Source organism: Phenylobacterium kunshanense, assembly GCF_003254525.1.
Classification (GTDB): domain Bacteria; phylum Pseudomonadota; class Alphaproteobacteria; order Caulobacterales; family Caulobacteraceae; genus Phenylobacterium; species Phenylobacterium kunshanense.
The window spans coordinates 110,793-165,507 of the sequence record NZ_QFYS01000009.1; the positions used below are offsets into that span (position 1 = coordinate 110,793).

Genomic DNA, 54,715 nt, shown 5'->3' on the forward strand with positions numbered 1-54,715 from the left:
CCGCCGACGTCGGAAGCGTACCAGTAGCCGTCATGCGTGCCGCCGTCCGGCATCTTCAGGCCCACGGTCTCCTTGATGAACAGGACCGTGCGGCGGGGAATGAGGGTCTTGTCCACGGCGATCGTGCGCATCGGCACCACCTTGCAGCCGAGGCTGTCGAGCGATCCGACGCCCTTGGCGCCGCGGTGGTAGAGGGTCGCCTTCACATTGAAGACGCCGGTGCCGGGCAGGGCCCCGCTGATCACTGAGGTGACGAGGTCACCAAGCGGATCGTTTGTCGCGGCTTGGGCGTTGGGGGCGATACCGATGGCGGAAAATACTGCCAGGGCGGCGAGGCGGCGTCGCATTGACGGCGTCCTCCTTCGTCGTTGAACTGGTGCCCGGACTCCTAGCGGCTCAGGTCCGGCGGGGCAACCCCGGATGCCCTTCTTCCGGTTGCCTGTCAGTTTTCCTGACAATCTGGGATAGGCGTATTGGCTTGCGCTCCCGAGGGAAACCGTCGATCTGCGGCGTGCGCCACAATGGGGGATCGCGTGAAAATCTATGGTGACGGCAAGTCGGGCAACTGCCTGAAAGTGAAGTGGACGGCCGATTTTCTGGGGCTGTCGTACGACTGGATCGAGATCGACATCATGCAGGGCGAGTCGCGCACGCCCGCCTATCTGGCGCTCAATCCGGCCGGCCAGGTTCCCACCCTCGTCCTCGATGACGGCCGACCGCTGGCCCAGTCGAACGCCATCATCATTCACCTGGCCGAGGGCTCGGCGCTGATCCCGGAAGACCCCTACGACCGGGCGCGGATGCTGGAGTGGATGTTCTGGGAGCAGTACAGCCACGAGCCTTACGTCGCCGTGGCGCGGTTCCACGTGAAGTACCTGGGCAAGCCTGTGGCGGATCTGGAGCCGCGGCTGGTGGAACGCGGGGCTGCGGCGCTGCAGCGTCTGGAGCTCGGGCTGGCGGATAGTCCGTTCCTGGTCGGCGGCCGAGCGAGCCTCGCGGACGTGGCGCTCGTGGCCTACACGCGGGTCTGCCACGAGGGCGGCTTCAGCCTGGACGCGTACCCGGCGGTGAAGGCCTGGGTGGCGCGCGTGGAAGCGGCGCTGGGCATCCGCTGAGGCGGCTTGCCTTTAGGGCAGGGGGCGGCCAAACGGGGAGGCATGAAACGCCTTGCCGCGCTGGCGCTCGCCGGCCTCGTCGTCACCACGCCCTCGACCGTGCTTGCCTGGGGCAACACGGGCCACCGGATCATCGGGGAAGCCGCCGTCCGCGCCTTGCCGTCCGACTTGCCGGCCTTCGTGCGCACGCGACAGGCGGCGCGCGACGTCGGTGAGCTGTCGCGTGAACCGGATCGCTCCAAGGGTTCGGGCAAGCTGCACGGCCATGATCGCGACGCCGCGCACTTCGTGGACCTGGACGAGGAGGGTAAGGTGCTGGGCGGGCCGCCGATGCTGCCGCTGGCGGCGACGCGCGCCGACTACGAGACGGCCATGCGGGCCCACAAGCTGGACCAGTGGCAGGGTGGCTACCTTCCGTACGCCATCCTCGACCGTTACCAGCAACTCACCACCGATTTCGCCTACTGGCGCGTGCTGAAGGCCGCCGAGGCGAACCGGAAGTGGTCGAAGAACCGGGCATGGTTCCGCGAGGACCGGATTCGGCGCGAGGCGTTGATCCTCAAGACCATGGGCGAACTGTCCCACTTCATCGCCGACGGCAGCCAGCCTCTGCACGTGACGGTGCACTACAACGGCTGGGGCGACTATTCGAACCCGAACGGCTACTCGACGGCCAAGCTGCACGGACCGTTCGAGAGCGAACTTGTGCAGGCCAACGTCAAGCCGGCGGCGGTTTGGGCGAAGATGACCTCGCCGCGCTCCTGCGCCTGTCCGATCGAGCAGCGCGTCACGGACTATCTGGTCGCCACCGGCAAGCTGGCCATTCCGTTCTATGAGCTCGAGAAGGCGGGGGGCCTCGCGCCCGGCGATCCCCGAGGGCCGGCCTTCGCCACCGACCGGATCGCGGTCGGCGCCTCGGAGCTGCGCGATGTGATCGCCGAGGCCTGGCGGGCCAGCGAGAACAGCAAGGTCGGCTGGAGGCCGGTGGCCGTGAAGGACGTGCTGGCGGGCAAGGTCGACCCTTATCCCGCGCTCTACGGCATCGACTGATGGCGGTCCCGCAGTTCGGCCAGCCGCCCGAGGGCCTGGCGCCGCCGGACCGTCCCGCCGCCTTTTGCGTGATCGAAAGGGACGGCCTCATCGCGCTGGTCGAGGTCGAGTGGGGGGGGCGTGGCCTGTTGCTGCATCTACCCGGCGGCGGGCTGGACGAGGGCGAGACCGAGGCCGACGCGGCGATCCGGGAATGCGGCGAGGAGGCTGGCCTGGATGTCGTCCTGGACGAGACGCCTTTCGTGCGCGCCGACCACTATTTCCTGCACCACGATCGGGTGATCCGGAACACGCGCGGGGCCTTCTTCGCGGGGCGCGTGGCGGCCGAGGATCCAGCGCTGAAGACCGAGGCGGACCACAACCTCGTCTGGATGGACCCGCAGGAGGCGGTCGTACGGCTGGAGCGCGAGTCCCACGCCTGGGCAGTGGCGGCGTGGCTGAGATTGCGCGCGCGAGCCTGAGGCTCTACAGGCGCGCCATGACAGCGAAGATCATCGAAGGCCTGCCCGTCGCCGAACGCCTGCGCGCCGAGGTGACGGCCGAGGTCGCGCGCCTGCGGGCCGAACATGGACTGCAGCCGGGGCTGGCGGTGGTGCTGGTCGGCGAGGACCCTGCCAGCCAGGCCTATGTGAAGTCCAAGGGCGAGCAGTCGCTGGCGGCCGGAATGCATTCCGTGACCCACCGACTGCCGGCCGACACGAAGCAGGACGAGCTGCTCCGGCTGATCGCCGACCTGAACGCCGACCCGCTGATCCACGGCATCCTGGTGCAACTGCCGCTGCCGAAGCACCTGGACGAGAAGCCGGTGATCGACGCTATCGATCCCGACAAGGACGTCGACGGGCTGCATGTGGTCAATGCCGGGCGCCTGGTGGCCGGACTGCCGGCGCTGACGGCCTGCACGCCGGTGGGCTGCATGGTGCTGCTGCGCGACACCCTGGGCGACCTGACCGGCAAGCATGCGGTGGTGGTCGGCCGCTCGCGCCTGGTGGGCAAGCCGATCGGCCAGCTCCTCCTGGCGGCGAACTGCACCGTGACCATGGCGCATTCCAAGACGGTGGACCTGCCGGCCGTGTGCCGCAGCGCCGACATCCTGGTGGCGGCGGTGGGCCAGCCGCGGATGATCCGTGGCGACTGGATCAAGCCGGGCGCCTGCGTCATCGACGTGGGCATCAACCGTGTGCCGTTCGACAACCCGGAACAGGCGGCTCTGGGAAAGACCAAGCTGGTCGGCGACGTGAACTACAAGGAAGCGGTCCAGGTGGCGGGCTCGATCACCCCGGTGCCGAAGGGCGTGGGCCCCATGACCGTGGCTTGTCTGTTGCAGAACACGGTCACCGCCGCCAAGCGGATCGCCGGGATCGACAGCTAGGGCCGGATCAGCCGGTGGCGGCGTAGATCATGATGCCCGTGGCCACCGACAGGTTCAGGCTGTCGGCGCGGCCACGCATGGGGATCTTCACATTGACGTCGCAGAGGGCGGCAAGGTCGGGCGTCAGGCCCTGCTGCTCGTTGCCCATCAGGATCAGGGCCGGCTTGCGATAGGCGGCCTTGCGATGGTCGACCTCGGCCGTCAGCAGGGTGCCGACCACCGAGCCGGTCCAGCCGGCCCGCCAGGCGGCGAACTCGGCCTCTGTGGCGCGGGCGAGGGGCACGGCGAAGATCGAGCCCATGGTCGCGCGCACCGCCTCGACCGAATAGGGATCGCAGCACTCCCCCACCAGGACCAGGGCGCCGCAGCCGGCGGAGTCGGCGGTGCGGATGATGGTCCCGAGGTTGCCAGGGTCGCGGACGCGGTGGAGGGCGACCACGCATTCGGCGGCGCCGGGCTTCACGTCCTTCAGATCGATGAACGCCTGCGGGAAGACTCCGACGACGGCCTGCGGGTTCTCGCGGCGGGAGACCTTGGCAAGGATGTCGTGAGTGACCTCGATCACCTGGCCGCCCGCGGCGAGGGTGGCCTGCACCGCCTTCTTCATCATCGGATGGGCGGCGGCGTCGGGGCCGTGCATCAGGATCTTCGGCGCGTGGCCGGTGTCGATGCCCTCGATGACGTTCTTGAGGCCCTCGGCGACGAAGAGACCGGTTTCGTCCCGCTCCTTGCGCATGTGCAGGGCGCGGACGGCCTTCACCGTCGGGTTGGAGAGGGAGGTGATGCGCGCGTTCATGCCGACCAGCGGGCGTAGAAGCTCATGCCGATGGCGCGGTCGCCGCGGTCTTCCATCAGCGCCAGCTCGCCCCACTCGATGCGCCCGGCGCGGGCGGCCAGCTTTTCGGCCAGCAGGCCTGCGAGGGCGGCGCCAGATATCCGCTCGGCGTAGGCGTTGAGCACCAGGAACCGGGCGTTATCCGACAGCAGCTCGGCGCAGAGGCCGGCCAGCTCGGGCAGGTCCTCGAAGAGGCGCCAGACCTGGCCGTCGGGGCCGCGGCCGTACTTCGGCGGGTCTAGGATGATCCCCTCATACTTCGAGCCGCGGCGAACTTCGCGCTGGACGTACTTGCGCGCATCCTCGGTGATCCAGCGGACGGGGCGGTCGGCGAGGCCGGACAGCTCGGAGTTCTCGCGCGCCCAGGCCACCGCCTTCTTGGAGGCGTCCACATGGGTCACGGCGGCGCCCGCGGCGGCCATCACCAGGCTGGCGACCCCGGTGTAGCCGAAGAGGTTCAGCACCCGCGGCTGGGCGGCGGCGCGCACCTGCTGGTCGAGCCAGGCCCAGTTGGCGGCCTGCTCGGGGAAAAAGGCGAGGTGGCGGAAGGCGGTGAAGCGCCCGTGGAATTTTACCCCGCCCCAGCCGAGCGGCCAGGTTTCCCTGGGTTTTCCACGGAAGCGCCAGCGGCCGGCGTCCTCCTCGTCGGTGGGGTCGAACACCGCGTCGGCGGCGTCCCAGGCGCTCTGCGGCAGGCGCGGGGTCCAGAGGCACTGAGGCTCGGGCCGGACCACCTTGTACGGGCCATAGCGCTCCAGCTTGCGACCGCCGCCGGAGTCCAGCAGGGCGTAGTCACTCCACCCGGAGGTGCGCATGACCTGCGATTCCTCGGCGACGTGCGGCCCGTTCATGCCGGCCCCTTACGCGGAGAGTGGCGCGCCCGTCCACCCCGCAGACGCCAGCCTGCAGACAAGGACTTGTCACAGTTACGGAATTGCGGTCCGCTAGACGCTGCTTTGGGATTGGGGAGAGTCCATGAGCGCAGTAGCGCCCGCGACGCGGAAGACCGCGCGCAAGGCGAAGGGTGACGGCCACCTCCGTCGGGCCGAGATTCTCGACGCGGCGGAGCGTATCTTCGTCGCCGAGGGCTATGACGGCGCGACCATCCGCAAGATCGCGGACGAGGTCGGCGTGTCGTCCACCGCCCTTTACATGCACTTCGCCGACAAGGCCGGCATCCTGCACGAGATCGTGGGGGGCGCCCTCAGTCAGCTTCTGGCCAGCAACACCGAGATCGCGGGCAAGCCGCTGGACGCGGTGGTGCGCACTCGCATGATGCTGGACGCCTACATGCGCTGGGGGCTCGAACACCCCAACGCCTATCAGCTTGTCTATTGCTCCCGGGGTCCGGTATCGAGCGACCCCACCCCGGAGCGCACCTCGGACCTGAGCAGCCAATGCTACGAAGCCTTCTCAGGGGTGGTGCGCGAGGTGGCGGCCAGCGGCCGGCTGCGGACCGGCAGCGCCGACTCGGCGGCCCAGGCGCTGTGGATGGCGTGCCACGGCGTGGTGGCGCTGATCATCAGCCGTCCGACCTTCGAGTGGACCGATCACGAGGAACTGATGCGGATCACCCTCGACGGCATGCTGCACGGGCTGGTCATCGACTAGCGGCGATCGCCGTAGCTGCCTCCATCTCGCCGACGGCGGCGCAGGCCGCCCCGCGTGTGCTGTCCCTGGACCAGTGCGCGGACCAGTATGTCCTGGCGTTGAGCCCACGCGCGTCGATCGTGGGACTTTCGACGCGGGCCGATGACGCAGATTCCCGGATGAGGGCGCTGGCGCGCGGTCTACCGAAGCGGCGCGTGGACCTGGAAACCGCGCTGGCCACGCGGCCGGATGTGGTCGTCCGCTACTGGGGCGGCGATCCGCGACTGGTCGGAGCGCTGGAGCAGCGGGGCGTGCGTGTGGTCACGATCGCCGAGGCTAACGAATTCAGTCAGGTGCGGGCCAACATCCGTCGCGTCGCTGCGGCGTTGGGCCAGACGCCTGCGGGAGAGCTTCTGGTGGCGGGGGTGGACCGACGGCTTGCCGGGGCGGCCGGCGCCTGGCGTGGGACGCGCGCCCTGTACCTGACGCCAGGCGGCGTGACCGCCGGCCCGGGGACCCTGGTGGATGCGGTCATGCGCGCCGCCGGGCTCTCCAACGCGGAGGCGCGGCCGGGCTACCAGACGGTCTCCCTCGAGCAGCTGGCGCTGGACCCGCCGCAGGCGGCGGTGCTGGGCTTCTTCGACACATTCCAGCTCGCGGGAGACAGTTGGGGCATGGGGCGCCATCGTGTCCTCCAGCGCGTCGCGCAGGAACGCGCCGTGGCGAGCCTGCCGGGCTCGATGCTCGGCTGTCCCGACTGGGGGGCCGCCGAGGCGGTCGAAGCCCTCGCCGCGGCTGCTCCGTCCCGGCGCATCGTGCGATGAGGCCCTGGATCCTGAACGCCGCCCTGGGGGCGACCGCGATCGGGCTGGCGGCAGCGGGTCTCATGCTCGGCGAGACCGCGCTCTCCGTGGCCCAGTTCGCGGAGGCGTTCGCCGACCCCGCGTCGGGCCCGCACGAGATCCTGTTCGACATCCGCCTGCCGCGCACGGTTGCGGCCCTGGTGGTGGGTGCGGCCCTGGGCCTGGCGGGGGCGGTGATGCAGGGCCTGTTGCGAAATCCGCTCGCCGACCCGGGCGTGCTGGGGGTCTCCGGCGGCGCCGGGCTGGGCGCGGCGCTGGCGATCTCCCTGGGCCTCGCGGCGCGTCCCGGGGCCGTCGAAGCAGCGGCCCTGGGGGCGGCGCTCCTGGTCGGCGCGGCGCTGACCTGGCTGGCGGCACGGTTCCGGGAGCCGGAGACGCTCATCCTGTTCGGTGTGGCGCTGTCGGCCTTCCTGGGAGCCTTGACCTCGCTCGTGTTCAACTTCGCGCCGTCGCCGGTGACCCTCGCCGAGGTGTTCGCCTGGCTGCTGGGCTCGGTGGCCAACCGCGACTGGGACGATATCGGCCGGCAACTCCCCGCCATGGCCGTCGGCGCGGCCCTCTGCCTCTACGCAGCCCGCGGTCTGGTGATGCTGACCCTGGGGGACGAGGCGGCGGCGCTGTCGGGCCTGCCCATGCGCCGGATGCGGGCGGCTGCGGTGGCAGGGGCGTCCCTGCTGACCGGCGCGGCGGTGGCCTTGGCCGGCATCGTCGGCTTCGTGGGCCTGGCGGCGCCGCATCTCGTCCGCGCCGGCGCAGGCGGCGATCCCGGGCGCGTGCTTTTGCCGTCAGCCCTCGCCGGCGCCGTGCTGCTGGGCGCGGCGGACATCGGTGCGCGGATCCTGCCGACGGACATCGAGTTGAAGCTGGGAGTGATGACGGCCCTGGCCGGTGCGCCGCTGTTCGCGCTGATCGCCTGGCGCGCGGCGCGGAGCTGGCGGGGATGAGCGTGCTCGCGGTCCACGACGCCAGTGTCCGCCGCGCCGGGCGGCAGGTGCTGGAGGGCGCCAGCCTCTCGGCACAGGCCGGCGAGGTCGTGGGGATCGTCGGGCCGAACGGCGCGGGCAAGACCACCCTGCTGCGGGCGGTGCTCGGCCTGGTGCGGTTGGAGCGCGGGCGGGCGGAGTTGGCGGGCCGTGACGTCGCGCGACTGTCCGATCCAGAGCGTGCGCGGCTGGCCGCCTACCTTCCGCAGGAGCGGCATGTGGGCTGGAACATGAGCGCAGCGCGCGTGGCCGGGCTGGGCGCCCTGGACGTTCCGGCGGCGACCGCGCGGCAGCGGGCCGTTGCGGCGCTCGCGCGGGTGGGGCTTGCCGGGCTGGAGGAGCGGGGGGTGCTCGAGATGTCGGGCGGCGAGCGGGCGCGCGTGCTGCTCGCGCGGCTGCTGGCGACGGCTGCGCCGCTGATCGTCGCCGACGAACCCGTCGCCGGTCTGGACCCTGACGCTCAGCTTCTCGCGCTGGATCTGTTCCGCGAGGAGGCGGTGCGCGGAGCGGCGGTGCTGGTCACCCTGCACGACCTCAGCCTGGCCGCGCGATACTGCGATCGCCTGGTGGTGCTGGCGGGCGGACGCGTCGTGGCGGATGACGCGCCGGCCGATGCGCTACGGCCTGAGGTCCTGCGAGAGGCCTTCGGCCTTGCGGGGCGGTTGGAAAGCTCGGCCGAAGGGCCGATGCTGGTGGCTCGACGGGGGAGGGACCGATGACATTCGCCAGATGGGTGTTCACGATCGGCGGGATCTGGGGCGTGATCATCATCGCCCCGCTGTTCTTCATGGAAAGCAGCCTTGCCGCCATGACGGGGCCCTTCAGCCATCCCGACACCTACTATGGCTTCGCAGCCTCCACCCTGGCGTGGCAGTTCGGCTACCTGCTGATCGGCCGCGACCCCGTCCGCTACCGGCCGTTCATGCTCATCGGGGCGTTCGGCAAGGCGGTGTTCTTTGGCGCCTGCTGGACGCTGGCGATCCTGGGCCGGGTCCAGCCCATCGTGGCCTGGGCCGTGACCCCCGACATCATCCTGGCGATCCTGTTCGTCGTCGCCTGGTGGCGGACGCGCACGGCCGGATAGCAGGTCAGGCCGGGCGCGCCTGCTCGGTGGTCCAGGCGACGATCTGGGCCAGAGTATCCGCGACGGCCTTGTCGTAGGCGGGGACGATCGCCCCGACCCGGTTGGAGCCGGCGGTCACGCGCGCCTCGAAGATCTTCTCCGCCACCTGGCCGCGATCGGTTCCACGGGTCATGGCGGCGCGAACCCGGACCACGACGGTGGGCGCGGCCTTCGGCCCGCGGTCGTAGACGGCCTCGAAATTCCGCACGTCGAGCCGCAGGACGTAGTCCGCCGCCGCCGCTTCGCCGCGAGAGATCAGGCGGACGGGGCCGGGGTCGGCGTCGAACGCGGCCAGCACAGCCTGGTCCCAGAGGACGGCGGCCGGGGCGACCCAGCGGGTCTCGGCGATATAGGCGACCTTGCCGCCCGTGATCGTGAGCAGCCGGTCGCCGGCGGCCTCCCGTTGGAACGTCGCATTCGTGCGGAACACGCCGACGGTCCCCTGGGTCGCCTCGGCCGCCTCGGCCGTCGGGGGGTGGCCGAACCGGTACAGGTGCGCCGGCTTGGTCTTGGGCAGCAGCGAGATGCAGCCCGAGAGCGCGAGGGCAGCCGCGGCGACGGCCACAGCGGCGAGGGAGGATTTCGGTCGGATCATTGGGGAACCTTCACCTCTTCGGCCTTCGGCTTGCCGAGGGCGCCGGTGGGGCTGGACTGGACCTCGTTGACGAGCCGCTCCAGCGACTCGGCGGCGGTCTGGAGTTGGATGACCGCCGCGGTGATCTGCGGCAGGCCGTTGGTGGCGAACTCGGTGGTCGGCGCCTGGAGGCGGGCGATCATCGAGCGGGCGTCGGCTGCGGTGGCCCGGGCCTCCTCGGCGGCGTCGGCGATGTTCTTGATCGCGCGTTTGCCGTCGCCGTCGATCACGCCGCGGGTGCTGGCGGACAGCTTGGCGATCTCGTCGGCGGCGGTGTCGATGCGCTGCAGCGCGCTCTGGGCGTCGGCGATCAGCGCCTTGCGGTCGCGCAGCTCGGCGGTGAAGGCCTGGGTGTCGGAGAGGGCGGCCGAGAACGTCTTGATGTTCTGATCCGAGAGCACGCGGTTCATCCGGTCGAGCGCTTCGATGGTGCGCGTCAGCACCGTGCCGCCGCCCTCCAGCAGGTCGGAGATCGTGCTGCGGCGGCTCTGCAGCACCGGGATGCAGGCTGCGCCCAGGCGACGGGGCTGCTTGTCGCACTGGGCCTCCGCATAGTCCTTCAGCAGGGCGCGGGTGCTCGAGCCGGAGGCGATCTGGATGTAGTTGAGGCCGGTGATGCCCTGGGGCTCGAGCGTCGCGTAGCTGTCGGTGCGGATCGGGACATCCTCGGCCACGCGGACACGGGCGATGACGTTCTTCGGGTCGGTCTGGTCGAGGGCGATCTTGGTGACCTCGCCCACCTTGATGCCGTTGAAGTGGACCTCGCCGCCCTCGTTGAGTCCACGGACGGGCCCCTGGAAGACGACGTCGTACAGGTCGTACTCGGCATTCAGCCGCACGCGGGCGAGCCAGATGACGAACACCGTCAGGGCGGCCGCCAGGATCAGCGTCGAGAGCCCCACAAGGGCGTAGTTGGCGTTCCGCTCCATCAGCCGTCCTTCCCGACGAGGGCGGCGCGCGCGGCGCGGCCCCGGGGCCCGAGGAAATATTCACGGATCCACGGGTGATCCGAGTGCTCAAGCTCGGCCACCGGCGCGGTGGCCACCACCTTCTTGTCGGCCAGGACGGCCACGCGGTCGGTGATCTCGTAGAGGGAGTCGAGGTCGTGGGTGATCATGAACACCGTAAGGTCCAGGCTGGCGGCAAGGTCAGCGATCAGTTCGTCGAAGGCGGCGGCGCCGATGGGATCGAGGCCGGACGTGGGCTCGTCCAGGAACAGCAGCTCAGGGTCGAGGGAAAGGGCCCGGGCAAGGCCCGCCCGCTTCTTCATGCCGCCGGAGAGTTCCGCGGGCTTGAGCGAGCCCGCCTCGGGGCGCAGGCCGACCATGGCGATCTTCAGGTCCGCCAGCTCGTAGGCCTCGCGGCGCGACAGTTTGGTATGCTCGAACATCGGCGCGGCCACGTTCTCGCGGACGGTCAGGTTCGAGAAGAGCGCGCCGCCCTGGAACAGGACGCCCCAGGACCGCTCGAGCTCGCTCCAGCGACGGCGGGACGCCTGCTGCAGCGACTGGCCGAAGACCGAGATCGTGCCGGCGTCCGGCTCCCGCAGGCCGATGATGGCGTTGAGCAGCACCGACTTGCCCGTGCCCGAACCGCCCACGACACCAAGGATTTCTCCCCGGCGGACCGTGAGATCCAGACCCTCGTGCACCACGTGGTCGCCGAACTGCGTGCGCAGGCCGCGCACCTCGATGGCAGGCCCCGACGGGTCATCCTGGCCGGCGAGACCGGCCTCGACGGCGGCGGCGTCGGTCATATGTCGAGCTCCATGTAGATGAGCGCGAAGACCGCATCGAGCATGATGATGGCGAAGATCGCGTGGACCACAGCCGCGGTCACCCGCTTGCCGAGAGACTGGACGTCGCCGCCCGTAAGCAGGCCCTGCCGGCAGCCGATGCTGGCGACCACGCCGGCCATGACGGGCGCCTTGGACATGGCCACGTAGAAGTGCGTGTCGCCCACATTGTCGACGATCCGCTGCAGGAAGAAGGTCGGGCCGAGGCCCAGGGTCGTCCAGGTGATCATCAGGCCGCCCAGCAGGCCCGCGAGGGTGGCGACGAAGGTCAGCAGCGGAATGGTGATCAGAAGCGCCAGGAACCGCGGCAGGACCAGCCCTTCGAATGGGTCCACGCCCATCACCTTCATGGCGTCGACTTCCTGCTGCATCTTCATCGAGCCGAGCTCGGCGGCGAAGGCCGAGGCGGAGCGTCCCGCCAGCAGGACGGCGGTGATGACGATGTTGAACTCGCGCAGCACGGCCACGCCGATCAACTCGACGACGAACACCTCGGCCCCGAACTGGCGAAGCATGTTCACGCCCAGCAGCGCCACGACGGCGCCGATAAAGAAGGTGGTGAGGGCGACGATCGGGATCGCGTCGAGGCCGGCGCGTTCCATCTGGGTGAAGATCGGCGCCCAGCGAATTCGGTGGGGAGCCACGAAGAGGTTCGCGAGCGCGCGGAACGAGACGACGATCAGGTGGCCGAGGAAGGCCATGGTGTCGAGGAACTCGACGCCGAGCTCCATGACGCCCTTGCCGATCCGGACGGTGAGCTGATGGAAGCCGCGCGGCTCAGGTCGGATCACCGGCTTCACGCGCACGGCGCTGTCGACCAGCTCGAGCAGCCGCCGCGACTCGGGCCTGGCCTGGATCCGGTCGATCGCGAAACCCGGCCCGACCGCCTGGACGACGGCATAGGCGCCGGCCGTGTCCATGCGGCCCACGCCGGTCAGGTCGAGCACCACGTCGGTCCTCCCGGAGAGGGCCCGGGCCAGGTCACGGCCCACGCCGCCCAGGCCTCGGGCGGTCCAGTCGCCCGTCAGCGCCGCGGTGGGGCGATCCGTCGCGGGCTCAAAGCTGAAGGCGGCGGGCTTCTCCATGCAGGCCTTGTCCCGTGTGTGCGGCGCGGCTGTCCAGCCCCGGCGCACGGGATCATCACTCCCTTGGCGCATAAGCGCCGCCGAGAACTGGCGGCGAGGGGCGAACGTACATATGGCGAAGGCTGTTCCGCCACATAAACCGATCCTTGCAGCTCCCCACAGCCGAGCTCAGCCAAGTTTTGGTCCAAGTCAGCCCGGATGCATCGGGGTGGGGGAGTTGAATCGTGCCTACGACTGGAGCTTGAGACGTGACCCGCCAGATCGACTTCGCCGGAGCTTCCGGCGCGCGCTACCGATACACGCCGATCGACGAGACCCGCTTCCTGCCTCCGGCCGGCGCGAACTACGTCATCGCCGAGATCGCCGAGGACGGGGAGCTTCACGTGGTCTACGCGGGCGAGACCGACAATCTCGCCAGCCAGAGCTGGCGGACGGACCTGGAGCGGGCGCGGGAGACCTACGGCTCGGCGACGGTCCTCACGCGGCTGAACGTGACCCGCGCCGTCCGCGAGGCTGAGCGGCGCGACCTGATCGACGCCTACCACCCGCCATTGAACGGCCAGGCCTGAGCCCGCATGCTCGGCGGGTGAACGTCCCCGCCCCTGATCGTGATCTTCGGCGCTGCCGTCGGACCGGACGGACGAGCGTCGGCGGCATTGCTTCGCCGGGTCGGGTATGGGCTGGCCGCGGCGGCGGAACAGCCCGATGCGCCGATCCTGTGTTCCGGCGGCGTCTGTCGGCCCGGGCCTTCCGAGGCGTCGATCATGGCCGACCTGCTGCAGGCGCAAGGCGTGGCGGCCGAGCGCCTGATCCTGGACGAACTCAGCCGCACGACCATCGAGAACGCCAGGGCCGCGGCGGTCGAGGCGGCAAGGGGCGGCCACCCTCACGTCATCGCGTGCAGCGACGCCTATCACCTGCCACGCATCAGGATCCTGCTGCGGCTGGCGGGCGTCGAGAGCCGCCCGGGACCTCTGGGGCGCGGCCGCGCCGGTCCGCCTGCCGCGCACCGGTTGGGGATGAGCCTGCGTGAAGGGCTGGCGATCCCCCACAATCTTGCCCTGATCGTGGCCGGCCGGGAGCGGATCAGGCCATAGTCCGGTCCAACTCGACCGCGAGGCTTGGCGCCATGGCTTCCGACCCGGACGACAACCCCTTCGCCCGCAACAGCGCCTGGCCGAAGATGCCTCAGGCGCCGTTCAAGTTGGGGCCGCTGCCGAAGGCCGGCGCAGCGCCAAGCGAGCGTGCGCCCACAGGGCGCCCGGCAGCGATCACGCCGGCGTTCGTGCGCCCGGCCTTTTCCGCCCCCCAGCCCGACCCGCCGCCGGCGCCGACGGTCGAGCCCTCGCCACAGCAGCCGGCGCCGCAGGTCGTCGAACTTCCGGAACTGATCGTGCAGGCGCCGGCGCCCCCACGGCGCCCGCCTCCGGTGCTGCGGCGATCCTCCCGTCTGCCGGTCCTGGCTGCCATAGGTGTCGGAGTCGGAGGTGTCGCGGCCCTGGCGCTGGTCTTCGGTCGTGGGCGCGAGGTGGCCCAGGCAAATCCCGAGTTGGCGGCTCCCCCGCCGCCGGCGGTCAGCGCAACGGTCGCCGTCCGTCCATCGCAGGCTCCTGCCGCTGAGGCGTCGCGGCCCGTCCCCGCTCCGCTGCGCGCCGCGCCCGGCCGGCCGACCCGCACGCCCCAGCCGGCGCCATCCTCACCGGCGCCCCCGGAGGTCGCTGCGGGAGAGGTAGATGCGGCCCCGCCGGTTCTCGACCTGCCGCCTTCGACCGAGTCCTTGCCGGCCTACACCCCACCGGCCGCCCCCGACCCCGAAGCCCCCATGACCAACCGGCGCCGCGACTAGGCGGCCGCCGCCCGGCAGAGACGCCGCATCGCGCCAAGGAACAGCTGGGGAGCCTGAGCCGGAATGTTGTGGCCGGCGCCGGGGACGATCTCGAGCCGCACCCGGGAATGGGCCGCCAGGCGAGCGCGGCATTCCTCGTCGACGAAGCTGGGCAGGAAGGGGACCGGCCGCTGAGGCATGAGCGGAACCTCGCCGACGAGCACCAGGGCCGGGACGGACAGGGCGTCGAGGAGGGGCGTGTAGTCCACGGGCCTCACGCTGTCGGGTCCGATGCCGAAGACGGGTTCGATGAGCGTCTCCCAGCCCGGCGGGCCCTGGGCGCGGAACTCGAGCATGGGCCAGAGGTGCTCCGACCGGAGCGGGGGTTCGACCAGAAGCAGCGCCTTCAGACTCCTGGCGCGCAAGGCCAGGGCCACCAGGGCTCCGGCGGAAAGGCCGGTCACGGCCACGGGCCGGTCACCCGCGCGAGCGTCGAGGGCCTCCGCATATGCCGCCGCAAAGACCCCGACGGAGACCGGCGCGATGGCGGGGCAGTGGTTGCCGGGCAGGTGAGCGCGCCAGACATCGACATCGGGAAGGAAGCGCTGGGTGTGGTCGAGGAGATCCTCCGCGGCGAACGCTCCAGTCAGCAGCAGCATGACCGGCCGGCCGGTGTCGCGGCCGTGGAACCAGATCGGCCCGAAGGCGGTGGCGACCTCGATGCGCTCTTCCACGCGGCTCCTCCTTCGCGGGGAATCGCCGGATTCCGCCCCCCGCGCACGGATAATCAGGAGGCGCGGCGCGCGGCAGCGGTCTGAACCGGCGCCATCACGCCCTGCGCCCGGGCCGCCACATCGCCGATGAGCACGACGACCGGACCCTCCGGGCGCTCGTCGGCCAGCATCTGGGGCAGGGCGCCCAGCACGGCCGTAAAGGCGCGGGCGTGCGGGTGGCCGGCGTTCTCGATGGCGATGGCCGGCGTCTCGGGCGACCTGCCCTGGGAGATCAGTTCGGCGGCCACGGCGGCGAGCTGGTCGCGCCCCATGTAGAGCGCCAGGGTGGTTTCCCGGTCTGCCCCGGCGGTCCAGCCGGCGGCGGCCCGGCCTTCCGTGAGGGTCGCGGTGGCGACAAGCAGTCGCCGGGCCTCACCGCGATGGGTGAGGGGGAAGCCGAACTGGGCCGAGGCGGCGCTGGCGGCGGTGACGCCGGGCACGACCTCGGTCTCGACGCCGTGGGCGGCCAGGAACTCGATCTCCTCGCCGACACGACCGAAAACCGAGGGATCGCCGCCCTTCAACCGCACGACCTGAAGCCCGCGCCGCGCCAGGCGCAGCATCAGGCGATTGATCGTGGACTGGGCCATGCTCGCCTTGCCGGCCCGTTTGCCGGTGCGGATCTTCAGGCAGGCGGCGGGCGCCAGGGCCAGCACCTCGTCCGAGACCAGGGCGTCGTAGAGCAGCGCCTGGGCGCCCTCGATGGTGCGGAGGGCGCGGACGGTGAGCAGGTCGGCGGGGCCGGGGCCGGCGCCCACCAGGCGGACGCTTCCAACAGGGTCATGCGGCATCCTGGATCTCCGGCTTCGGGGCGGCGGCGAGCATGCGAGCGATCTCGGGCCGGCAGGAGCCGCAGCTCGTGCCCGCCCCGGTGGCCTCGCCCACGGCGTCGACCGAACAGCAGCCCCCCGAGATGGCGGCCGCGATCTTGCCGGCCCGCACGCCGCGGCAGGCGCAGACCACAGGCGAGAGGTCGGCGGTGCGGCCTGCCGGTCTTCCCATCAGCAGCGCGCCACGGTCAGCGGGCGACAGGGCGTCGAGGGCGAACAGGTCGGCCAGCCAGTCGCGGGGCGGCAGGCGCCCGGAAGTGGAGAAGAACAGCACCCGCTCGATCCGGCCATTTTCCAGAACCGCCTCCCGGCGCGCGCCGGTGGCGGCGTCCTCGAACAGCAGGACGTCCTCGGCCGTGGATCGTCCGAGAGCCTTGCGGAGCGCGGCCCGCTCGGCCTCGTCGCCCCGGCCGGCGAACTCGTGGAGCTGGCAGGCCGCCTGGGGAATCCGCCGCCAGACGAGGTCGAGCCCCGCCGGCGCCCGCACGGGCTCGCGCGACAGGAAGAACCCTGTCCAAGTCTCGCGATAGGGACGGACGCGGGCAGGGGTGTGCTTGAACTCGGGCTGGCCCGAGCGGGAGTCGACCCGGGCCGCGACCAGCGGGTTGGCGCGCCCATTCGGCGCGTAGGCCTCGGTCCAGTGCAGCGGCAGGAAGATCGCGCCCGGCCGTTGGCGGTCGGTGACACGGGCGATGGCCACCGCCTCGCCCCGTCGGGTCTGCACGCGGGTCAGGCGGCCGTCGGCGATCCCCAGCGGCTCGGCGTCGGCGGGATGCAGCTCGACGTAGGGCTCGGGCGCGTGGCGGCAGAGCTCGGGCGCAAGGCCGGTGCGGGTGAGGGTGTGCCAATGGTCGCGGACGCGCCCGGTGTTCAGCGCCAGGGGATAGGCCGCGTCGAGCGCCTCGGCCGGGCCGCGGGCCGCGACGGGAACCATGCGGGCGCGCCCGTCGGGCGTCTGGAAGCGGCCGTCCGTGAACAGGCGCGGCGTGCCCCCCTCTGCGGTGACCGGCCACTGCACGGGCTCCAGGGCTTCGTAGGCGTCGGGGGTGATCCCGGCGAGCGGGCCGAGGTTGAGCATCCGGCCGTCATTCTCATAGGCGGTCAGGCGGGCCCACTCGCGGAAGACCTGGGCCGGCGAGGTCCAGTCGAAGCCCTCGAAGCCCATGGCCGTGGCGACGTCGGCGACGATGCGCCAGTCGGCGCGGGCCTCGCCCGGCGCCGGGAACAGGGGCCGCTGGCGGCTGATCCGGCGTTCGGAATTGGTGACCGTGCCCGACTTTTCGCCCCAGGCCAGGGCGGGCAGCTTCACATGGGCGAAGGCGGTGGTGTCGGTCTCGGCCATGCAGTCGGAGACGACCACGAACGGACAGCGCTCCAGCGCCTCGCGCACCCGGCCCGCGTCGGGCAGGCTGACGGCGGGGTTGGTGGCCATGACCCACAGCGCCTTGATCCGGCCCTCGCGCACGGCCTCGAAGAGGTCGACGGCCTTGAGGCCGGGGGCGGCGGCCAGGGTCGGGGCGCCCCAGAAGCGCTGGACGCGGGCGCGGGCCACGTCATCGAAGTCCATGTGGCCGGCGAGGGTGGTGGCCATGCCGCCCGTCTCGCGTCCGCCCATGGCGTTGGGCTGGCCTGTGATCGAGAAGGGGCAGGCGCCGGGCTTGCCGATGCGGCCGGTGGCGAGGTGGACGTTGATGATCGCCGAGCCCTTGGCGACCCCCTGCGTCGACTGGTTGGCGCCCATGGAGAACAGGCTGACCGTCCGCGGCGTCTCGGCGAACAGGCGGTAGAAGGTCTCCAGGTCGGCGGCCGGCACGCCACAGTCGGCGGCGACCGCGTGGACCGACTGGTCGGAGCCGGCGAGCTCGGCCTCGACGTCGGCGAATCCGGAGACGTGGGCTGCGATGTAGCCCCGATCGACCGCGCCGCGCCGGATGATGTCCGCGAGCAGGCCATTCCACAGGCGCACGTCCGTCTGCGGGGCGATGGGCAGGTGCAGGTCGCAGCCCTCGGCGGTGTCGGTCCGGCGTGGGTCGATGACCACGTGCCGCTGGCCGCGGGCGCGGGCCGTTTCCATGCGGCGGAACAGGACCGGGTGGGTCCAGGCGGCGTTGTGACCGGAGAAGATCACGAGGTCGGCCAGGTCCAGGTCCTCGTAGCAGCCTGGGACGAGGTCGGCGCCGAAGGCCAGCTTGTGGGCCACCACCGCCGAGGCCATGCATAGCCGCGAATTGGTGTCGATGTTCCCCGAGCCGATGAAGCCCTTCATCAGCTTGTTGGCGGCGTAGTAGTCCTCGGTGAGGAGCTGGCCCGAGACGTAGAAGGCGACCGAGTCCGGCCCGTAACGGGCGACGGCCTCCGAGAACCGGCGGGCCACCAGGCGCGTGGCCTCCGTCCAGCTCGCGCGGCGCCCGGCGATGGCGGGGTGCAGCAGCCGGCCCTCCAGGCCCACCGTCGAGCCCAGCGCCGAGCCCTTCGAGCAGAGGCGGCCGAGGTTGGCGGGATGCGCCGGATCGCCCGCCACCGTGAGCGCGCGGCCCTCGGCGACGCCGGCGACCCCGCAGCCGACGCCGCAGTAGGGGCAGGCGGTGCGGGTCGTCACACCGACCCCAGCAGAATCCGGCCGTCCTCGACCCGCAGTGGCACGGTGGGCGCGCAGCCCTTGCCGCGGTCGGCGCCGAGGAACTCGCCGCTGGCCAGGTCGATGGCCATGGCGTGGAGCGGGCAGGTGACGGCGTGGCCGTGGACGATGCCCTGACTGAGCGGGCCGCCCTTGTGCGGACAGGCGTCGCGCAGGGCGAAGATGCGGCCGTCGCCGGTGCGGAACACGGCGACGTCGCCCCGGGGCGACGGGACCCTCCGGGCCCCGCGCAGGGGGATGTCGGTGACCGCGCCCACGTCGGTCCAGAGCGTGGGATCCTTCACGTGCGCGTTCATGCGGGCTCCATCTCCAGGCGGCGGCTGAGGGGGTTGAACTCATGGGCGTCGCGGCCCGCGACCCGCTGCGCCCAGGGGTCGATCCGGTAGAAGCGCTGCGAGAACTGGAAGCGGTCGTAGAGCTCGCGGCGCGCCTCGGGGTCCTCGATCCGCGTGCGGGCGGCCTCCAGCCCGGTGCGGTCCAGCCACTTCCAGACCCGCTCCAGGTACCAGGCCTCTTCCCGATAGAGCTGGGCGAAGGCGCAGATGACCCAGACCACTTCGTCCTCGGTGGCGACCTTGGTCAGAATCTCGGTCTTCCTGACCTCCAGGCCGGCCGCGCCGCCCACGTGGATCTCGAAACCGCTGTCGACGCAGATGACCCCGATGTCCTTGCAGGTGGCCTCGGCGCAGTTGCGCGGGCAGCCCGAGACGCCGAGCTTGACCTTAGCCGGGGTCCAGGAGCCCCACATCACCTTCTCCAGGCGCACCCCGAGCCCCGTGGAATCCTGGGTCCCGAAGCGGCACCAGTCCGAACCCACGCAGGTCTTCACCGTGCGCAGGGCCTTGCCGTAGGCGTGGCCCGAGACCATGCCGGCAGCGTTGAGGTCGGCCCAGACTGCCGGCAGATCGTCCTTTCTGACGCCCAGCAGGTCGATCCGCGCCCCACCCGTGACCTTGACGGTGGGGATGGCGAACTTGTCGGCGACGTCGGCGATCGCGCGCAACTCGGCGGGGCTGGTGATCCCGCCCCACATGCGCGGGACCACCGAATAGGTGCCGTCCTTCTGGATGTTGGCGTGGACCCGCTCGTTGATGAAGCGCGACTGCTTGTCGTCCCGGTATTCGGCCGGCCAGGCGCAGAGCAGGTAGTAGTTCAGCACCGGGCGGCAGGTGGGACAGCCGTCGGGCGTGGACCATTCCAGCGCCTGCATGACCGCCGGCATGGATTTCAGGTCTTCGCCGACGATCCGCTCGCGGACCTCCTGGTGGCCCTTCGGCGTGCAGCCGCAGACGGGCTTGGGGCCGGACTGGACCTGGAAGGCGTCGCCCAGGCTGTGCTTCAGCAGCTTCTCGACGAGCGGCGTACAGGTCCCACACGAAGCCGAGGCCTTGGTGTGGGCGCGCACGCCTTCCAGTGTGGAGAGGCCCTGGTCTGCGATCGCGCGGACGATCTCGCCCTTGCAGACGCCGTTGCAGCCGCAGACCTCGGCCGTATCGGCCATGGCGGCAACGGCGGCGCTAGGGTCCAGGCCGGCGAGCCCCTCCGTGGCCGCCTGGCCGAACACCAGCGTCTCGCGGATGTCGCTGACGTCCGCGCCCGAGCGCATGAGGTCGAAGTACCAGCCGCCGTCGGCCGCATCGCCGAACAGGACGGCGCCGGCGACCTTGCCGTCCTCCAGCACGATGCGCTTGTAGACGCCGCGGCCCGCGTCGCGGAACACGATGTCCTCGCAGCCCTCACCGCCGGCGAAGCGGCCGGCCGAGAAGACGTCAACTCCCGAGACCTTCAGGCGCGTTGAAAGCACCGAGCCCTCGTAGGCGGCCTGGCCGTCGGTCAGGGTCTCGCCCAGCGTGCGGCACATATCCCAGATGGGCGCCACCAGGCCGTAGCACTGGCCGCGGTGCTCGACGCACTCGCCGACTGCGAAGACGTTGGGATCCGAGGTGCGCAGGCTGTCGTCGACAATGACGCCGCGGCCCACCTCCAGCCCCGCCACGCGGGCGAGGGCGGCGTTGGGCCGGATGCCCACCGACATCACCAGGAGGTCGCAGGGCAGCACCCGGCCATCCTTGAGCTTCAGGCCGGTGACCTTGCCCTCCTCGCCGAGGATCGCCTCGGACTGGGCCTCGAGCACGGTATCCACGCCACGTTCAAGCATGGCCTGGGTCAGCAGGAAGCCCGCGGAGGCGTCGAGCTGACGCTCCATCAGGACTTCCATCAGGTGGACGACTGTGGCGGCCATGCCCCGGCGCGCCAGGCCATAGGCGGCCTCGATGCCCAGCAGTCCACCGCCGATGACCACCGCCCTGGCGTCGGGTTTAGCCGAGGCGGTGGCCATGGCCTCCACGTCATCGAGATCGCGGAAGGTGACGACGCCTGCCAGGTCCGATCCGGGAAGCGGCAGGCGAATGGGGTCTGAGCCGGTGGCCAGGACCAGGCGGTCGTAGGGCCACGTCCGGCCGTCGGCCACACGTATCAACTGCTGCTTGAGGTCTATCGCGTCTACGGCGAGTCCGGCGTGCAGGATGATACCGTTGTCGCGGTACCAGGCCTCGTCGTTGATGACGATGTCGGCGAAGGTCTTCTCTCCGGCCAGCACCGGGGAGAGCATGATCCGATCGTAGTTCACCCGCGGCTCGGCGCCGAAGATGGTGATCTCGTAGCGGCTTGGGTCGCGCTTCAGCACTTCCTGCACCGCTCGGCAGCCGGCCATGCCGTTGCCGATGACGACGAGCTTTTCCTTACGCATCGCCACCTCCTAGAGCCGCAGGCCGCTGGTCTGACCGGCGAGTTCCGGCCAGGTCCGCCGCCAGCGGGCCTTGACGCCCGTGAGGCCGGCGAGGGCGAGGAGCGCGAGGCCGGCGAAGGCCAGGAGCCCGATCTGGTACGAACCGGTCGCCTGTTTGGCCCACCCCAGGCTCGAGGCCAGGTAGAAGCCGCCGATCCCGCCGGTCATGCCGACCAGGCCGGTCAGCACGCCGATCTCCTTGGCGAACCGTTGCGGGGCGAGCTGGAACACCGCCCCGTTGCCGGCGCCGAGCGACATCATCGCGAACATGATCAGCGCCAGGGCGAGCCAGGGGCTGGGCTGCTGGAAGCTGGCGAGGGCCAGGCCGAGGGCCGCCAGGACATAGACCACCGACAGGGTCCGGACGCCGCCGAAGCGGTCGGCGAGCGCGCCGCCCACAGGCCGCAGGAAGGATCCCGCGAAGACGCAGGCGGCGGTGAAGAAGCCGGCGGTCACGGCGGGAAGGCCGTACTCGGCGTTGAAGTAGATGGTGAGCGAGGACGACAGGCCCACGAAGCCGCCGAAGGTGACGCTGTAGAGGCCCATCAGCCACCAGGCGTCGCGGGTCTTCAGGACGGCCATGTATTCCGGCAGGGTCTTGGGCGCCGGGCGGCCGGGTGCGTCCTTGGCGAAGATGACATAGATCACGAAGGCGACGGCCAGCGGCAGGGCGGCAAGGCCGATCACGTTCTGCCAGCCGAAGGCCTGGGCAAGGCCCGGAGCGAACAGGGCGGCGAGGGCCGTGCCCGAGTTGCCAGCGCCGGCGATGCCGAGCGCCAGGCCCTGGTGCTCGGGCGGATACCAGCGGGAGGCCAGCGGGAGGGCCACGGCGAACGAGGCCCCGGCGACGCCCAGCACCACGCCCAGCGCCAGGACCTGGTGATAGCTGTGCACACCTAGGAACCAGGCGACGAGCAGGCCCCCCAGCACGATGAGCTGGCCGATGATCCCGGTTTTCTTGGGACCGATGTGGTCGACGAGCAGGCCCGCGCCCAGGCGCAGGAGGGCCCCCGATAGCACTGGAACGGCGACCATGAAGCCCTTCTGAGCCGGGGTCAGGCCAAAATCCTTGGCGATGGCGACGCCGAGCGGCCCGAGGATCACCCAGACCATGAACGAGAGGTCGAAGTAGAGGAAGGCGGAGGCGAGCGTCGGCGTATGCCCGGCCTTGAAGAAGCTCTTGCTGACCATTGGAATGGGCCCTGCACGCGAGGTTGTGGGGAACTGGCGGCGTCGCCGATGGGTCGGAGATGGCTCGTCCTCGAGCCGGTCCGGGGGCCGCGAACGCCGTTGTCCTGGGCCTGATCTCAGATGTGCCTACGGTTGCGGCGGCCGTCACCCGATCGCGAAGCCCGGCCGGCGGCGGCAATGCTGCAGCGCAAAAATTGGGCGCCCCGCGGCGGCGAGGCGCCCGGAAAAGAGGCTATGCCGCGGCGCGAATGGCGCCGTGTCGGGCGTAGAGAAATTCGATGACCGCGTGGCGCGCGGCGACATAGGCGGGCTGGCCATCCACCTCGATCCGGCGGCGAGGACGGGGCAGATCCACGGTGACGATGTCGCCGATGGTGGCCGCGGGCCCGTTGGTCATCATCACGATCCGATCCGAGAGCAGCACCGCCTCGTCGACATCGTGCGTGATCATGATCACCGTGTTGCCGAGCTTGGCGTGGATCTCCATGACGCTGTCCTGGAGATTGGCGCGGGTCAGGGCGTCGAGGGCGCCGAACGGCTCGTCGAGCAATAGCACCTTGGGCTCCATGGCCAGCGCCCGGGCGATGCCGACCCGCTGCTTCATGCCACCCGAGATCTCGTGGGGCTTCTTGTCCTTGGCGTGGGTCATCTGGACGAGCGCCAGGTTCTCCAGCGTCCAGGCGTGACGTTCGGCGCGGGTCTTCCTGCCTCGGAACACCTTGTCCACGGCCAGGCGCACGTTCTCGTAGACCGTCAGCCAGGGAAGCAGGGAGTGGTTCTGGAACACCACTGCCCGGTCGGGTCCCGGCCCGTCGACCGCCTGGCCGTCAAGGATCACGGCCCCCATGCTGACCGGGATCAGGCCGGCCACCACGTTCAGCAGGGTGGACTTGCCGCAGCCCGAGTGCCCGATGATCGAGATGAACTCGCGACGGTCGACGGTCAGGTCCACGCCGCGCAGGACTTCCGAGGATTTGCCGGCGCTCCCGAAGGCGACGCCGAGGTTCTCGATGGAGAGATAGGCTCTGCTCATGTTCCGGTCCTCAGCTCGCGGCCGCGCCGCGGGAGACGATGCGGCCGAGGAGCGCGACGAGCCGGTCGAGGGCGAAGCCCACCAGCCCGACCCAGACCAGGGCCACCACGATGTCGGAGATGCGGGACGCGTTGTACTGGTCCCAGATGAAGAAGCCGACGCCCACGCCGCCCAGCAGCATCTCTGAGGCGACGATGGCCAGCCAGCTCATGCCGATGCCGATGCGCAGGCCCGTGAAGATGTAGGGCGTTGCGGCCGGCAGCAGGATGGTCACGAAGTATTCCGGCGGCGACAGGCGCAGGACCCGCCCCACGTTCACGTAGTCCTGCGGGATGTTGCGGACGCCGACGGCGGTGTTGATCACGATCGGCCAGATGGCGGTGATGAAGATCACGAAGAGCGCCGAGGGGTTGGCCTCGTGCAGCGCGGCCAGCGAGATCGGCAGCCACGCCAGCGGCGGCACGGTCCGGAGCACCTGGAAGATCGGGTCGAGCCCGCGGTGAGCGAGGCGACTGGATCCAACCAGGACACCCAGCGCCACGCCCACCACAGCCGCGAGGCCGAAACCGATGGCCACGCGCTGAAGACTGATGAGGGCATGCCAGAACAGGCCCTTGTCGACGCCGCCGCGGTCGAAGAACGGATCGACGATGAGCTCCCGGCTGTCGCGCCAGATCGCGGCCGGCGAAGGCAGGCCCGCCGCGCTGTCGGCGGTGAGGCCCTGCCAGACGGCCAGCACGACGGCGAGGGTCGCCAGGGGCGGCAGGACGACGCCGGCGAAGTCCCGCGCCCCGGCCACGAGGCGGCCGGGCGGGAGGGCGGACGTCCGGGGCAGGGCGACGACATCGGCGGGGAGCGGCTCCCGCCGGTGCGCCGGCTCGGAGGTCATGGAGGTGTCCAGGGCGGGCAGGCTCATGTGCGGCCTCCTCAGGCGAGCTTCTTGATGGGCTGGCTGGCGAGGTAGGCGCCCGGGTTGGCCGGATCGAACACCTTGCCGTCGAAGAACCGTTCCGCCCCCCGGCTGTCGGAGGCCGGCGCGGCGACGCCCAAGGCCTTGGCGGCGGCGCGCCAGATGTCCGCGCGGTTCACCTTGTTCACCAGGGCCATCTTGTTGGTGGCCTGGGGCAGGACCCCCCAGCGCACGTTCTCGGTGACGAACCAGAGGTCGTGCGACTTGAAGGGGAACGAGGCGTTGTCGGCCCAGAACTTCATGATGTGGGGCGAGCCCTTCACCGCCCGGCCGTCGCCGTAGTCGATGGTCCCCTGCAGGCGGGGCAGGATGTCGCCGATCGGCACGTTGATGTACTGGCGGCCCGAGACGGTGGAGCACATGGCCGGCCGGTTGGCCTGCTTATCGCACCACATCTGGGCCTCCATCACGGCCATGGTCAGGGCCTGGGCGGCGCGCGGATGGCGGGCCACCCAGTCGGCGCGGACGCCCAGGCACTTCTCGGGATGGTTCATCCAGAGTTCGGACGTGAGGCAGGCGGTGTAGCCGACCTTCTGGTTCACGAGCTGGCCGTTCCAGGGCTCGCCGACACAGAAGGCATCCTGTGTGCCCGCCTTCATATTGGCCACCATCTGGGGCGGCGGGATCACGATGGTGGAGACGTCGACATCAGGGTTGATGCCGCCCGCGGCCAACCAATAGCGCAGCCAGAGATCGTGCGTGCCGCCCCGGAACGTCATCGCCACCTTGGCGACATTGCCTGCGGCCTTGAGCTGGGCGAACCGCGCCTTGGCTCCGGCGCTGTTCAGGCCGACCTTCACGGCCTTCAGATCGTTGCCCACGCTGATCGCCTGGCCGTTCACATTCAGCCGCGCCAGGATGCTCATCGGCACCGGCTTGCTGACGTTGACGCCCGCCGTGAACTGGTACGGCATCGGAGACAGAATGTGCGCGCCGTCGATGCCCCCGCCGGCCGAACCCAGGGCCAGGTTGTCGCGTGTGCCGCCCCAGGACGCCTGCTTCAGCACCTCCACGTCGGGCATGCCGTACTTGGCGAACAGGCCGCGTTCCTTGGCGATGATCAGGGGCGAGGCGTCCGTGAGCGCGATGAAGCCGAGTCGGGCCTTGGCGGTCTCGGGCCCCGGCCCGGCGGCGAAGGCGCCGGAGGGCAGGGCGGCCTTGGCCGCGGCGATGGTCGCGGCGGCGGCGGTGAGCGCCTGGCGGCGATTGAGCGTGCTGGTCATGGCGGAGCCTTCCGTCAGAGCTTGTATTCGAGGGTGAACCAGACCTTCGTCCGGGAGGGGGGCGGGGCCGCGCGGCCGGCGCGGACCGGGCTGTCGTCGCGTTCGAAGTCGGCGTACTTGAGCGCCGCCGAGAGGCGCGGATTGATGGTCCCGACCACCTGGGCATCCCACTCGTGGCCGAGGTGCGCGCCGGTCCGTTCGGCCGAGAAGTCGTGGTAGCGGACCAGGACGTCGAGGTTGAACAGGTAGGGCCACTTCCAGCGCGGCTTGACGTTCAGCGTCACGTTCAGGTCCTCGATCCCGTCGACGAAGCCCTTGTTGCCGCCCAGCGGCTGGACGAAGGCGTCGGACCAGCCCTGGAAGGCGTGGGTGGTGGCGAGGGGCGTGGTGAAGCCGCGCGCGCCGTTACCCTCCAGCGCCTCGTAGCCGAGCCGGGCGGTCCAGATGTCGAACGTGGCGGCGAGGTCGGCGGACCAGTAGTCGAGGCTGTAGTCCGGCGTGTTTCCGCGATAGTCGCGCTGGTTGCCGTAGGTGGCGCTGTAGGCGAGCTGATAGAGCCCGAGCCAGGCCTTGCCCGACGCCTTGATCCCCTTGGTCGCCGAGCTGTTGGCGGCCGCGTTCCCGAAGTCGAGCACATAGGCGAAGCCCTGCAGGCGGAGCTGCTCCGCCGGCGACCAGGTGATGTTCAGCAGGTGGCTGTCCGAGTCCCAGTCGCGCAGCTCGGCGAGGATCCGATTGACGTGGGTGACATAGGCATAGGTGGCCTTGAACCGGCCCCACGCGCCGTCGAGCCGCAGGGCGTCGAAGGTCTGCTCGTCCTGGCGCCAGCCGACGTTGCCGACGAAGCGCTGGTCGTCGATCAGGATGCGCTGGCGTCCGATGGTCGCCTGGACGGCGGCGTTGGGCGTCCAGGTGAGCTGCAGGCGGTTGAGCTCGGTCCCGTCGGGATCGTTGATGATCGGGTAGCGGGCCTTGGCGGCGCCGTTGATCGGCGCGCCGGCCGCGCCGGGGACCTGCACCTGGAAGTGCTCGGGGCCGACCTGGCGGACGTCCTCGAACTCGATCAGGCCTTTCAGGCCGTGCCAGTCGCCGGTCTCCCAGCCGAGCCGGGTTCGCACCGTGGCGGCCTCGCCGTTCTCGGTGAGTATCGCCGTGCGCTTCTGGTCGACGGTCTCATAGCGGCCGCGAACCTCGAACAGCAGCTTACCGGCAAGGATGGCGTCGCCGGGCGAGCCGAAGCCGGACGGCCTGGCTGGCTCCGGAAGCGGCGCTTCAGTAGGGGGCGGCGTTTCCTGGACGGCGGCGCCTTCTGCCGGCGCGTCGCTCAGTCCATCGGTATCAGGCGGCGCGGTCGCTTGCGCCTCCGTCGCCGGCGGCGGTTCCTGGGCCGCAGCGGCCCTGCCGATGGCCAGCGCGAGCAGTGCTCCGCCAGCCATCAGGCCCCTCTTCAGTCGTGTCATTGGCTATCCCCCGAAGGCCAAAAAAAAGCGCCCGCCCAGGGAGTGGGAGCTCCCCAAGCGGACGCCGGTGTCCGTTGCAATTCGGCCGGGCGTCAGCCCTGCCGTCGGCCTGTCAGCGGCCGGCGCGGAACGTCGTTGCCCCGCGCTGTCGTCATCAGATCGACATGGGCTTCGCGGCGCCGCAACACGGCTTCGGCGAGCAGGGGTCGGATTCCTGCGTTCTTTCGGGGCGGCGCCCAGCGCCTGGGCGCCTGCTTATGCTGCAACGCACAGGAAACGGGCGCTCAGTCCCTGGCGAGGCGGCTCAGGGGCGCGGCGGCGGCCTCCTGCGCCGAGTCCTCCAGCCGGTAGCGGCCGGTCGCTCCGAAGCCCTCCAGGAGCGCCACTGGCTGCGCGACGGGTAGCCCGAGGGCCTCCATCGCCTGGGCATGCAGGTCGGGGCGGTAGATCCGCCGGGCTACGGCCGGGATGTCGAGGTCGGCGGGCAGGTGTCCCCACCGCATCATCTGGGTGAGCAGCCACCCGGCGTGCGCCGGCGCGGGACAGGTGGCGCCGTCGGCGTAGAAGATCATGTCCGAGAGCGAGCGCTCGATCACCGCGGCGTCCGCGGCCACATAGCCCGGCTGGGCCAGGATCACGGCCAGCTCGGCTCGGTTCGTCGGCGTATCGACCCAGGCGGCGGCCCGGGCCAGCGCGCGCAGAAGCGCCTGGAGCGCTTCGGGATTCGCTTCGGCCCAGGCTTCGGTAACGGCGAAGACCTTGTCCGGCGTCCGCGGCCAGATCTGGGAGCCCCGCACGGCGATCATCCCGGCGCCCGCCGCCACGGCGGCCGTGTCCCAGGGTTCGGTGACGCAGAATCCCTCGACCACCCCGTCGACCAGCAGACCGGTCATCCGCGAGGGTGGGGCGACCACGAGGCGGATGTCGCGGTCCGGGTCGATGCCGGCGGCGGCCAGCCAGTCGCGCAGCAGATAGTTGTGCGTGGAATAGGGAAAGACCACGGCCAGGGTGATCGGCGAGGCGCCTTCTTCCCGCCGGCGGGCGACCAGCCGCGCGAGGCCGTCGGCGCGGCCGTCCTGGCCGACGGCGCCCGCCAGTCGGGATGAGAGCGTCACCGCGGGACCGTTGAGCGCCAGGGCGAAGGGGGCGATCAGCGGGGTCGGATCACTGCCCGCCACACCCAGCGAGATCGCCAGCGCCGTCGGCGACAGCATGTGCGTCCCCTGCAGGGCGCCCACCGCCATCTTGTCGCGCATGGTGGCCCAGGAGACTTCGCGCGAGAGTTCGACGTCGAGGCCCTCGTCCGCGAAGAAGCCCCTGGCCTCCGCGACGATCAACGAGGCGGCGTCGTTCAGCGCGATGAAGCCGAGGCGGATGCGTTCGCCCATCATGCGTCTCCCTTCAGGACGCCGGCGAACGCCAGCAGATCGGCCGCCACCGCCCCGAGCGGGCGGCCGGTGTCCATCGACAGCTTGCGCAGCAGCCGATAGGCGGCTTCTTCCTCCAGCCCGCGCTCCTTCATGAGCAGCGCCTTGGCCCGCTCCACGGTCTTGCGCGAGGCCAGGTCGGCCTTGGCCTTCTCCAGGTCCTGGCGAAGCTGGTTCATCAGGGCGAAGCGGCTCATGGCCACCTCCAGCACCGAGCGGACCCGCGCGGCCGACAGGCCGTCGACCACATAGGCCGAGACGCCCGCCCGCACGGCCTCCTCCGCCAGGCCGGCCTCGGACCGGTCGACGAACATGACGACCGGCCGCGGATTGGTGGCCGTGGCCTCGCGCAGGCTCTCGATGGTGTCACGGTCGGGGCTGTCCGAGGCGACCACGACGACGTCCGGCTCGAACGCCGCCGCCTCGCGATGGTCGAAGACGGCGCAATGGCGCACGTCCAGCGGCTCCACGCCGGCAAGGCCTTCCGCCACCAGGGCGGCGCGGGCCGGATCCGGATCGACCACAAGGACGCGCATGCGGCTGACTAGGCTCGCCGCAGCCCTCCGGGGGATGGAGTGCGGCGCCGGTCGGGGGCATTGAGGCCGAAAACGCCGTCATTTTGCGCAGCCGGCGCCTGCCAGATGAGCGAATTGCCTGTCGGCGGGGCGTCTCAGCCCGCAGCGGCCGGCTCGTCCGGCCACTCGGCGGTCTTCAGGACGCGCTCCAGGGCCAGCAGCATGCGAAGCCGGGAGTCGTCGTCGGGCGCCGCCTCCAGCCGGTCGCCCAGGCGAGCCAGGATGTCGGCGCGGGCGTTGTGCCAGTCCAGCGTGGCGGCGCGGTGCGGCGCCAGGCGCGGCTGTCCCTCGACGACCGGCTGGGCGGCTTCGCGGCTGAGGTCGAAGCACTGGTCGAGCACCGGGGTGGAGATCTTCGCCGGATAGAACCCCGCCTTCTCAAGACGTTCGGACAGATCCTTGAGCGCGTCGGGCTCGCCGTGGGCGAGGAAGATCTGGCCACGGATCGGCTGGCGATCCTGCGCCCACTGGACCAGCCCCCTGGCGTCGGCATGGGCGGAATAGACGTCCATGGTGCGGATGCGCGCCTTCACCCGATAGTCTTCGCCCTGGATGCGGACCAGCTTCTTGCCCTCGACGAGCAGCCGGCCCAGCGTGCCCACGGCCTGGTAGCCAGTGATCAGCACCGTCACCTCGCGCCGCCACAGCAGGCGCTTCAGGTGGCCCCGGATGCGGCCGGCGTCGCACATGCCGCTGCCGGCCAGGATGATGTGCCAGTCGCGCAGTTTCTCCAGGCGGTCGCTGTCGCCGGGCTTCATCAGGTAGTGCAGGTGCGGCGCGTGGCGCAGCGTCGTGAACGGATTGGTCTCGGTGTCGCGGTTCCAGCCGCGATCGAGGAAGACGTCGGTGGCCTCGATGGCGAGGGGCGAGTCGAGGAAGATCTCGGCCTGCGGCGCGTCGCCGGACTCCATGACGGCCAGCAGGTCCAGCAGCAGTTCCTGGGCGCGTCCGACGGCGAACGTGGGCATCAGCAGCGGCCCGCCCGCGGCGTGGGCCTGGCGCAGTTCCTCGGCCAGCTGGCGGCGGCGCTCGGCGGTGTCGACCCGCTGGCGCTCGCGGTCGCCGTAGGTGGACTCCAGGACGAGGTGGTCGATGCCGGACGGGCCGATGGGATCGGGCAGGTAGTCCTGGCCTCCGGCCCCGAGGTCGCCGGAGAACAGGATCCTCACCGGATCGTCGCCTTCGCCCACGATCACCTCGACGGAGGTGGCGCCTAGCATGTGGCCGGCGTTCCAGAAGCGCGCCCGCACGCCCGGCGCGACGTCGACGATCTCCTCCAGCTTGACCTTTTCGAACAGGTCCATGGTCCGGCGGGCGTCGCGCTCGGTGTAGATCGGCTCCACCAGCGGGCGGCCCCGGTGCTGGTTGCGGCGGTTGAGGAAGTGGACCTCGCTCTCCTGGATGCCGCCGGCGTCGGCCAGCATCACCGCGCAGAGGTCTCGCGTCGGGGCCGTGGCGTAGATGGGTCCCTGGTAGCCGGCCTTCATCAGCTTCGGCAGCATGCCGGAATGGTCGATGTGGGCGTGGGTCAGGAGGACCGCGTCGATGGCGCCGACGTCGAACGGGAACGGCTCGTAGTTGAGGGCCTTGAGGGTCTTGGGCCCCTGGAACATCCCGCAGTCGATGAGGATGTTGAACCCGTCACCGGAGAGCCGCGCGCAGAAGCCGGTGACGCACTCGGCCGCGCCGTGGAAGGTGAGGTTCAGGCCCATGTCGACTCCCGCACTTGCCGCCAAGCTTGCCGGCGACCGGACGTAGCACGTCCAACGCTGGTGGGTAGCGCCTCCGCCGACGCGGGGAATTGATCTCGCGCCAGATGGGCCTCGACTCTCGCCGCGTAAGCCAGGGAATCCAGGAGAAAAGTCCCGTCAGACGGGCGCGTGATTGGGAGGCCTTCGTGAACCTCGACTTTTCCGACGACCAGAAGCAGCTCCAGGCTCAGGTCCGCCGCTTCCTCGGCGAGCGCTGCACCCCCGCCACGGTGAGGGCGATCCTGGAAGGCCCGGAGCCCTTCGATCGGGCCTTGTATGCGGGCCTTGCCGAAATGGGCGTGCTGGGCGCGGCGATCCCCGAGGCGTACGGCGGCGTCGGCCTCTCGCACCTGGAGCTGTGCCTGTTCGCCGAGGAGCTGGGCCGGGTGATCGCGCCCGTGCCGGTGGCCTCGTCCATCTATCTCGCCGCGGAATTCCTGCTGCAGGCGGGTTCGGAAGCGCAGAAGAAGGCCTGGCTGCCGAAGCTCGCCAGCGGCGAGGCCGTGGGGACCTTCGGCCTGGTGGAAGGCCAGGGGCGGATGACGCCGGCCAAGGTTCAGGTGACCGCGCGCGACGGCCGCCTGACCGGGACCAAGACCCTGGTCGCCGATGGGATCGCCGCCGACCTGGCCGTTGTCGCCGCGCGCACCGGCGCCGGCTCCGGACCCGAGGCGGTCTCGCTTTTCCTGGTCGACCTCAACGGACCTGGCGTCTCCCGCAAGCCGCTGGAGACCATCGACCCGACCCGCAGCTATGCGGCGATCTCCTTCGACGGCGCGCCGGCCGAGGCGTTGGGCGGAACCGGCGACGGCTGGCACATCGCCTCACAGGTCCTGGACCGCGCCGCGATCCTGATGGCCTTCGAACAGGTGGGCGGCGCCGACCACGCGCTGGAGATGGCCCGCGACTACGCCCTGGAGCGGATGGCGTTCGGGCGGCCGATCGGCTCGTTCCAGGCCATCAAGCACATGCTGGCCGACATGTACGTGGCCGCGACGCTCGCCCGGTCCAACTGCTTCTACGGCGCCTGGGCGCTGGCGACTGGCGCGGCTGAGCTGCCGGTGGCGGCGGCGACGGCGCGGGTCTCGGCGACGACCGCCTTCCAGCAGTGCGCCAAGAACAACATCCAGGTGCACGGGGGCATGGGCTTCACCTGGGCCTTCGACTGTCACCTCTACTACCGCCGCTCAAACGCCCTGGCCCTGGCGCTGGGGTCGCTCTCCACCTGGGAGAGCCAGCTCATCGAGCGCATGCGCGCCGGCAACGTGGAAGCAGCGGCTTAAGGATCGGGAGCGGAACATCATGGATTTCGACGACACACCCCAGGAAGCCGCCTTCCGCGCCGAGGCCCGCGCGTGGATCGCCGCCAACGCTCCCAAGCATCTCGAGGACGAGCTGAAGCGCGCCAGCTTCGGCTCCAGCGCGGTGGAGAGCGAGGATCCGCTGGCCGCCGCCAAGGCCTGGCAGAAGAAGAAGGCCGAGGCCGGCTGGGCCTGCCTGCACTGGCCGAAGGAATACGGCGGCGCCGCCCGCTCGCCGATCGAGCGGGTGATCTGGGGCCAGGAAGAGGGAGCCTATGGCGCGCTCTCGGGGCCCTTCATCATCGGCCACGGCATGTGCGGCCCGACCGTCATGGCCTGGGCCAGTGAGGAGCATAAGCGCCGCCTGCTGCCGCCGCTGGCCTCGGGCGAGGAGATCTGGTGCCAGCTCTTCTCCGAGCCCGCCGGCGGCTCGGATCTGGCCGGACTTCGGACGCGCGCCGTGCGGGCCGATGACGGCTCGGGCGACTGGATCGTCTCGGGCCAGAAAATATGGACGAGCGGGGCCCAGCACTCGGATTGGGGCCTGTTGATCACCCGCACCGACCCGGACGTGCCCAAGCACAAGGGCCTGACGATGTTCTTCCTGCGGATGGACTCGCCCGGCGTGGAGGTGCGGCCGATCAAGCAGGCCAACGGCGCCTCGGGCTTCAACGAGGTCTATTTCACCGACGTGCGGATCCCCGACGACCAGCGCCTCGGCGCGGTGGGGCAGGGCTGGGAGGTCTCGCTGACCACCCTGATGAACGAGCGGTTGTCGATCGGCTCGGGCATGTCGACCGGGTTCCCCGAGCTGTTCCGCTTCTGCATGGAGGCCGAGATCGACGGGGCTCCGGCGGTGGACGACGCGGCCGTGCGCTCGCGCCTGGCCCAGTTCGCGGTGCGCCAGAGCGGCCTGAAGTACACCGGCATGCGGGCGATCACGGCGCTGTCCAAGGGCGAGACGCCCGGGCCGGAGAACTCGATCGGCAAGCTGGTGGCCGGCGCCACGATGCAGGACCTGGCCGCCTTCGCCCTCGATCTTCAGGGCGAGTCCGGCGTGGTCTGGGATCCGGAGGAGAGCCCGCAGAACGGCCGCTTCCAGGCCATGCTGATGCGCTCGCCCGCCACCCGGATCGAGGGCGGCTCGGACGAGATCCTGCGCAACATCATCGCCGAGCGCGTGCTGGGCCTGCCGGGCGACATCCGCGTCGACAAGACCGTGCCGTTCAAGGACATCCCGACCAGCGGCCGGGCGGCGACGAAGTAGCGCCGCCGCCCGGGCGGGGCGTCAGCCGACGCCCATGCCCTGGGCGCCCGTGCGATCGCGGGCGTCGCCGAGCTGGGAGCCGCCGTCGCAGTCGAGGATCGTGCCGGTGACGTAGCGGGCCGAGTCGCTGACCAGGAAGACGGCGCTCTCGGCCACTTCGCCGACCTCGCCGAAGCGGCGCAGGGCGATCCGCTCGGTGATGGCGCGGTCGGATTCCGGTGTGGGCGAGAGGCGGGCCATGCCCTCCGTACCGGCGATCGGACCGGGCGAGATGCCGTTCACCCGCACGCCCGACGGACCCCACTCCATCGCCAGCACGCGGATCAGCTGGTTGATGCCCGCCTTGGCGGCACAGACGTGGGCCTGCAGCATGGCCGGGTTAACCGCCTGGCCCGCCGTGATCGCGATCAGCGAGGCGCCGGGCAGGTTCAGGAGGTCGTAGCAGGCGCGGAAGACGTTGAACGTCCCGTTGAGGTCGATGTCCACCACGGTCTTGAAGCCGTTGGCCGACATGCCGAGGGCTGGCGCGACGAAGTTGCCGGCCGCGCCCGAGATGACGATGTCGAGCTTGCCGAACTGTGCCACGGCCGCCTCCAGGGCCGCGCGGGTGGCGGCGAAGTCGCGGACGTCGCAGGACAGGCCGATCGCGCCGTGGCCGATCTCGGCCGCCGCGTTGGCGGCCTTCTCGGGATTGCGACCGGCGACCGCGACCTTGGCGCCCAGCTCGGCGTAGCGCTTGGCGATGCCGAGGTTGATGCCGCTGGTGCCTCCGGCGATGAAGGCCGTCTTGCCTGCGAGCAGGTTGTCTTTGAAAGCGCTCAAATCCGTACCCCTTCTCTGATGCCAGACAGTTGGGGAGGGCGCCGGTGCGGGAGTCAAACCCTGGCGGGCGGACCTTCGGGCTTGCCGTGCCGCCGCGTCACGGGCGCAGGCTGGCCGCAACAACCCGAACGGGGAGGAACCGCATGGCCAAGACGCCCGAAGGCTACAAGACCCGCCTGGATCCCGTGGACGAGTATCCGCACGAGCCGGGGGACGCGAAGAACTACAACGAAAGCATGTACTTCAACGTCTTCGATCCGGCGAAGAAGACGGGCGGATGGTTCCGCATCGGCAACCGGCCGAACGAGAACTACGCCGAGATCAGCGTCTGCATCTACCTGCCCGACGGGCGCGTGGCGTTCACGTTCGGGCGGCCGGCCATCGAGGGCAATCGCGAGATGTCGGCCGGCGGCCTGAAGGTCGAGGTGGTGGAACCGTTCAAGCGGCTGAAGGTGACCTTCGCGGGCAAGGCCCTGCTGCTGGAGCGGCCCTTCGAGATGGCCGACCCCAAGCGCGCGTACCGCGAGAATCCCAGCGTGCCGTGCACCGTGGAGCTGGACTACGAGGGCGTCTCGCCGATGTACGGCGGAGAGACGGTGAAGGCCGATGGCTCGTCGCTGGAGATCGACCCGGAGAAGTCGTTCGCCAAGGCGCACTACGAGCAGCACTGCGCGGCCCGCGGCGTCATCACCGTCGGGGACGAGCGTTTCGAACTCGAGGGCTTCGGCCTGCGTGACAAGTCCTGGGGGCCGCGCCACTGGCAGGCGATCGACTGGTACCGCTGGTGCCCCATGAACTTCGGCCGCGACTTCGGGATGATGCTGTCGGTGATCGGCGACGGGAAGGGCGGCGCCCGGCAGGGCGGCATGGTCTTCCGCGACGGGATCTACGACCTCATCGAGGAGTGCGTGATCGAGAGCGACTGGGACGAGAACGACTACCAGACCGCCCTGCGCGCCCGGGTGAAGACCGAAGCCGGAAAGGAATATCAGATCACCGGCAAGGTCCTGTCGCTCATCCCGCTCCGCAACCGCCGGACCGCGCCGGACGGAACCGAGCTTCACACCCGGATCACCGAGGGCATGACCGAGTACCGTTGCGGCGACCTCGTGGGCTACGGGCTCAGCGAGTACCTGGACCAGATCGTGGACGGCGCGCCGAACGGGCGGAAGCTGGGATATTGAGGCGGGGCGGGGCGGCTCGCCCCGCTCATTCAAACGACTGTTCGATATTCCCGGCGATCGGGCTATTCAGGGCCGAGCGGCGCGCGCCGCTGGCCAGGAGACGCCCATGAGCTTCGACACACCCCTCAGCCTCGCTGGCCCCTTGCGGCGGCCGCACCAGATGCTGGCCGATCAGGAATACGGCGGCCACTCGTCCATCCACGACGACGCCATGGCCGAGAAGCTGGGCTTCCGCGCCGGGCCGATCGAAGGGCCGACGCACTTCTCGCAGTTCCAGCCGCTGCTGGCGAAGATCTGGGGCCAGGCCTGGTTCGAACGCGGCTGCATCTCCTCCCACTTCCTGAACATGGTGGTGGAGGGCGAGGAGGTCCGAGCCTTCGCCGAGATTCCGCCCGAGGGCGCCACGTCCACCCGCGTCTGGGCCGAGAAGGCCGACGGCACGCCGGTGCTGGATGCCAGCGCGCACCTTGGTCGTGACTCCGGGCCGACCCTGCTGGAAGCGCGGATGGCGGCGCTGAGGCCGCCAGGCAAGCTCCTGATCCTGAAAGACCTGAAGGTCGGCATGACGGGAGCCAAGGAAGAGCGGGTGCGGATGGATCCGGACCAGAACATGGGCGCGCTCTATCCCTTCAGCCTGAACCAGAAGCTGGCCGTGATCACCGAGACCTCGCCCTGGTACTCGGACGCGAAGGCCTCGCCCTGGGGCCGGGCGATCATCCCCTTCGAGATGCTCAGCGTGCTGTTCGAGTATTCCAGCCGCGAGGCCGCGTTCCCGGTGAAGGGGCCGGCGGTCGGCCTGTTCGCCGACCAGGAGATCCGCGTGATCGACGGGCCGCTGTTCGTCGGCGAGGAATATGTCCTGCGGCGCGAGATCGCGGCCCTGGCCGAGAGCAAGCGCACCGAATCCTACTGGGTGCGGACGCGAGTGTTCGACTCCACCGGCCAGAAACAGGTGGCCGAAATGCTCCTGAACCACGCCACGATGAAGAACTCCTACGCCGGCTACGCCGACGCGGCACAGGCCTGACCCGAAAGGAACCCGAGCAGATGAACGTGAAGGACAAGGTCGTCGTGGTGACCGGCGGCGCCGATGGGATCGGGGCCGCGCTGTGCCGTCGTTTCGCCAGGGAGGGCGCCAAGGCGGTGATCGTCGTGGACCGCAACGGCGAGGGCGCCAAGGCCGTGGCGGCCGGGATCGGCGGCGAGGCGGTGACGCTGGACGTGAGCGACGGCGAGGCCATGGCCGCGATGGTGGCCGACATCGAGGCCCGTCACGGCGGCATCGATCTCTTCTGCTCGAACGCCGGCATCGGCGACGGCGACCCGGAGAAGGACAACGCCGCTTCGTCGCCCGACGCCGTCTGGCAGCGGGCCTGGAACGTCAACGTGATGGCCCACGTCCACGCCGCCCGCGCGGCGATCCCCGGGATGCGCGCGCGGGGCGGGGGCTACATCCTCAACACCGTCTCGGCCGCGGGACTGCTGTCGCAGATCGGCGGGGCGGTCTATTCGACCACCAAGCACGCGGCGGTCGGCTTCGCCGAGTCACTGGCGATCACCCACGGGGACCAGGGCATCAAGGTCTCGATCCTGTGTCCCCAGGGCGTCGATACCGCCATGCTCCGCCAGGGCGACGCCGCCTCGCAGCCGCAGAACCTGGACGGCGTCCTGACGCCCGACGAGGTGGCCGAGAGCGTGGTCCAGGGCCTGGCGGAAGAGAAGTTCCTGATCCTGCCGCACCCGGTGGTGCTGACCTACATGCAGCGCAAAACGGGCGACTACGACCGCTGGCTGGGCGGCATGCGCCGCCTGCGGGCGAAGATGATGGGCGGCTGAAGATCGGGGTCAGGGCCGCCCGGCTTCGATCACCACGGTGTAGGCGTTGCGGTTGCGGGCCCAGGCTTCCTCATTGGAGGCGGGGTCCAGCGGCCGCTCCTTGCCGTAGGAGATGGTCGTGATGCGGGTGGCGGCGACGCCCCCCTCGATCAGTGCCTGCCGCGCGGCCGAAGCGCGGCGCGCGCCCAGGGCGAGGTTGTATTCCCGCGTCCCACGCTCGTCGGCATGGCCTTCGACCCGAGCCTGAACGCCAGGATTGGCGGCAAGCCAGGCTGCCTGGCGACGCAGCGTTTCGCGATCCTCCGCATCCAGCGCCGAGCTGTCGAAATCGAAGTAGACGCGATCGCCGGCGGTAGCGGCGAGGGCCTCCTGGGCGCTCTGGCTGACCGCGCCTGCGGCGGGCGGGGGCGGAAGCTCGGTGGACGGCCCGGGTTCGCTGGAGGGCGGTGCGGCAGTGAGCGCGGGCTTGGGCTTGCTCGCGCAACCCGCGAGCAGCGCGGAGGCGGCGGCGGCCAGGATCAAGGTGCGGGTGGCTCTCATCATCGGCAGGTTCCCGGCGGTTGGATATCGATGCCCGCCGGGCGTGGGCCGTTGCCGCGTCCAAAGCGAGGGAGACGGCAGAGCTCCGGTCGGCGCCTTGCGGACTTTCCGGTCGGAGATCGCCCGAGGCTCAGCCAAGCGCCAGCATAACGAAATTATAAGGTGGGTCCGCCCAGCCGACATAAGGGCTGCATAATTGACCGAACGGACCCGGTGATGATCGTGACGCCGATGTGGTGGCTGTCGTCCGACCTGCACGAGGCGAGCCCGTCTCGCATGATCCTGCGTCAGGTGCTTCGATATGCGGCGGTTGCGCCCATAGTGCTTGGCGCTACGGGCGTGGCGGAGGTGTTCTATCGGATCACGGGCAGCGACCGGCTATCGGGCATCTTCCTGGCGGGCGTCCTCCTTGCCGCCTTCCTGCTCGGTTCGGGGCCTGCCTACCTGGCCGCCGGCGCGGCCTTCGTGGTCTATTTTTTCTGGGTCGATCCTCGCTTTCAGTTCACGTTCGGCTCGCCCGAGGACTTCAACGTCCTGATGGTCTTTCTGGCGGTCTCCGTGTTGACCGGGCTGCTGACCGGCCGTGTTCGGGACGACGCTATCCGGGCCCAGGCGCGCCAGAGGGTCAGCGCGACCCTCTTCGCCGCGAGCCGGGAATTCTCGGCCAGTTCGGAGGAAGGGTTCATCCGCGAGCGCCTTGCCCATCATCTGGCGCTGGGGGCGCGCGGTGAAGCCGTCGTCGCCGACGAGGGAGAGCTTTGCGGCGCCCAGGTGGACGATCCCGCCCTGCGCCGGGCGCTGCTCGATCTTGCTTCCCACGCCGATGCGACGGCCAGGACCACGAGCCTTGATGGCTGGCGCCTGAGGCCGCTCCGCGCCGGCGGATTGAGCTTTGGGGCGGTCGCGTGGCGGCCGACGGCCGGGGAGCTGGGCGAGGACGAGCTGGTGCTTCTGGAGATCCTCGCCGACACCGGAGCCGCGGCGCTGGAGCGCGCCCGCTTGGCGGCGGCCAAGTCGGAGGCCGAGGCGCGGGCGCGGGCGGAGGACCTGCGGAACGCGTTGCTGTCATCCATCTCGCACGATCTGCGTACGCCCCTGGCGGCGATCCTGGCGTCTGCGACCAGCCTGCAGGAGTTCGGGGGAGCGTTCGACGGAGAGACCCGCGCGGACCTGCTGGCCACCATCCGCGAGGAGGCCGAACGCCTCGACGACGTGGTCGCCAATCTGCTCAACATGAGCCGACTCGAGGCCGGTGCCCTGAACTTGCGGCCCGCGCCGTTCAATGTGCCCGAGGTCGTCCGCCGGACCCTGGATCGGCGGGTCCTCGCCACTGGCCGGGTCGTGTCGACCGTTGTCGATCCGCGGACACCGGAGGCGATGGGCGACCCGGTCCTGTTCGAGCAGGCCCTGGGCAATGTGATCGACAATGCTCTCCGCTACTCGCCGCGGGGATCACCTGTGGATGTCGCAATCAAGCCGGAGGGCGTGAACGTCGTGGTCGAAGTCAGGGACCGGGGCTCGGGGGTCGCGCCCGCAGACGCTGAGCGAATTTTCGAGAAGTTCTACCGCGCGTCCACCGCCACGCCTGTTCCCGGGACAGGCCTGGGCCTCGCCATAACTCGCGGGCTCCTCGAAGCCATGGGCGGCGCGGTCAGGGTCTACAATCGAGCGGATGGGCCGGGTCTTGCCGCGCGGCTTCGGCTCAAGCAGGCACAGCCGTGAGCGACCCGCGTCTCCTGCTCGTCGATGACGAGCCCCAGATCGTCCGGGCGCTGAACCCCGCCCTCCAGGCGGCAGGCTATGACGTGGCCGTCGCGACAACCGCCCAGTCTGCGCTGACCCAGCTTGCGGCTGAACCTTCCGACATCATCGTGCTGGACCTGGGCCTGCCGGATCTCGACGGCAAACAGGTCATTGCGCGAGTGCGCGAATGGTCGGACGCGCCGATCATCGTCCTGTCTGCGCGCGATCAGGAAGATGAGAAGATCGCGGCCCTCGACGCTGGCGCCGATGATTACGTGAACAAGCCGGTCGGCGTGGGGGAGTTGCTGGCCCGACTGCGGGCGGCGCTGCGTGGCCGAGAACGGCGGTTCTCGGCTCAGGCGCGCTTCCGAAGCGGGGACCTCACGATCGACTTCGCGCTTCGGCGAGTCTGCATCGAGGACCAGGAAGTCCACCTGACGCCAAGAGAGTACGACCTGCTCCGGGCCCTGGCCCGTCACGCGGGGCGGGTCGTCACCCATCGCCAACTGATTGCCGCGGTGTGGGGCGCCGGAGCCCAGGTGGACGCCCAGTTCGTGCGTGTGTTGATCGGGCAACTGCGCCAGAAGCTGGAGGCCGAGCCGTCGTCGCCTCGCCTCGTTCGGACCGAACCCGGGCTGGGCTATCGGCTCAAGGCGGACGACGACGGAAACTGAGCCCGCGGATCAGGCCGCGTCGTCCGCTGCCTTCGCATCGAACTCAAAGGTGTCGCGGTTCGCCGCCCGTACCTCGGCGCCGGCCCTGTCATAGAGGAACGGCAGGAAGGCGAAGCGGGTCCCTCGTGTCACGCGGGTCGCCTCGTGGAGCAGCGAGCAGGAGAACACGACGGCGCCCCCGGTGGGCGGGCGGTAGGTGCGGCTGCCGAACTCCGGAAACCGCAGGTCGCCCCCTTCGAAGGCCTCCGCATTCAGGTTGATGGAAACGGCGAACTTCCGATGCGCGGTGCCGGGCGTGGTGTTGTCGCGATGGGGCTTGAACCAGCCGCCATCCTCAGCGTCGTATCGGGCGACGATGTAGCGTTCGATGTAGGTCGCCCGAAACTGAAACGCCTTCTCGATTTCGGGAAGGAGGCGGTGGGAGATCCGGGCTCGGCAGGCCGCGACCAGGTCCGGGTCCGAAATCGTGGAGTCCCGGCGGCTCTTGAAGTCGCTGAGCACGCCCACGGTCTTGCCGTCACGCTCGATCATGGTGCCGGACGGCTGGCCGCCCGTCTGCTCGTAGTGATCCATGAGCCGACGGCACAGGCCAGGCTCGAACACCCGGGGCACGATCAGGATGGGCGCGTGCAGCGGGACGCCGGCGTGGGCGTCCGGGTCACCCAGCCGTGCAACCTGGCTCAGGAGCTGGGCGCCCTTGTCGAGCGGCCCCCATCCCAGGATGCGAAGCGATGGATCGACGACGACCCACTGAGGCTTCAGAGCCCCGCTTTCGTCGACGGCGCCATAGAGCCGCCGGAGTTCGCCGTTCAGGTCGGCGAACCAGCGGAACGGCGGATCGTTTCGCGCCGCCGCATAGGATTCGGCATCCGGCAGGATGCCGAAGAACAGGACCCGACGCCGATCGTCGAAGAGGTCGGCGTGCGCTCGCACGGTGGCGATGGCCGCATCACGGGCCGGCCCGGGTTCCGGCAGGAAGGCGAGCAGGATGTAGTTCCCGCCCAGGCTGCTGAACGCGAAGTTCGGATTGACCGGGGAGGGCGCGTTGAAGATCGGCGCTGGGACGCCAAGGGCGAGGCTCATCGGGGAAACCTGGAAGCGTGCCGAACCCCAGGGAGCGGACCTTCGAGACTGCGGCTCCTCAACGTGTCGCCCTCCGTGTTTCGCTGCGGCCGGAACGTGGCCGAGTTGGCGGAAGAGGCAATTCTGGGATCGTTATAAGGGCCCATGGGGCGACGGGGGGGCTACGCCTCAGGCCGGACGCCGGTGGCCGAAGATACCCGGAGCTCTCAAACTGTCAGAACACCACTAGAGCTTGCGCCCGTCCCGCCGATTTGGCCGGGTCAGTTTCGGGGCAGTTGCGTTGTCCAATCTCACAGTGAACGATGTCAGCGCCGATCAGGTGATGTGCACGGCGGATGGACGCTGAGATGCGTGAGCGACTGACGGGTTCCTACAAGGGTAAGCCGAGGTTCAATCCGGTCGAACGGTACGTTCACGGCACTCCGACCTGGTCCAAGGTGGGGACGGGCGCTGCTGTCGGTCATCCGGCCGGAGCGGCCAAGGCTCAGTCGGACAAGCGCCGGTGAGCCCGACATTTCCCGCCCTGGCGTTTGCCGCGACGTCGGTCGCTACGCCGAGGCGGGGCGTGAGAAGGTGGACTATTTTCTCGGTGCTGAGCATTTTCCACCTGCACGTCATGGGACCTGCAGCATGGATCGCGGGTAGGCATGGTGTTGGTCGGGCCCGACCTGCGGTGCTGGAAGGTCGTCAGTGTCGTCGACCAAGGCGTTTTCCGACCATTCTGGGAGCGACTGTTCCGCTGGCTCGTCCAGCAAAGCGTTCACCGGATCGATCAGCAGGCCGAGGCGATCGATCCGATGACGTTGGACCAGGTGAAGGATCGGGTGGCCGCGTCGATCCAGGCCAATCCTGACGACTGGCGCGATGACGAGGCGATCGCCGGCGAAGCCGGTCCGCCGCGGGAGGAGCAAGAACTTCTGGACGAGCTGGTGGCTTCGGTCCGCGCCGCCGCGTCGCTGCCGCAGATCATCAATGCGATTTCTTCGGAGCAACTTGAGGGCTGAAGCGGCTTCGGCGCTCCGAATCCGGAGCGCGCACCCATTTCCGCCCCCCTGAAGGCGCTCGCCGAGCGAGCCGCACGACTTCTGAGGCGTGGCGGCTCGCGCACCAGGCAAGCCGTGCGCGCAGGTACCCTTCAACCACCGGCTCAATATGAAGGCGGAGATTTTTCGCCAGCTCGTGATGAGACCAGTTGGCTGGAACGGCTGGGCTCGGAGAGCCGAGCGCATGGCCAAGCGGCCGCCTAACCGACGGATTTCTTGAAGATATTCTTGGGAAGGGAATTCGCACCGGTTCAGCGGCGGAAGAAAATGGTGGATGCGACAGGGATTGAACCTGTGACCCCCTCGGTGTGAACGAAATTCATGTCATTTTCGACGGGTTTCGCGGAGTTTCAAATTGTTCATAAGCATCTGAAATAACACATTAATCACGTTCTTCGGTTGACCGACGGGTTCCGGCTAGTACCGTCGTCGCTGCCCCCCTAATGCCCCCCTTGGCTCTAGGGGGGGCAGAATGAGAGGGTAGCTTGAGTACGTCCCGGGGCATCACCGCAGACCGCCAGATCGCTGCGCTCAAGCCAACGGCTTCGCGCTATGAGCGTGCCGTCGCGGGCGCGCGCGGTCTCTGTCTCATCGTCTATCCCACCGGTACGAAGACCTTCGTGCTACGCTACGTCGCGGTTGGTGGCGAACGGCGTCGACTGCCGCTCGGCAACTATCCCGGTCTGTCCTTGGCGGAGGCCCGCGAACGTGCGGCCGCCCACCAAGTTGCCGTTGTCGAAGGCGCGGACCCGGCGGAGGCGAGGGCCATCGCCAAGGAAGTGGCGCGCACGGGCGAGACGTTGGAGGAGCTTGCCGAAGCCTACTGGAGCGCGGCCGCCAAGGGTCTGCACGGAGGGCGCCGGCGCCCCAAACGGGATCGCACGCTGCAGAACGAGCGGAGCCTTTGGAAAGCCCATATCCAGGGTGCCCTAGGTAACCGCCGCTTCGCCGATCTTCGCCGAGCTGACATCAAGATTTTTATGCGGGAGCTTGCGCTGGAGGGGAGGCTTCGGCCCGCGAGCATCGCGAGCGTCGGCGGCGTCCTGTCCAACATTCTGGGCTTCGCCGTGCACGAGGACCGGATCGAGGCGAACCCGGCTCTGGGCCTGACGAGGCCGCTGGCGTTGGAGTCGCGCTCCCGTCTCTTCGACGACGTGGCCCTGGCTGCCTTATGGGCCACTCTGGAAGAAGCAGCGGTCATTCGGAAGGAGGGCGAGCAGCGGGGCGATCCGCACGCCCGGATGGGCCCACAGATGGCGCTGGCGCTTCAGTTCCTGATCCTGACATTGAGCCGGCGGACCGAGGTCGCGGGCGCGCGGTGGTCCGAGGTCGATTTGGCCGCCGGGACGTGGACCATCCCGGCAGAGCGGACGAAGTCCAAACGGATCCATGTCGTTCCGCTCTCGCCGGTTGCCGCCAAGATCCTGCAGAAGGCGAGGGCGCTGGCCGGTCGGAGCCACTTCGTGTTCCCGTCGCCCAAAGATCCTACTGAGCATCTGGACCCGCACGCCCTCACCAGAGCCGTCACCCGGTTGTGCAAGCGGCTGGAATTGCCGCCCGGCTCGCCGCACGACTTCCGACGCTCGGGCGCCACCACGCTGACAGGGGAGCGCTACGGGATCCGGCGCTTCATTGTAGGCAAAGTCCTCAGCCATGATCCCAAGGAGGGCGCAGCCGTGACCGCGGTGTACGATCGCAATGAGTACTTGCCGGAGAAACGGGCTGCCTTGGCGGCATGGGCGTCACACGTCCTTGAACTTCAACCGACGCGGGAAACCAAGCGAGGGCAGCGTGAGTCGAGGTTGCCCCAACCGCTTTGACTACCCGCAAGGACCGGGTCTGACTCGTCTGAGACGTTCGGAAGGTCTGCTTCCAGCAATGCGAAGCAACGATGTGGAAAGGACGTCGGCGCGGAGCCCATCGCGAAGGCTTGCCCGGCCACCCCATCACCTTTTCGTGTCATAGTTGCGCCGAAATCAACCATAAGTCTAGTCTGCCTTCAGTTCGCGTCGGGGGCGTATCGTATGTGGCGTAGAGTTGGGATTCGCTTGTGCGCAGTGGCGAAGCGCGGCCCGGCGCTCGGCCTGGCCGCGGCGCTCGCCGCGAGCGGGCCGGCCTGCGCGGGGAGCGCGGCCCCTGGCGAGGACGCGGTTCCTGCCTGGTACAACCCCCTGCCCCAGATAAAGACCCCGCCCACCAAGGCGTCCCGGGAGGCGATGGCCGCCAAGGTCCTCACGGGGCCGGCCCTTGAAGCTGCACTTCATGGCGCTTCGTTGCGGCGAAGCGGGCCCAACACCGTATCGCCGCAACTCACCGAGAACTTCTCGACCAACGGCACGTGGATGCTCACGGGCATGAGGGTTCCGGCTGACGGCATCTATCGTTTCGAGGGCGATCGGTTCTGCGTGGAATTTCCGCAGAACAAGCTGACATGCCGGCAGCTGCTCCTCAGTTCTGAGGGCAATTACTTTACCCGGTCGCCGAACGACACGCGGCACGCTGAGCCGGTATTGATCACTCGTAGCAAATAGTTCTAAGTCTTCGCGGGCTCGGCGACGACGTCTTCCGCTGGTCGGTCGGTGACGGCGGCGACACCCTGACCGAAGGGCAGGACGGTGGCGACGACCGGCTGGAGCTCATGGATGTCTCGCCCGGCAGCGTGACCGTTGAGCAGGACGGGGACGACATCCTGCTCACCATCGGGTCCGCGACCCTGCGCCTCGTGAACCAGGCGCTGTGGGACGACGGCTACGGCGTCGAGACGTTCGTGCTCGACGGGCAGACCTGGTCGGCAGAGGACCTGATGGACCAACTCGCGGGCGCGTAGGTGTTAGGTCCCAACCTGCATCACGCGCCGACGGCGAGCGGCCGCTGGGCCGGTCTCAACACCGCGGGACGAACCGGTTGCCCACCCGGCATTCTGGTCCCCTGGAGTGTCTGCCTTCTGGCGGTAGGCCAACTTCCGCAATTGGCGCAAAGCCGAAGCCGCCGGCCGCGCGGCCGGTTGCAAGCTGACGCCCAGCGCGTCCCTGTAGGCCCGCAAGCGGTCGCGGACTCGTCCGGGCGCAGTCCGGAGTCCTCGGGCGTGACGCGCGGCTTGGTCGCGGACTCTTCGAGCTCGATGAGCCTCCGCGTCGTCGCGTCTGGGGCTTACGCTCGGGACCCGCTACCATTCGGAGACTCGTGCCCGATGTTGGGCGCGGGGAAGGGGAGCGGGATCGCGCATGTTGAACTCCACGCGTCTACGCCCAGTCGGGGCTCTGCTGATCGTCATGTCCTCGCTCTTGGCGACATCGGCGCTCGCGCAGGACGGGGATGAACCGCTCGTTGGCATGCTGAAAGCTGCGGACATCATCGCTTTGCTTTCTCTGACCGTTGCGGTGGTGGGCGTTGTTCTCGTCTTGCGGCAACTGAGACAGCAAGAGGGCATTATGCGGCTGAGCGCGATGCAGGCGCGCTATGAGCGCATCTTCGAGATGAACAAGTACGTGGCCGCCAACCCCGACTGCCTTAAGCTATACGTGAATGGACGCCGGTACGCGCTCCTTCAGAAAATGAGCAAGGAGAAGCTCGCTCGCCTCGCGGAGCTTGATCTCATGTTCGATCACGTCGAGTTCCAGTACCTCTCCTCGCTGGAGACCAATCCTGTACACGCGGACTCGCTTCTTAAGGCCCAGTTAACCAATCCCGAACTAGTCGCTCATTGGGGCTCGCCACTACGCGGGCACCTCGACCGCAGGTTTGAAGCCGCCGTCACCAGGCTGATGCCCGCTCCAGCCGCGAACCCCGCGACGGGATCGGGCCAAGCGGCGGCACCAGGAGCGCACACGTGAAGATATTGCTGCTGGCTCCAGCTCGCTGGGTCGCCCGGCCGCTCCTCGAGCAGTTCCGGGCCGTTGCTGAGCCGTTCGGGTTCGAAGTCGAAATCGCACCGCAGAACGAGTTGCGTGACCATCAGCTCGCCGGACCCGACGAAACGCGGGTCACAGTGTTGAACGAAAGCCTCAACCGCGACGACGTCGACGCCATTTGGTGCGCCCGCGGCGGCTATGGCGCCGGGCGGCTGCTGCCAGCGCTCGGGAAGCGGGGACCGGCGCGGCCTCTGATTCTTGCCGGATATAGCGACATCACCGCTCTCCACTTTGCGCTGTTGGGCACTTCCGTCACCAGCCTCCACGCGGCCATGCCGATCGACCTAAAGTCGCCGGAAAAGGTCGACAATCTCAAGGCGGCGTTTGCGCTCTGTCGCGATCTCCTATCCGGCGCGAAAGTCGCGCCTCGGGCCTTCGAACTGTCGACTGTGCGCGCGGGCGATGCTGAGGGTTGGACCGTGGCCGCGAACCTCTCGGTTTTCACCCACCTGCTTGGCACGCCCTACGTTCCCAAGCTCGCCGGCGCAGTCCTCTGCCTCGAAGACGTCGGCGAGTATCTCTACTCGCTCGATCGAATGTTCCTGCATCTCAAGCTCGCTGGCGTCTTTGATGAGATCGCAGGTCTCGTCCTCGGCTCATTCTCCGATACACAGGACAATGACCCGCCCTGGGGCCACACCATCGAGGAGATTGCGGCTCACTACTATGCGGGACCGATCGGAGCCTCGCTTCCGATCGGGCACGCGCGCCACAATCAACCCATCGTTCTGGGTTCAGCTGGCAAGCTCTCCTGCAAAGCCGAGGGCGCAACGCTGACCCTGCACGACAAACTTTCTGCCTAAAGGATCGCCGAGTGTCGCTAGGAACGGATACGCCCATCACTGCTCGGACGCGCCGGTTGGCGGTGAGCCGAGCGATGGTTCATTCGTCGCCATCCGCCGACGCTGAGGCCGTCTCAGAGCTGCTCTACAACGAGGCTGTTCGTGTGGAGGAGACTCACAACGGCTGGGCGCGCGTCGTTGCGCTTGCCGACGGGTATGCAGGCTGGGTCACGGCAGAGAGCTTGGTGGATGACCTTGCGAGAGGGTCAGCAGGGACGCCCCTGCGCTGCCACGCGCTGGCCTCGTTTGGGTACGAGCAAGCAGACCTAAAGGGACCGTCGACTTGGGTCAGCTTTGGGACGGCGATAGAAGTGGTCGGAGAGGCGCGCGTGCGGGCGCCAGGTACTGGCGAAGATGTTCAGTTGCTGCGGGACGCCCACGGCCTGTGGTTCCCCGCCGTGCACTTCGGGCCTCTGCGTGATCTGCCAGACTTCGTACCCCTTGCGAGACAGTTTGTAGGCACCCCCTACCTCTGGGGCGGTCGCACCAGCCATGGATTGGATTGCTCCGCGCTCGTGCAACTCGCCTTGAACCAATGCGGCAGGGATTGCCCACGCGATACTTCAGAGCAAGTCGAGGCGGTCGGGCGTGCCGTGCCCGATGCTCAACTCGGCGATCTCCTTCCGGGAGATCTCGTATTCTGGCCAGGGCATGTTGCGATCCACGTGGCCGATGGACACGCAGTCCACGCCGACGGCGGCGGAATGGTCGTGCAAATCGAACCCATCGAGATGATCGCCCGCAATCGCAAACATGCAGTCGCGGACATGCGGGTGCGCAGGCCCATCTAGATCTTTGCATCAGTTGCATCGTCACGCAGCCTGCGCAGCAGTATCTCGGCGTAGTTCGGGGGCGCCGGCAGCCGCACCTCGATCCCCTCGATGCCGTTGGGAGGATCGGTTTGGATGGCGCGGGCGTCTTCGCACGCCAGCTTGAGCCCTAGCCCATTCGCCGCCGCCTCAAGGGCTTTGCGCTCTAGTCCAACCGTTGAGACGGTTTGCATCAGGTCCAGCTCAGGTTGGGCGAACAACGCTAGAATGTGGGCCGCGGCTTGGTCGACGGGCGTGACCTCCACCGCGTCCGGTAGGGCGACCCTCACATGCCCGCCGTCAAAGGTAACGTGCTGCCGCAGGACGCTCTTATGGTCGGCCCAGCCCCCCGACCGAACCGATGAGGGGCCAAGTTGCCCGAGTCGCACGATGGCCAGCCGTCCCGGCCAGCGCAAGGCGGCACGACGGACGACCTGTTCGGCCTCCAGCTTTGATCGCGCGTAAACTGCCGTCGGGTGCACGCCGGCGTTGGCGCCGGCAGCCGACACTGAGGAGACGTGCACCAAAGGCCGTCCTCTCGATGCTGCGAGGACGCTTCGTGAGATCAGCGCGGCTTGGCGGACCGATCTGAAGTCCGACCAACTTGAGCTACCAGCGGTGTTGATCACCCCATCCGCCTGGAACTCCGAGAGAGCCTGCTCCAGGCCACTCACGGCGCCGTCCTCGCTGAGGTCGCCAACGGCGATGCTCTCAAGACCGGCTACCCTCGATCCGCGGCGGGTGAGCGCCAGGCACTGGATTGCGACGTCGGCGTCCGCAAGCGCGGTGATCTCCTCACCCAGAAAGCCACTCGCACCGATGACTACGAGCCTAGTGGGACGCATCGCGTGACTTTCGTCGGAGAGCGCCGACGATGACTTCGCTAAGCGGCATGTCCGAAAGGAGATCCTCGAAAGAAACCTCGATGCCAAGCTCTTCCGCGGCGAGCACGAGCTTGTAGGCGTCGAGAGAGTCGCCACCTGCATCGCGGTAGGAGCGGATGTGTTCGGCCTGAGGGAAGAGCGTCTCTAGCCAGGACGACAGGTCGTTCGCGTCGGCGGTCTTGATGGTCTGGCCCTGGAGCGGAAACCTAAATTCTACAAGTTGTTCGCTGGTCTGCTTCCCAGATGCTCCGATCGAAGGCACGACGAGCCGAACCGCGCCGGTAACGCCGTGGGGCGGCGCATTCGCACCGAGGGCGGAGAGGAGCTCGCCGACGCCGGGGGCGTGAGACTTGTCGGAGATGTGCAGGTCGAAAAGCACCTCTGACTCCTGCCCAACCGACTGAATGCGATAGGTCCAATCCGATACGCAGAGGGCGGCCGCGACGCCGGAAATCCAGGGCCGAAGGTCGTGCCTGACGCCGCGAGCTTTGAAGTCCGCCAAGTCCGCCATGTCCCGGCCAGCCCGTCGGATGAAGTACAGGTCCCCCTCCGCATCCTGCCGGCAGATATCTCCGGTTCGGTAGGTGACACGGCCCCCCGTTTTGGTGAACCGCGCCGCCGTTTGCTCTGGCGCACCCAGGTAGCCTTCGCCGACGCAGACCCCCGCAAGAACAAGCTCCCCCTCAACTGTCACTCCGCCGCCGCCCACCAGCGGGTTCGCGAGAAACGCTTGTGTGTTCGGAATGGGACGCCCGATCGGCACGGCGTCACCCGAATGCGCCGTAAGGTCGGCGAAGACAGAGCCAATCGCACATTCCGACGGGCCGTAGAGGTTCAGAATCCGCGCGGCGGGGAAGCGCGTCCGCACCGCCTCGAGCAGTGACGACGTCGTCGATTCACCTCCAAGAACGACCAACTCGACTTGCGCGCAGCCTCCTGCGGAGAGCTCGGCATCGTCGAGCAACATCCGCATGACAGAGGGCGTGACATCGATCCAGTTCAGCCGGCCTTGTGAGAGATGTGTCCTGAGGTCGGGCAGGCTCCGCGTGTACGGCGTCGCTCCACACTGAGCCCTCCCTCGCAGCAGGATCGGCATGGTGAACTGCCAAAAGAAGCTGTCGAACGCGAGCGGCGTGCACAGGCCGATGACCGGTGGCCTCCCGGAGCCGAGCTCGTCCACCATCCAGGTGAGACGATTCTGAAGGCCGGCCCATGTGTTCAGCGCGATCCGCGGCGCGCCCGTCGTCCCCGACGTGCGAACACCGTAGGCCAATCGGCCGGCGACCTGGCCACCGAGGGGGGCCGACTCGTTACCGAATACGACGATCGGCCGAGAGGGAAGTTCGGGCAAATCGAGGTCCGGTCGAAAGCCGGCGTCGACCACCAACAAGGCCTGCGCTTCGAATTCTGCCCCTGGCCAAGGATCGCCGGGGAGATTGTCCAGCACGATCGGACAGCGCCCCTGCAACCAACACCCAAGCACTGCCGAAATCACAATGGAGGGTCTGCTGGAGGCGATGAAGACGTATTCTAGCTGCGGCGAGGTGCGCAGTTCAGTCGCAATCCAACCCGCACAGTCTCCAATCTGCGCACGCGTGAAGTCTCGATCATCTTCGGACAGCACGATGTGGCTCGGCGGCAGAGCGAGGAAGGCGTCGGTAACGCGCTTTGACGACGCTGTCATTGACCTTTGACCACCCGTTGAGCACACGACGGTGCCGAACTCAGCTTTCCGCAGCAAGCCCAAGAATCATGTTCCTCGCAAACTGGCCCTGGCTGGGGTGCGCCAGCGGCGCGGCGCGTGGACGCTGCGGCACTTAAAGCTGCGCCTCGCGAGGACCGAGAGGAGGGCCGGTCGAATGTCCGCTTCCGGCAGCGAGCCCAACTTCCGCTCCTGGCGCTAGTCAGACGCCAAGCCACTGCAAGCCGCTGGGGAGGTCGTCGGCGGAGTAGTCCACCTGCAGAACTCGCGGGTGCCTGGCTCCCGAAGCTCGTTCAGAAGCGTGCAGGATCGGGGTGGCGTAAATCCAGACATCGCCGGCCTCGGCCAGACAGGCTGCGATCCCACAATCCCTGACGACCCTCGCAACATCAGCTTCCGCAATCCTACCGAGACGATGGGAGCCCGGCGCGATGAGCAGCGGCGCATTCGTCTCAGGCGTTGGGTCGAGATGGACGCGCAGTGTGAGCATCCGAGCCAGCACGTGGAACGGCGGAGCGACGTGCAAGGCGCCGTGCTTGCGCGTCCAAGGGCCGAAGCCTTCGACGTCCTTGCGCTCGCGCACGGCCACCACGCGGTCTTGATGCCAGGCCAACGACCAGTTCGAAGAAGGCGTCTTGTCGAAAAGAATGGCGCGTACCGGGCGGGCGCCCATGCCGAGCGCCTGTGCCGCCGCGAATCCAATCGGGCCGTCGGCCTGAAGCAACGGCGCTAGCCCCTCGACGCCATAGAGCCTAACGCCAGCAACATCTCGTGGCTGGTCTGCGATTACCCGTTCCAGTGCGGCAAGCGCGTCGCCGTCGAGCGCAAGCGGCGCCAGTTCAGCGCCGTCTCGCCCAAGTTCCAGTTTGGCGTCGCGCGAAGGCATGCCGCTGGTTAGCTCGCCGTCGGCCCGCCCTCAATGGAAGTCCGCTTTTGGACGTGATCCCAAAGTCAGGTCATGGCGCACCTGGGTCGCCCGCCCGCACATCCCAGGTTTGGAGCTTTGATGTCGCAGAATGCGACATCAAAGTCTCGGGACTGAAGCGTATACTTTGGCTGGGCTGAAGGGTGCTCCCACGGAGGTGGTGATGCCTCAACCAGACCTGTTCCGAATGCCTCGCAAGCCTTGGAATGCCGGACGCCTGATAGGCCCCAAGGCGCCGCTAAAGCCCAAGCACATCTGGGCGATCCGTCAGCAATTGAAGACGCTGGGACGCGTCCGGGATCTGGCGATGTTCAACTGCGCCCTCGATGCGAAGCTCCGCGCCTGTGATCTGGTCAAACTTCGGGTCAGCGACGTCGCTCCTGGTGGTGTTCTCCGGCAGCGCTCGACCGTCATTCAGCAAAAGACCGGACGACCTGTTCCCTTCGAGATCACTGAGCCTACCCGCGAGGCGCTTGTCGCGTGGTTGGCGCGGCGCGGGCGGCGGGGTGACGATTGGTTGTTCCCGAGTCGGAGCCGGCACGGCGGCCATATCGGCACGCGGCAGTATGCGAGGCTCGTCGATCGCTGGGTGGCCTTGATCGATCTGGAGCCCGCCGCCTACGGCACACATAGCCTGCGTCGGACGAAGGTGGCGCTCGTCTACAAGAAGACTGGCAACCTGCGCGCCTGTCAGTTGCTGCTAGGTCATCGGAAGTTGGAGAGCACCGTGCGATACCTCGGCATCGAGGTCGACGACGCCCTTGAACTGTCCGAGCAGCTTGAGATCTGACGCAGACACTCGGGTGTCCCGCGCTCCTCGCGATGTCTGACACGGGGCGATGACGGTCACAGGCGGGAAGGCGCGCCAACGTCGACTTCTCTGCCGAGTCCAATGTCCGGCGATGGCGCGACGGCTCCACCGCGCTGGGTAACCCGCAAACTGCCCCTCGCTAGCGGGCGAATGGTGATGGCTCGACATGGTCTTGCATGCAGCGAGCATGGTCGGCGAGGGTCTCGATGACGCGGCAGTCGGCGGCCGCGCCCCGACAACGCGCCTCGACCATGCGCCATAGCTCGCCCCGCAGCGCCTGGAGCTGGGCGATCTTGCTCTCGACGGCGGCCAGCTGTTCCTGCGCCAGCCGGTTGGCCTCGTCGCAGTCGCGGTCGGGTTGGTCCGAGAGCGCCAACAGGGTGCGGATGCCGTCGATCGTGAAGCCGAGCTGGCGCGCGTGCTTGATGAAGGCCAGGCGCCGGACGTCGCGGTCGCCGTAGACGCGCCGGTCGCTGTCGGTCCGGTCCGGCTCCGGCAGCAGGCCGATCTGCTCGTAGAATCGGATCGTCGGGACCTTCACGTCCGTGGATTTCGACAGCTTGCCGATGCTGAGCGCGGTCATGCGGCCTCCTGATGACCGGCCAAAAATAAGCGCTTGATCCTCTAGTCGCTAGAGCATGCAAGGTCGCAGTCATGTCGAGCTGTTCCTCTTCAGAAACGCCCGCCGCGACCGGCTGCTGTGGCCACGATGTGGCCTTCGACGGCGCCTCGCCGGCCTACCGCCGCATCCTCGCGGCCGTGATCGGCATCAACCTCGTCGGCTTTGCCGGCGTGGGCGTCGGAGCCTGGATGGCAGGCTCGGCCTCGCTGGCCGCCAACACCTTGGACTTCGCCGCCGACGCCGCGACGTACGGCCTCAGCCTCTGGGCGATCGGGCGCAGTGTTCAGGCCCGGTCCGGCGCGGCGCTGATCAAGAGCGCGAGCCTTGCGGTCATGGCGCTCAGCATCCTGGGCTTCGCGATCTGGCGGGCGGCCGCCGGCGTGGCGCCGGAGGGAATGGCGATCTCGGGCCTGGGCCTGTTCGGTGCGGCGGCTAATCTGCTGGCGGCGCTCCTGCTGCTCCGCTACCGCGAGGGCGACGCCAATGTGCGCTCGGTCTGGCTCTGCACGCGCAACGACTTGGTACAGTGCCTGGCTGTCGCCGCGACCGGCGTCGCCGTGACCTTGACGGGCTCGCGCTGGCCCGACCTCGTCGTGGGTGTGCTGCTGGCTGCGGTCTTCCTTCGCTCGGCTTGGCAGATCACCTCACAGGCGCTCGCCGAGCGGCGGGCCGAGCTCGAGCGTGATCTTGTAACGCATTCTCCTGCCCGCTGATCGCAGCTATAGGCGAGGGTCATGACGTCGATCTCCACAGGCTGGCAAAGGTTGGGAGCCGCGCTGTTCGCGCTGGTGCTCACCGTGCTGACCTTTGGTCCGGGGATCGACGCCATGCTCTGCCGGGACGATGCCGGCATGAGCGCCGCGGCCGCCGAGCACGTCCACGCCGAGGCGGTCGATACGGCGCAACCCCATGTCGACGCCGCGCCTGCGGATAGTGATTTCTCCGATCACGGCCCGGACGGCATGGCCTGCATCCACGGCCACTGCCATCACGGCGCGAGCTATGTGCCGGCCCAGGTCCGGTCCCCGGGCGACATCGCTGCCGTCGCGACGCGGCACGAGCTCCGCCGTTCCCGCGTGGCCGTTCTCGACCGAAAGTTCGCCCTGAAGCGGCCCCCTCGCGCCTGACGACACCCCGCGTGCCCCGCACGCGTCCTGTCGTCATTCGAGAGAAGGTCCATGTACCCCCAAAACTTCCGACGACCGCTCACGGCGGTCACCCTAGGGCTGTGCGCCCTGGGCGTCGGCGTGCGCACGGCCCATGCCGATCCTGCGCCCGCCTTCGCTGAACTCCTGGCGCAGTCGCAAGCGACCGCGCCCCGGCTCGCCGAAGCGCGGGCCGACATCGCCCGGACACAAGGGCTCGCGCGCCAGGCGGCGGTCTTCCCCAACCCCACCGTGGGGCTCCAGATGGAGAATTTCTCGGGCTCGGGACCGTACCGCGGCACGACCCTGTCTGAGACCACCGCCACGGTGCAGCAGCCGCTGGAGCTGGGCGGCAAGCGCCAGGCCCGGATGGCAGCGGGCCGCGCCGAGGTCACCGCCGCGCAGGCGAGAGCCCGCAGCGCCCAGGTGGACTACGCCTTCGACCTCGCCGTCGGCTACGCCACTGCCGAGGCCGCCGACCGCCGGATGCTCCTGGCGCAGGAAACGCTGACCCTCGCCCAGGAGGATGCGCGTATCGCCTCGGCCCTGGTCGACGCCGGCCGTGAGGCGGAACTGCGCCGTCTGCAGGCGCAGGCCGCCGTGCAGGCGGCGCGGGCCGGGCTTGATGAGGCCAAGGCCGCG

58 protein-coding genes (2 of these 58 only partly in view) are annotated in these 54,715 nt (G+C 69.2%); 31 read left to right on the top strand and 27 right to left on the bottom strand.

What is annotated here, in order from left to right; all coding sequences use genetic code 11:
- Nucleotides 1-347, bottom strand: partial view of a 3D domain-containing protein gene (locus tag DJ019_RS17610; RefSeq protein WP_111277474.1) — the 5' portion only. The gene continues 133 nt to the left of window position 1, outside the view; only the first 347 of its 480 coding nucleotides appear in the window; the start codon lies at nt 345-347; the stop codon falls past the left edge of the window.
- 174 nt (nt 348-521) lie between these two features.
- Between DJ019_RS17610 and DJ019_RS17615 the strand changes: the two genes are divergently transcribed.
- Genes DJ019_RS17615 through folD form a run of 4 tightly spaced genes read left to right on the top strand, consistent with a single transcriptional unit; the run spans nt 522 to nt 3,537 of the window.
- On the top strand, nt 522-1,115 hold the full coding sequence (locus tag DJ019_RS17615; protein ID WP_111277476.1) for a glutathione S-transferase family protein: 594 nt from the start codon (nt 522-524) through the stop codon (nt 1,113-1,115).
- A 42-nt stretch (nt 1,116-1,157) separates the two neighbouring features.
- A complete protein-coding gene (locus tag DJ019_RS17620) occupies nt 1,158-2,165 on the top strand; it encodes a phospholipase C/P1 nuclease family protein (RefSeq protein WP_111277478.1) in 1,008 nt (335 codons plus the stop codon).
- The gene (locus tag DJ019_RS17625) at nt 2,165-2,626 is read left to right on the top strand and encodes an NUDIX domain-containing protein (RefSeq protein WP_111277480.1); all 462 of its coding nucleotides are present in this window, start codon (nt 2,165-2,167) and stop codon (nt 2,624-2,626) included. Before DJ019_RS17620 ends, DJ019_RS17625 begins: the two co-directional genes overlap by 1 nt.
- Before the next feature lie 17 nt (nt 2,627-2,643).
- Complete coding sequence (folD, locus tag DJ019_RS17630; protein ID WP_111277482.1) at nt 2,644-3,537, top strand: bifunctional methylenetetrahydrofolate dehydrogenase/methenyltetrahydrofolate cyclohydrolase FolD; 894 nt, start codon at nt 2,644-2,646, stop codon at nt 3,535-3,537.
- A gap of 7 nt (nt 3,538-3,544) precedes the next feature.
- Here folD and DJ019_RS17635 read toward each other — a convergent pair whose 3' ends face one another.
- Nucleotides 3,545-4,333 (bottom strand): TrmH family RNA methyltransferase, encoded by a 789-nt coding sequence (locus DJ019_RS17635; RefSeq protein ID WP_111277484.1) that lies wholly within the window; start codon nt 4,331-4,333, stop codon nt 3,545-3,547.
- Entirely contained in the window at nt 4,330-5,223 is an 894-nt protein-coding gene (locus DJ019_RS17640; RefSeq protein WP_111277486.1) for a class I SAM-dependent methyltransferase, read from the bottom strand. The genes DJ019_RS17635 and DJ019_RS17640 overlap by 4 nt, the downstream gene beginning before the upstream one ends.
- Before the next feature lie 124 nt (nt 5,224-5,347).
- Here DJ019_RS17640 and DJ019_RS17645 point away from each other — a divergent pair, with 124 nt between their 5' ends.
- Genes DJ019_RS17645 through DJ019_RS17665 form a run of 5 tightly spaced genes read left to right on the top strand, consistent with a single transcriptional unit; the run spans nt 5,348 to nt 8,892 of the window.
- Complete coding sequence (locus DJ019_RS17645) at nt 5,348-5,983, top strand: TetR/AcrR family transcriptional regulator (RefSeq protein ID WP_111277488.1); 636 nt, start codon at nt 5,348-5,350, stop codon at nt 5,981-5,983.
- Nucleotides 5,984-6,039: 56 nt separating this feature from the next.
- Nucleotides 6,040-6,786: an ABC transporter substrate-binding protein gene (locus DJ019_RS17650; protein WP_338066110.1), complete on the top strand. Its 747-nt coding sequence runs from the start codon at nt 6,040-6,042 to the stop codon at nt 6,784-6,786.
- A complete protein-coding gene (locus DJ019_RS17655) occupies nt 6,783-7,769 on the top strand; it encodes a FecCD family ABC transporter permease (RefSeq protein WP_111277490.1) in 987 nt (328 codons plus the stop codon). Before DJ019_RS17650 ends, DJ019_RS17655 begins: the two co-directional genes overlap by 4 nt.
- A complete protein-coding gene (locus tag DJ019_RS17660) occupies nt 7,766-8,527 on the top strand; it encodes an ABC transporter ATP-binding protein (protein ID WP_111277492.1) in 762 nt (253 codons plus the stop codon). Before DJ019_RS17655 ends, DJ019_RS17660 begins: the two co-directional genes overlap by 4 nt.
- A complete protein-coding gene (locus tag DJ019_RS17665) occupies nt 8,524-8,892 on the top strand; it encodes a hypothetical protein (RefSeq protein ID WP_111277494.1) in 369 nt (122 codons plus the stop codon). Before DJ019_RS17660 ends, DJ019_RS17665 begins: the two co-directional genes overlap by 4 nt.
- Before the next feature lie 4 nt (nt 8,893-8,896).
- Here the strand turns inward: DJ019_RS17665 and DJ019_RS17670 are convergent, their stop codons facing one another.
- The 4 genes from DJ019_RS17670 to DJ019_RS17685 are packed head-to-tail and all read right to left on the bottom strand — an operon-like array spanning nt 8,897 to nt 12,445.
- Nucleotides 8,897-9,526, bottom strand: a complete 630-nt coding sequence (locus tag DJ019_RS17670; protein WP_111277496.1) for an ABC-type transport auxiliary lipoprotein family protein — start codon at nt 9,524-9,526, stop codon at nt 8,897-8,899.
- Complete coding sequence (locus DJ019_RS17675; RefSeq protein ID WP_111277498.1) at nt 9,523-10,494, bottom strand: MlaD family protein; 972 nt, start codon at nt 10,492-10,494, stop codon at nt 9,523-9,525. Before DJ019_RS17675 ends, DJ019_RS17670 begins: the two co-directional genes overlap by 4 nt.
- On the bottom strand, nt 10,494-11,321 hold the full coding sequence (locus tag DJ019_RS17680) for an ABC transporter ATP-binding protein (RefSeq protein WP_111277500.1): 828 nt from the start codon (nt 11,319-11,321) through the stop codon (nt 10,494-10,496). Before DJ019_RS17680 ends, DJ019_RS17675 begins: the two co-directional genes overlap by 1 nt.
- Entirely contained in the window at nt 11,318-12,445 is a 1,128-nt protein-coding gene (locus tag DJ019_RS17685; RefSeq protein WP_111277502.1) for an ABC transporter permease, read from the bottom strand. Before DJ019_RS17685 ends, DJ019_RS17680 begins: the two co-directional genes overlap by 4 nt.
- A gap of 248 nt (nt 12,446-12,693) precedes the next feature.
- Here DJ019_RS17685 and DJ019_RS17690 point away from each other — a divergent pair, with 248 nt between their 5' ends.
- Genes DJ019_RS17690 through DJ019_RS17700 form a run of 3 tightly spaced genes read left to right on the top strand, consistent with a single transcriptional unit; the run spans nt 12,694 to nt 14,291 of the window.
- On the top strand, nt 12,694-13,014 hold the full coding sequence (locus DJ019_RS17690) for a hypothetical protein (RefSeq protein ID WP_111277504.1): 321 nt from the start codon (nt 12,694-12,696) through the stop codon (nt 13,012-13,014).
- 39 nt (nt 13,015-13,053) lie between these two features.
- Nucleotides 13,054-13,542, top strand: coding sequence for a YdcF family protein (locus DJ019_RS17695; protein WP_165844063.1), 489 nt, complete (start codon nt 13,054-13,056; stop codon nt 13,540-13,542).
- Between the two features lie 32 nt (nt 13,543-13,574).
- Nucleotides 13,575-14,291 (top strand): hypothetical protein, encoded by a 717-nt coding sequence (locus tag DJ019_RS17700; protein WP_111277508.1) that lies wholly within the window; start codon nt 13,575-13,577, stop codon nt 14,289-14,291.
- Here the strand turns inward: DJ019_RS17700 and DJ019_RS17705 are convergent.
- The 13 genes from DJ019_RS17705 to DJ019_RS17765 all read right to left on the bottom strand — a co-directional run bounded on the left by DJ019_RS17705 (nt 14,288) and on the right by DJ019_RS17765 (nt 30,890).
- Entirely contained in the window at nt 14,288-15,004 is a 717-nt protein-coding gene (locus DJ019_RS17705; protein ID WP_111277510.1) for an alpha/beta fold hydrolase, read from the bottom strand. The genes DJ019_RS17700 and DJ019_RS17705 overlap by 4 nt on opposite strands.
- 53 nt (nt 15,005-15,057) lie before the next feature.
- On the bottom strand, nt 15,058-15,834 hold the full coding sequence (cobA, locus tag DJ019_RS17710; RefSeq protein WP_111277512.1) for a uroporphyrinogen-III C-methyltransferase: 777 nt from the start codon (nt 15,832-15,834) through the stop codon (nt 15,058-15,060).
- Nucleotides 15,824-18,472 carry a nitrate reductase gene (locus DJ019_RS17715; protein ID WP_111277514.1) on the bottom strand — a complete coding sequence of 883 codons (2,649 nt, stop codon included), beginning with the start codon at nt 18,470-18,472 and terminating at the stop codon, nt 15,824-15,826. Before DJ019_RS17715 ends, cobA begins: the two co-directional genes overlap by 11 nt.
- Nucleotides 18,469-18,807 (bottom strand): nitrite reductase small subunit NirD, encoded by a 339-nt coding sequence (gene nirD, locus DJ019_RS17720; RefSeq protein WP_111277516.1) that lies wholly within the window; start codon nt 18,805-18,807, stop codon nt 18,469-18,471. Before nirD ends, DJ019_RS17715 begins: the two co-directional genes overlap by 4 nt.
- Nucleotides 18,804-21,260: a nitrite reductase large subunit NirB gene (gene nirB / locus DJ019_RS17725; RefSeq protein WP_111277518.1), complete on the bottom strand. Its 2,457-nt coding sequence runs from the start codon at nt 21,258-21,260 to the stop codon at nt 18,804-18,806. The genes nirD and nirB overlap by 4 nt, the downstream gene beginning before the upstream one ends.
- Before the next feature lie 9 nt (nt 21,261-21,269).
- Nucleotides 21,270-22,490 (bottom strand): nitrate/nitrite transporter, encoded by a 1,221-nt coding sequence (locus DJ019_RS17730; RefSeq protein WP_111277520.1) that lies wholly within the window; start codon nt 22,488-22,490, stop codon nt 21,270-21,272.
- A 232-nt stretch (nt 22,491-22,722) separates the two neighbouring features.
- A complete protein-coding gene (locus DJ019_RS17735; RefSeq protein ID WP_111277522.1) occupies nt 22,723-23,523 on the bottom strand; it encodes an ABC transporter ATP-binding protein in 801 nt (266 codons plus the stop codon).
- A gap of 10 nt (nt 23,524-23,533) precedes the next feature.
- Nucleotides 23,534-24,439 (bottom strand): nitrate ABC transporter permease, encoded by a 906-nt coding sequence (ntrB, locus tag DJ019_RS17740; protein ID WP_111277524.1) that lies wholly within the window; start codon nt 24,437-24,439, stop codon nt 23,534-23,536.
- 11 nt (nt 24,440-24,450) lie between these two features.
- Nucleotides 24,451-25,716 (bottom strand): CmpA/NrtA family ABC transporter substrate-binding protein, encoded by a 1,266-nt coding sequence (locus tag DJ019_RS17745; RefSeq protein WP_111277526.1) that lies wholly within the window; start codon nt 25,714-25,716, stop codon nt 24,451-24,453.
- Between the two features lie 14 nt (nt 25,717-25,730).
- Nucleotides 25,731-27,152 carry an alginate export family protein gene (locus tag DJ019_RS17750; RefSeq protein ID WP_111277609.1) on the bottom strand — a complete coding sequence of 474 codons (1,422 nt, stop codon included), beginning with the start codon at nt 27,150-27,152 and terminating at the stop codon, nt 25,731-25,733.
- A gap of 308 nt (nt 27,153-27,460) precedes the next feature.
- A complete protein-coding gene (locus DJ019_RS17755) occupies nt 27,461-28,567 on the bottom strand; it encodes a CmpA/NrtA family ABC transporter substrate-binding protein (protein WP_240606531.1) in 1,107 nt (368 codons plus the stop codon).
- Nucleotides 28,564-29,139 (bottom strand): ANTAR domain-containing response regulator, encoded by a 576-nt coding sequence (locus tag DJ019_RS17760; RefSeq protein ID WP_111277530.1) that lies wholly within the window; start codon nt 29,137-29,139, stop codon nt 28,564-28,566. The genes DJ019_RS17755 and DJ019_RS17760 overlap by 4 nt, the downstream gene beginning before the upstream one ends.
- Nucleotides 29,140-29,273: 134 nt before the next feature.
- Nucleotides 29,274-30,890: an MBL fold metallo-hydrolase RNA specificity domain-containing protein gene (locus tag DJ019_RS17765; protein ID WP_111277532.1), complete on the bottom strand. Its 1,617-nt coding sequence runs from the start codon at nt 30,888-30,890 to the stop codon at nt 29,274-29,276.
- 185 nt (nt 30,891-31,075) lie between these two features.
- Between DJ019_RS17765 and DJ019_RS17770 the strand changes: the two genes are divergently transcribed.
- The gene (locus DJ019_RS17770) at nt 31,076-32,212 is read left to right on the top strand and encodes an acyl-CoA dehydrogenase family protein (protein ID WP_111277534.1); all 1,137 of its coding nucleotides are present in this window, start codon (nt 31,076-31,078) and stop codon (nt 32,210-32,212) included.
- A gap of 19 nt (nt 32,213-32,231) precedes the next feature.
- On the top strand, nt 32,232-33,497 hold the full coding sequence (locus DJ019_RS17775) for an acyl-CoA dehydrogenase family protein (protein WP_111277536.1): 1,266 nt from the start codon (nt 32,232-32,234) through the stop codon (nt 33,495-33,497).
- 21 nt (nt 33,498-33,518) lie between these two features.
- On the opposite strand, the gene DJ019_RS17780 is transcribed toward DJ019_RS17775, so the two are convergent.
- Complete coding sequence (locus DJ019_RS17780; RefSeq protein WP_111277538.1) at nt 33,519-34,319, bottom strand: SDR family oxidoreductase; 801 nt, start codon at nt 34,317-34,319, stop codon at nt 33,519-33,521.
- A 143-nt stretch (nt 34,320-34,462) separates the two neighbouring features.
- Between DJ019_RS17780 and DJ019_RS17785 the strand changes: the two genes are divergently transcribed.
- The 3 genes from DJ019_RS17785 (at nt 34,463) to DJ019_RS17795 (ending at nt 37,339) form a co-directional block, all read left to right on the top strand.
- The gene (locus DJ019_RS17785; RefSeq protein WP_111277540.1) at nt 34,463-35,503 is read left to right on the top strand and encodes a DUF7064 domain-containing protein; all 1,041 of its coding nucleotides are present in this window, start codon (nt 34,463-34,465) and stop codon (nt 35,501-35,503) included.
- Between the two features lie 106 nt (nt 35,504-35,609).
- Nucleotides 35,610-36,530: a hypothetical protein gene (locus DJ019_RS17790; RefSeq protein ID WP_111277542.1), complete on the top strand. Its 921-nt coding sequence runs from the start codon at nt 35,610-35,612 to the stop codon at nt 36,528-36,530.
- Nucleotides 36,531-36,550: 20 nt separating this feature from the next.
- Entirely contained in the window at nt 36,551-37,339 is a 789-nt protein-coding gene (locus DJ019_RS17795) for an SDR family oxidoreductase (RefSeq protein WP_111277544.1), read from the top strand.
- A gap of 9 nt (nt 37,340-37,348) precedes the next feature.
- On the opposite strand, the gene pal is transcribed toward DJ019_RS17795, so the two are convergent.
- Nucleotides 37,349-37,882: a peptidoglycan-associated lipoprotein Pal gene (pal, locus tag DJ019_RS17800; RefSeq protein ID WP_111277546.1), complete on the bottom strand. Its 534-nt coding sequence runs from the start codon at nt 37,880-37,882 to the stop codon at nt 37,349-37,351.
- Nucleotides 37,883-38,095: 213 nt separating this feature from the next.
- Between pal and DJ019_RS17805 the strand changes: the two genes are divergently transcribed.
- Together DJ019_RS17805 and DJ019_RS17810 are read left to right on the top strand one after the other, a co-directional pair.
- Entirely contained in the window at nt 38,096-39,601 is a 1,506-nt protein-coding gene (locus DJ019_RS17805) for a sensor histidine kinase (RefSeq protein WP_111277548.1), read from the top strand.
- A complete protein-coding gene (locus DJ019_RS17810; RefSeq protein WP_111277550.1) occupies nt 39,598-40,296 on the top strand; it encodes a response regulator in 699 nt (232 codons plus the stop codon). Before DJ019_RS17805 ends, DJ019_RS17810 begins: the two co-directional genes overlap by 4 nt.
- A 9-nt stretch (nt 40,297-40,305) precedes the next feature.
- On the opposite strand, the gene DJ019_RS17815 is transcribed toward DJ019_RS17810, so the two are convergent.
- Nucleotides 40,306-41,379, bottom strand: coding sequence for a 2OG-Fe(II) oxygenase (locus DJ019_RS17815; protein ID WP_111277552.1), 1,074 nt, complete (start codon nt 41,377-41,379; stop codon nt 40,306-40,308).
- A 347-nt stretch (nt 41,380-41,726) separates the two neighbouring features.
- On the opposite strand from DJ019_RS17815, the gene DJ019_RS21260 reads away from it, so the two are divergent.
- From DJ019_RS21260 to DJ019_RS21705, 8 genes are all read left to right on the top strand, one after another.
- Complete coding sequence (locus tag DJ019_RS21260) at nt 41,727-41,885, top strand: hypothetical protein (protein ID WP_205854199.1); 159 nt, start codon at nt 41,727-41,729, stop codon at nt 41,883-41,885.
- Between the two features lie 141 nt (nt 41,886-42,026).
- The gene (locus DJ019_RS17820; protein ID WP_111277554.1) at nt 42,027-42,383 is read left to right on the top strand and encodes a hypothetical protein; all 357 of its coding nucleotides are present in this window, start codon (nt 42,027-42,029) and stop codon (nt 42,381-42,383) included.
- Nucleotides 42,384-42,907: 524 nt separating this feature from the next.
- Complete coding sequence (locus DJ019_RS17825; RefSeq protein ID WP_111277556.1) at nt 42,908-44,242, top strand: tyrosine-type recombinase/integrase; 1,335 nt, start codon at nt 42,908-42,910, stop codon at nt 44,240-44,242.
- Between the two features lie 237 nt (nt 44,243-44,479).
- The gene (locus tag DJ019_RS17830; RefSeq protein ID WP_111277558.1) at nt 44,480-44,953 is read left to right on the top strand and encodes a hypothetical protein; all 474 of its coding nucleotides are present in this window, start codon (nt 44,480-44,482) and stop codon (nt 44,951-44,953) included.
- 107 nt (nt 44,954-45,060) lie between these two features.
- The gene (locus tag DJ019_RS17835; RefSeq protein WP_111277560.1) at nt 45,061-45,249 is read left to right on the top strand and encodes a hypothetical protein; all 189 of its coding nucleotides are present in this window, start codon (nt 45,061-45,063) and stop codon (nt 45,247-45,249) included.
- A gap of 397 nt (nt 45,250-45,646) precedes the next feature.
- Nucleotides 45,647-46,255: a hypothetical protein gene (locus tag DJ019_RS17840; RefSeq protein ID WP_111277562.1), complete on the top strand. Its 609-nt coding sequence runs from the start codon at nt 45,647-45,649 to the stop codon at nt 46,253-46,255.
- Nucleotides 46,252-47,136, top strand: a complete 885-nt coding sequence (locus tag DJ019_RS17845) for a S66 peptidase family protein (protein ID WP_165844064.1) — start codon at nt 46,252-46,254, stop codon at nt 47,134-47,136. The genes DJ019_RS17840 and DJ019_RS17845 overlap by 4 nt, the downstream gene beginning before the upstream one ends.
- A 74-nt stretch (nt 47,137-47,210) precedes the next feature.
- A complete protein-coding gene (locus tag DJ019_RS21705; protein WP_111277566.1) occupies nt 47,211-47,966 on the top strand; it encodes a C40 family peptidase in 756 nt (251 codons plus the stop codon).
- On the opposite strand, the gene DJ019_RS17855 is transcribed toward DJ019_RS21705, so the two are convergent.
- The 3 genes from DJ019_RS17855 to DJ019_RS17865 form a co-directional block, all read right to left on the bottom strand.
- Nucleotides 47,963-48,829, bottom strand: coding sequence for an NAD-dependent epimerase/dehydratase family protein (locus tag DJ019_RS17855; RefSeq protein ID WP_165844065.1), 867 nt, complete (start codon nt 48,827-48,829; stop codon nt 47,963-47,965). The two genes, DJ019_RS21705 and DJ019_RS17855, sit on opposite strands and share 4 nt — an antisense overlap.
- The gene (locus DJ019_RS17860; protein WP_133255330.1) at nt 48,816-50,609 is read right to left on the bottom strand and encodes an AMP-binding protein; all 1,794 of its coding nucleotides are present in this window, start codon (nt 50,607-50,609) and stop codon (nt 48,816-48,818) included. The genes DJ019_RS17855 and DJ019_RS17860 overlap by 14 nt, the downstream gene beginning before the upstream one ends.
- A gap of 163 nt (nt 50,610-50,772) precedes the next feature.
- Nucleotides 50,773-51,456 carry a phytanoyl-CoA dioxygenase family protein gene (locus DJ019_RS17865; RefSeq protein WP_111277572.1) on the bottom strand — a complete coding sequence of 228 codons (684 nt, stop codon included), beginning with the start codon at nt 51,454-51,456 and terminating at the stop codon, nt 50,773-50,775.
- 202 nt (nt 51,457-51,658) lie between these two features.
- Here DJ019_RS17865 and DJ019_RS17870 point away from each other — a divergent pair, with 202 nt between their 5' ends.
- On the top strand, nt 51,659-52,285 hold the full coding sequence (locus DJ019_RS17870; protein WP_111277574.1) for a tyrosine-type recombinase/integrase: 627 nt from the start codon (nt 51,659-51,661) through the stop codon (nt 52,283-52,285).
- Between the two features lie 160 nt (nt 52,286-52,445).
- On the opposite strand, the gene DJ019_RS17875 is transcribed toward DJ019_RS17870, so the two are convergent.
- Nucleotides 52,446-52,889 (bottom strand): MerR family transcriptional regulator, encoded by a 444-nt coding sequence (locus DJ019_RS17875; protein ID WP_111277576.1) that lies wholly within the window; start codon nt 52,887-52,889, stop codon nt 52,446-52,448.
- 71 nt (nt 52,890-52,960) lie between these two features.
- Here DJ019_RS17875 and DJ019_RS17880 point away from each other — a divergent pair, with 71 nt between their 5' ends.
- The 3 genes in view from DJ019_RS17880 to DJ019_RS17890 are tightly spaced (at most 51 nt apart) and all read left to right on the top strand, a layout consistent with a single transcriptional unit that may run on beyond the window.
- Nucleotides 52,961-53,641, top strand: coding sequence for a cation efflux transmembrane domain-containing protein (locus DJ019_RS17880; protein ID WP_111277578.1), 681 nt, complete (start codon nt 52,961-52,963; stop codon nt 53,639-53,641).
- 21 nt (nt 53,642-53,662) lie between these two features.
- Nucleotides 53,663-54,055 carry a hypothetical protein gene (locus tag DJ019_RS17885; protein WP_111277580.1) on the top strand — a complete coding sequence of 131 codons (393 nt, stop codon included), beginning with the start codon at nt 53,663-53,665 and terminating at the stop codon, nt 54,053-54,055.
- 51 nt (nt 54,056-54,106) lie between these two features.
- Nucleotides 54,107-54,715, top strand: the start of a protein-coding gene (locus DJ019_RS17890) for a TolC family protein (RefSeq protein WP_111277582.1). The gene runs 651 nt beyond the window's last position; the window shows 609 of its 1,260 coding nt (coding positions 1-609); its start codon is at nt 54,107-54,109; its stop codon lies off the right edge, out of view.

Bases quoted from the DNA above. Each gene is read 5' to 3' on its own strand.
- DJ019_RS17765 (WP_111277532.1), bottom strand. From the start codon at position 30,890: ATGGGCCTGAACCTCACCTTCCACGGCGCGGCCGAGTGCGTCACCGGC.
- DJ019_RS17870 (WP_111277574.1), top strand. From the start codon at position 51,659: ATGCCTCAACCAGACCTGTTCCGAATGCCTCGCAAGCCTTGGAATGCC.
- DJ019_RS17730 (WP_111277520.1), bottom strand. From the start codon at position 22,490: ATGGTCAGCAAGAGCTTCTTCAAGGCCGGGCATACGCCGACGCTCGCC.
- DJ019_RS17660 (WP_111277492.1), top strand. From the start codon at position 7,766: ATGAGCGTGCTCGCGGTCCACGACGCCAGTGTCCGCCGCGCCGGGCGG.
- DJ019_RS17815 (WP_111277552.1), bottom strand. From the start codon at position 41,379: ATGAGCCTCGCCCTTGGCGTCCCAGCGCCGATCTTCAACGCGCCCTCC.
- DJ019_RS17625 (WP_111277480.1), top strand. From the start codon at position 2,165: ATGGCGGTCCCGCAGTTCGGCCAGCCGCCCGAGGGCCTGGCGCCGCCG.
- nirD (WP_111277516.1), bottom strand. From the start codon at position 18,807: ATGAACGCGCACGTGAAGGATCCCACGCTCTGGACCGACGTGGGCGCG.
- DJ019_RS17840 (WP_111277562.1), top strand. From the start codon at position 45,647: ATGTTGAACTCCACGCGTCTACGCCCAGTCGGGGCTCTGCTGATCGTC.
- DJ019_RS17875 (WP_111277576.1), bottom strand. From the start codon at position 52,889: ATGACCGCGCTCAGCATCGGCAAGCTGTCGAAATCCACGGACGTGAAG.
- DJ019_RS17795 (WP_111277544.1), top strand. From the start codon at position 36,551: ATGAACGTGAAGGACAAGGTCGTCGTGGTGACCGGCGGCGCCGATGGG.
- DJ019_RS17745 (WP_111277526.1), bottom strand. From the start codon at position 25,716: ATGACCAGCACGCTCAATCGCCGCCAGGCGCTCACCGCCGCCGCCGCG.
- DJ019_RS17785 (WP_111277540.1), top strand. From the start codon at position 34,463: ATGGCCAAGACGCCCGAAGGCTACAAGACCCGCCTGGATCCCGTGGAC.
- DJ019_RS17620 (WP_111277478.1), top strand. From the start codon at position 1,158: ATGAAACGCCTTGCCGCGCTGGCGCTCGCCGGCCTCGTCGTCACCACG.
- DJ019_RS17755 (WP_240606531.1), bottom strand. From the start codon at position 28,567: ATGATGGGCGAACGCATCCGCCTCGGCTTCATCGCGCTGAACGACGCC.
- DJ019_RS17865 (WP_111277572.1), bottom strand. From the start codon at position 51,456: ATGCCTTCGCGCGACGCCAAACTGGAACTTGGGCGAGACGGCGCTGAA.
- DJ019_RS17685 (WP_111277502.1), bottom strand. From the start codon at position 12,445: ATGGAGAAGCCCGCCGCCTTCAGCTTTGAGCCCGCGACGGATCGCCCC.
- DJ019_RS17635 (WP_111277484.1), bottom strand. From the start codon at position 4,333: ATGAACGCGCGCATCACCTCCCTCTCCAACCCGACGGTGAAGGCCGTC.
- pal (WP_111277546.1), bottom strand. From the start codon at position 37,882: ATGATGAGAGCCACCCGCACCTTGATCCTGGCCGCCGCCGCCTCCGCG.
- DJ019_RS17735 (WP_111277522.1), bottom strand. From the start codon at position 23,523: ATGAGCAGAGCCTATCTCTCCATCGAGAACCTCGGCGTCGCCTTCGGG.
- DJ019_RS17675 (WP_111277498.1), bottom strand. From the start codon at position 10,494: ATGGAGCGGAACGCCAACTACGCCCTTGTGGGGCTCTCGACGCTGATC.
- DJ019_RS17835 (WP_111277560.1), top strand. From the start codon at position 45,061: ATGGATGTCTCGCCCGGCAGCGTGACCGTTGAGCAGGACGGGGACGAC.
- DJ019_RS17645 (WP_111277488.1), top strand. From the start codon at position 5,348: ATGAGCGCAGTAGCGCCCGCGACGCGGAAGACCGCGCGCAAGGCGAAG.
- DJ019_RS17665 (WP_111277494.1), top strand. From the start codon at position 8,524: ATGACATTCGCCAGATGGGTGTTCACGATCGGCGGGATCTGGGGCGTG.
- DJ019_RS21260 (WP_205854199.1), top strand. From the start codon at position 41,727: ATGCGTGAGCGACTGACGGGTTCCTACAAGGGTAAGCCGAGGTTCAAT.
- DJ019_RS17655 (WP_111277490.1), top strand. From the start codon at position 6,783: ATGAGGCCCTGGATCCTGAACGCCGCCCTGGGGGCGACCGCGATCGGG.
- DJ019_RS17885 (WP_111277580.1), top strand. From the start codon at position 53,663: ATGACGTCGATCTCCACAGGCTGGCAAAGGTTGGGAGCCGCGCTGTTC.
- nirB (WP_111277518.1), bottom strand. From the start codon at position 21,260: ATGCGTAAGGAAAAGCTCGTCGTCATCGGCAACGGCATGGCCGGCTGC.
- DJ019_RS17615 (WP_111277476.1), top strand. From the start codon at position 522: ATGGGGGATCGCGTGAAAATCTATGGTGACGGCAAGTCGGGCAACTGC.
- DJ019_RS17880 (WP_111277578.1), top strand. From the start codon at position 52,961: ATGTCGAGCTGTTCCTCTTCAGAAACGCCCGCCGCGACCGGCTGCTGT.
- DJ019_RS17820 (WP_111277554.1), top strand. From the start codon at position 42,027: ATGGTGTTGGTCGGGCCCGACCTGCGGTGCTGGAAGGTCGTCAGTGTC.
- DJ019_RS17805 (WP_111277548.1), top strand. From the start codon at position 38,096: ATGATCGTGACGCCGATGTGGTGGCTGTCGTCCGACCTGCACGAGGCG.
- DJ019_RS17775 (WP_111277536.1), top strand. From the start codon at position 32,232: ATGGATTTCGACGACACACCCCAGGAAGCCGCCTTCCGCGCCGAGGCC.
- folD (WP_111277482.1), top strand. From the start codon at position 2,644: ATGACAGCGAAGATCATCGAAGGCCTGCCCGTCGCCGAACGCCTGCGC.
- DJ019_RS17750 (WP_111277609.1), bottom strand. From the start codon at position 27,152: ATGGCTGGCGGAGCACTGCTCGCGCTGGCCATCGGCAGGGCCGCTGCG.
- DJ019_RS17640 (WP_111277486.1), bottom strand. From the start codon at position 5,223: ATGAACGGGCCGCACGTCGCCGAGGAATCGCAGGTCATGCGCACCTCC.
- DJ019_RS17760 (WP_111277530.1), bottom strand. From the start codon at position 29,139: ATGCGCGTCCTTGTGGTCGATCCGGATCCGGCCCGCGCCGCCCTGGTG.
- DJ019_RS17680 (WP_111277500.1), bottom strand. From the start codon at position 11,321: ATGACCGACGCCGCCGCCGTCGAGGCCGGTCTCGCCGGCCAGGATGAC.
- DJ019_RS17855 (WP_165844065.1), bottom strand. From the start codon at position 48,829: ATGCGTCCCACTAGGCTCGTAGTCATCGGTGCGAGTGGCTTTCTGGGT.
- ntrB (WP_111277524.1), bottom strand. From the start codon at position 24,439: ATGAGCCTGCCCGCCCTGGACACCTCCATGACCTCCGAGCCGGCGCAC.
- cobA (WP_111277512.1), bottom strand. From the start codon at position 15,834: ATGCCGCATGACCCTGTTGGAAGCGTCCGCCTGGTGGGCGCCGGCCCC.
- DJ019_RS17700 (WP_111277508.1), top strand. From the start codon at position 13,575: ATGGCTTCCGACCCGGACGACAACCCCTTCGCCCGCAACAGCGCCTGG.
- DJ019_RS17670 (WP_111277496.1), bottom strand. From the start codon at position 9,526: ATGATCCGACCGAAATCCTCCCTCGCCGCTGTGGCCGTCGCCGCGGCT.
- DJ019_RS21705 (WP_111277566.1), top strand. From the start codon at position 47,211: ATGGTTCATTCGTCGCCATCCGCCGACGCTGAGGCCGTCTCAGAGCTG.
- DJ019_RS17790 (WP_111277542.1), top strand. From the start codon at position 35,610: ATGAGCTTCGACACACCCCTCAGCCTCGCTGGCCCCTTGCGGCGGCCG.